Source organism: Candidatus Krumholzibacteriia bacterium (assembly GCA_035649275.1).
Lineage (GTDB): Bacteria > Krumholzibacteriota > Krumholzibacteriia.
Map to the genome: position 1 here is coordinate 1 of DASRJW010000086.1, position 46,632 is coordinate 46,632.

Genomic DNA, 46,632 nt, shown 5'->3' on the forward strand with positions numbered 1-46,632 from the left:
TCTCCGGCTTCGATCCCGAGCAGGTGCCGATCCGCTTCACCGGGATGAGGCCCGGGGAGAAGCTGCACGAGGAGCTGCAGGCCGACACGGATGCGACGCTGCCGTCGCCGCATCCGCAACTGCTCGTCGCGCGTCTCGGGCCGTTGCAAGTGCCCGACGCCCTCGCTGCTGCTACGGAGCTCGCCACCCTCGCCCGCGATGGCGACGACACATCGATCCGCCGCCGCCTCGCCGCCATCCTTCCGGACTACTCGCCTCCCTCGGATTGAAAACGGCTTCGAATCGAAGGGGTGATGGCGACGAGCAGGGGATCCTCTGGCGGTGATCGACACTCCTAGGACCAGATCTCGACTTCTTCTTCGAGGTGGACGCCGAGCCTGGGTTCGAGCTCGTGCTTGATGCAGGCGATGAGCTCGAGGACGTCGGCGGCGCGGGCGCCACCTTCGTTGACGATGAAGTTGCCGTGCACCGTGGAGACGCTGGCGTGGCCGACGCGCCTGCCCTTGAGGCCGGCGCGGTCGATCTCCTGACCGATGCGATGGGGCGGGCAGTTCTTGAAGATGCAGCCCGAGTTCCAGGTGCCGACGGGCTGGGTGAGCAGTCGGCGCTGGTTGTAGGTCTTGATGCGCTCGAAGATGGCGTCGCGGTCGCCGGGCTGCAGGCGCACTGTGGCGCCCACGGCGACGCAGCCCCGCTCACGGAGCGAGCTCTTGCGGTAGGCGAAGGCGAAATCCCCGGGGGCAAGCTCGCGCAGGTTGCCGTCCCGTTCGACGACACGGATGCGCGTGGTCACGTCGCTCATCTCACCGGCCGGCGTGCCGGCGTTGGTGAGGAGCGCCCCGCCCACGGTGCCGGGGATGCCGCAGGCCCACTCCATACCTTCCAGGCCCTGGCGGGCCGCGAACTGCATGAGCTGCACGAGCGGCAGACCGGCGCCGGCGTGCACCTCGTGGTCGTTTCTCTCCACACCGGCGAGGGCGCGGGCCACATGCAGGACGATTCCAGTCACGCCCGCATCGGGAACGATGAGGTTGGAGCCGTTGCCGAGGACCCGGAGCGGCACGTTCGCTGCCTGCGCCAGGGCACAGACGGCGCCGACCTCGGCCTCGGAGCGCGGGGCGACGTAGTACTCCGCTGGCCCGCCGATGCGGAAGGTGGTGTGGCGGTCCAAAGGTTCCTGCGTCTTGACGCGTCCCCCGGTGACGCGGTGCAGGTCGTCATGGAATGTCATGGATGCTCCCATGCTGCCGGATCGCGGTTCTGGAAGTGCGGCAGTTCCCGCCGGACCACGCTTCGGAAATAGCCATTCCCCCCGCTGCTGTCAACCGCCGCGGCGCCCAACTCCGCGTCAATCCGGACGCTTACGCCGGAGCCGCGGGCACAGTTGTTGCGATGACGCCGCCCGCACGCATGGAGGCGGGCCACTGGCGCGAACGGCCAACCAAGGCGCATCGCCCCCCGCAGGAGAGCGCAGAGAGGGAGGTCGTCGTGCAGGCAGCGAAGGACGCGGGAGATTCCAGGACGAAAGCACGTCGCATCCAGGTGGCAGCGCCGGCGCTTCCCGACTTCGAGGCCGCCCTACCGCTCCTGCGCGAGATCTGGAATTCTGGAGAGCTCACCAACGGCCGCACCGTCGCCGCCTTCGAGCGCAAGGTGGCGGAGCTGATGCCCGGCCGCGAGGTCGTGGCGGTGAACAATTGCACTGCCGGCCTCATGCTGGCGCTTCGCGCCCTGAACGTCCACGGCGAGGTCCTGGTCCCGAGCTTCACCTTCATGGCCTCGGCCCACGCCATCGTCTGGAGCGGCTGCCGCCCGGTGTTCGTGGACTGCGACCCGGAAACGCTCAACGTCAACGTCGAGGACTTGCAGCGGAAGATCACCAAGCACACCGGCGCCATCATCGCGGTCTACGTGAGCGGCAATCCTCCCGCCCTGGATGTCCTGGAGAAGATCGCCCGAGAGCACAGCCTGAAGTTGATCCTCGACGCCGCGCACGGTCTCGGCTCCTCCTTCCAGGGGCGACCGGCGGGGAGCTTCGGCGACGCCGAGGTGTTCAGCTTGTCGCCGACCAAGACGATCACCTCCTGCGAAGGCGGCCTGGTGAGCTTGCGGGAGGCGGAGAGCGCCCGGCGGTTGCGCAGCGGCCGCAACTATGGCAACCCGGGCAACTACGACTGCGAGTTCATCGGCCTCAACGCCCGCATGAGCGAGCTCCATGCCCTGGTGGGGCTGCAATCCCTGCCGCACCTGCAGCGCAACGTCGAGGAGCGCCGGCGGCTGGTGCGCCTCTACACCGGCGCGCTCGCCAAGCTGCGGGGCGTGCGGCTGCAGCGCGTCGAGGAAGGCAATCTCTCGTCGTACAAGGATTTCAGCCTGCGCATCGTGGAGCGCGAGTTCGGCGCCAGCCGCGACGAAGTCCGCCGCGTCCTCGAGCGGAGCGGCATCGAAACGCGCACCTACTTCGATCCGCCGGTGCATCGCATGGCGGCCTACCGCCCCTGGGCGCCCACCCGCTCCGGGGATCTCGCCGCCACCGAGCTGGTGGCGCAGCAGATCCTCAACCTGCCCCTCTACGTCGGCCTGCGGGAAGACGACATCGCCCGCATCGTCTCCATCATCGAGGCCGTCGGCACGCGGACGCCCGTGCGCGTCTGATTCACGGGGCCGCGTGGCGGCTCCGTCCAGCGAGGACGCGACCGGCGCAAGGAGTGCGCGGATGGTGGCCCAGAAAGTCCTGTACGTGGCCCGGCGGGTCGTCGTGCACCTGGTGCTCCTCGCGGGCTGCTTCGTCGCTTCCTACCTCGTGCACTTCGAGGGCCAAATCCCCGATCCCCAGCGTCAGTACTTGCCCTTCAACCTGGCGCTCAGCGTCGGCACCATGCTCCTCGGGCTGCTGTGGGCGCGGGTGTACCGCAAGCTCACCGACTTCGCCAGCTTGCGCGACTTCCTGAGCATCTTGCGCGGCACCGGCCTGGCGACGCTGGTGCTGCTCTGCGCCAACAACCTCATCCCGTCGCCCATGGGCCTGCCGTGGCCGGTGCTCGTCATCTACTTCCTCCTCTCCTCGGCGATGCTCTCGGTGTCGCTGTTCACCGTGCGCATCTGGCGCGAGAGCCCGCTGATGCAAGCGCAGTGGTTGGAGAGAGGCGGGGCGCTCCGACCCCTGGTGGTGTACGGCGCCGGCCGGGCGGGGAGCATGGTGGCGCGGGAAATCCTGCAATCGCCGGAGCTGGGCTACGAGCTGCGCGGCTTCATCGACGACGATCCGGAGAAGTGGGGCAAGGAGATCCACGGCGCCCGCGTCCTCGGCGGCCGGCACGACCTGGTGCGCTGGATCGGGCCGGAGCTGCGCGAGCTCGTCCTCGCCATCCCGTCGCTGGAGGCCGATGCGCGCCGCGAGATCCTCACCTGGTGCCGGCGGGCGGGGGCGCACGTGCGCATCCTGCCCGGGCTGGCGGACCTGCTGCGCGGCACCAGCGTCCTGCAGCAGATCCGCGATGTCCGCGTCGAAGACCTGCTGCCCCGCGAGGCGGTGGAGCTGGACGACACCGAGGTGCAGCAGCTCATCGAAGGCGAGAAGGTGCTCGTCACCGGCGCGGCGGGCTCCATCGGCTCGGAGCTCTGTCACGAGATCCTGCGCCACCGGCCGGCGAAGCTGCTCCTGGTCGAGCAGTCCGAGAGCCGTCTCTTCTTCCTGGAGCGGGACCTGCAGAGCGAAGTGTCCGGCGAGCGCACCGAGATCGTGCCGCTCCTCGCCGACATCGGCGACCGGGAACGCATGGAAGCCATCCTGCGCGCCCACCGGCCCGCGCACATCTTCCATGCCGCTGCCTACAAGCACGTGCCGATGATGGAGCACAACCCCTACGAGGCCATCCGCAACAACGTGCTCGCCACGCACAGCATCGCCGCCCTGGCCCGGGAGTATCAGGTGGGGCGCTTCACCTTGGTGTCCACGGACAAGGCGGTGGAGCCGACCAGCGTCATGGGGGCCTCGAAGCGGGCGGCCGAGATCATCCTGCGCGAGCTGAACCGGGAGGGCGGCACCCGCTTCGTCATCGTCCGCTTCGGCAACGTCCTGGATTCCGACGGCAGCGTCGTGCCCCTCTTCAAGGAGCAGATCGCTTCCGGCGGTCCCATCACCATCACCCACCCGGACATGGAGCGTTTCTTCATGACCATCCCCGAAGCGGCGCGCCTGATCCTGCAGGCCACCGCCATGGGAGAAGGCGGCGAGGTCTTCGTCCTGGAGATGGGCAAGCCGGTGCGCATCCTGGACCTGGCGCGGACACTGGTGGAGCTCTCGGGGCTGCGCTTCATGGAGGACGTGAAGGTGCAGTTCAGCGGCGTCCGTCCGGGGGAGAAGCTGTCGGAGAAGCTCTTCTTCGACCACGAGCGCTGCGAGCCCACCAAAGTGCGCGCGATCTATCGCGCCGGGCCGGAGAGAGGCCGGCGGGTGGATCTACCGTCCTTCCTGCAGACGCTGCACGACCTGCTCCGCGGCGTGCCGGAAGCGCGTCAGCTCGGCACGCGTTTCATGACGCTGGTCAACGAGCTCGAGGCGCCCGCCGGGAGCGCCAAGAAAGCTCCGGACGTCTCCACCATCGTGCCGCTGGTTCGCGTCCCCGGGGCCCGCGGCGGCGCCTGAACCGCGCCACGCCCCTGACGTGATGCGTCCTACTTCCTCCTGATCGTTTCGCTTCCCGCTTCTGCCAACCATGGTGCCGCTGTCAGCGCCGCCACCAACACTCGCGCCATTTCCTGATGCATCGCCGCATTCGGATGGCCATCGCGGGGCACCTGGAAACGCGCGGCGTACTGGTCCTGGTTGTGCACCGGCGCGAAGAGCCCGGGCGCCGTGTCGACGAAGAGGAAGTCGGCGTCGTTCGCGTGTTCGTGGACGGCCTGCAGCAAGCCCGGGAGGGGTGTTTCGCCATAGAAGGCCGGGAAGTAGAGCAGCACCACCCGCGTGCCGTAGGGGCGCGCCAAGCGCAGCAGCTCCCCGATGGCCCAGCGGGCGAGGGTGGTGTCGGAGAGCACCGCCGGCGGGGCGAAGCGCGCCCGCCAGGTGGCGGGGTGGAGCGTCCGCCCCAGGTCCTGGCAGGCGAGGGGCCAGAGCAAGCGCAGCTTTTCGAGGTCGAAGTGTGGCGTGCGTCCTTCCAACTTCTCCTGGTAGTACTCCCTCTCGATGCCCGGCGAGAGCGCGAAGATCAAGTGGTTGTCGAAGCGCGGCGGCAGGAGTCGTGGCTCGCCATGGTCGGTGGTGAGGCTGGGCTGGAAGACGGCGACGTCCGACCAAGGCCGACGCGAGCGCTCCAGATGGAAGTTGCCGAAGGCATAGACGACGAGGCGCGGGCGCAGCGCGGCGATAGAGCGCCGCAGGAGCTCGACGCTGGTCACGGTGGAATAGGCGCAGACGCCGAGGTTGTCCACCGGCAGGCCGAGCCTGCCGCCGGCGACCTCCACCCAGGTGCTCTCGGCCGTCACACCGTGGCCGAAGGTGCAAGAGCAGCCGATCCCCGCCAGTCCCGCGCCGCTCGGTCGGGAGGCATCGCTGGCCAGGGGGATGCGGAAGCCGCGGGCGTCGGTGCGCAGCGGGATGCGCCGCGCCGGATCCTGGACGCCCCCTTGCAACACGGCGAAACCGGTGCGGTGTGGCGCCATGCGGAAGCCGGCCGTGTCGTCGGCCTGGTGGATGCCGCCGATGAAGAAGAACTCCCGCGAGACCAGGGTGGCGTGGTGCACGTAGACGCGCCAGGCCAGGAAGATCCCGGCGGAGGCGAGAGCCGCGATGACGTAGGCCAGGGCCAGAGCCAGTTGCCGCCGGCTTCGGTGGGGATTCTGTCGCTGAGATTCGGAACGGCGCACGCTGCGGTCCGAGTCGTTGGGGGCGCCCCATTATGCCGGCCCGATGTGGGGTCGAGCAACGGCTACACTGGGATCGAGGTGCGCAAGACCGTCGAGCGGAGGGCCGCGACGGGGAAGCTGCGAAGCGGCTGACACTCGGTCCTCGTGGTCCCGATGCGGGAGGACACTGGTGGGACCACGACCCCGACCGATCGCCGCCGCGGCCGGGGTGTTGGCGGTCGCCGTCGGCCTGGTGCTGCTGCTCCGGCCGTTGTCGCACTGGCTCCTGCGATTCACCGCCGACGGCGCCTTGGAACCAGCGACGGCGCGCTTCCTCGACGCTCTCTGGGTACTCGTCCTCGGTGCTGGACTGCTGGCGCTCTCGTCGTCGGTTCAACCTGCCTTGGGCGCGGCCTTCGCCGGCATGCTCGGTAGGCCTCCCGAAGCGGAGGGAAAGCAGCGGCGCTCCTTCGTCGGCCTTCTGGCGCTGCTCACGCTCGTGGCTCGGCTCGTGGTGGCGCAAAAGAGCGACATCGGACTCGGCGACGACGGTGCCCGCGTCGCTTGGCTGCTGCACTGGTTGCAACACCCGGAGCCGGTGCCGCGAGAGCTGTGGGGCCCGGGGCATCTCTACCTGCACGCGCTCTTCTGGCTGGTGTTCCGGGACGCGGTGCGCGCCGGCGTCGTGCTCTCGGCGCTGTCGTCGGCGGCCACGGTCTTCCTCCTCGGACGCACGGTGGAGCGGCACTGGGGGCGAGCGGCGGGGACGCTGGCAGCGCTCTTTGTCGCCGTGCTCCCGGTGACGAGCGCCCACGCCGCGACTCCGGACGTGAACCCCGTCTTCGCCTTCCTCTGCGTCGCCGCAGTGTGCTGCGCCCAACGCAGCGCCCAGGGTTCCTGGCTCTGGCTCGTCCTCGGGTGGGTGTGCGTCTTCTTCGCCGCTTGGAGCCGCTTCGAGACCTTCCTCCTCGTGCCGGCCTTCGCGGCGCCGTTGTGGCGGCGCTGGCGCCGCTCTGTGCTCTTCGCTCTCGCCTGTCTCCTGCCGTCGGTGCTCTGGGCGGCGGCGGTGCAGCAGGCGCACGGGGACTTCATGCGTCTCTTCCACACCTTGCAAGTGGACCCGACCTTGAGCCGCCCGCTCGGTTCGCGGCTCTTCGATTTCCTCTGGGCCGGATGGCTGGCGGTGCCGTTGTCGGTGGCGCTGCTCGGTGCGGTGGGCATTGCGCGCTCGCTCCGTTGGCACCGAGGCGCCGAGTTCTTGCCCCTCCTCCTGCTCCACCTCGGAAGCTTGCTGCTCGCCACCTGGAGCACCGGGACGGGGAATCAGCCGCGCTACTTCATCTTGGTGGGGTCGCTCTGCGCGGCCTACGCGGGGGCCGCCCTGGGCGGGGCGCTGCAGCGCTCGCCGCGTTCCGGGCTGTTGCTCGCTGCCGTCGCTCTCTTGCTCGTGCCCTGGACGGGAGCGCTCTTCCCGCACGAAGGGGAGCTGTGGATCCGGCACATCCCACGTCTGCGGCAGGTGACGGACTGCGCCGCAGCGTTTCGAGCCTCGGAGGCCCTGCAGGAAGCGCCGGTGGTGTGGATCGCCGACGAAGCGGGCTACTTCTTCCTCTGCCGGGAGCGCCTGCCGGTGGAACGCTATCATTCCATGCCGCGCGCCGAGAGCGACGCGAGCGCGATCGCGACGGCGCTGCGGGGTGAACCGGTCGCGCTCGTGGTCCTGCGAGACAACGCCGAATCGGAACGCCGCTGGCAAGGCCTCGCCGCTGCCCTGGGGGAAGAGTTCCAGGTCGAGGAGAGGGGAGAGCGCTGCGCCGACTACCGGCTCCTCGAGTTGCGTGCGCCGCCAGCGCCACGTAGCACGCCACCCACTTCGACGGGAGCGGACACGCCGCGGTGAAGGGTCACCCCCCACGGGATCCCTTGCTGGCCAGGGAAGGCCGTGGTTAAGTGTCGCGGCATGCTGGCCTGAGCGGCGGGACGCAGCGCGGCACGACGCAGTTCCTGGGACGCAGGGTCGGGAGGAGTGTATGGGGCAAACGTTCGTTCTCGGCGCCCTGTTCGTGCTCGCCACGGCATGCGCCAACGTCCTGCAGAAGAAGGCCATGCAGGGGTTGGGAGAAGTGACGGTGCCCTCCGTGGAGGCGTTGCGCCGTCTGCTGGTGAGCCCGCACCTCTGGGGCGGTCTCGGTTGCTGGGCCCTCGCGCTCGTTTCCTATATGATCATCTTGTCGCGGGTGCCCCTCAACGTGGCGACCTCCATCGCCTCGCTCAGTTTCGTCGCCGTGCTCCTCGCCTCTCGCCTCGTCCTCGGGGAGCCCATACCGCCGCTCCGCATCCTGGGTTTCGCCTGTATCCTGGTGGGGATGTCCATCGTGGCCTACACCCAGCGCGGCAGCGCTTGAGCCCGGCGGGGATGGGTCGCATGCCCGAACCTGCCCACAGCCCTCGCCGGCCGGGAGCGCAGCGCCACGTGGCGGCGCTCCTCATTCTCGCGGCGGCGGCGACACTCCTCTTCGCACAGGTGCTCGACACGGGATTCTGGAGCCCGGAGGACGCGAGCGATCTGTGGCGGCTGTCGCAGAACGAGCAGGAGTCACACTTCCGCCCGACGCTGGCAGGCGGCTATCCCACCAATCCGGTTCTGGCCCTGGAATACCGCCTCTTCGGCACCGACGCTCGCGCCTACTACCTGGTCAACCTGTTCGTGCACATCCTGAACGCTTGGATCGCCTACGCTCTGGTGATCTCGCTCCTCCATGACGCCCCGGCGGCCCTCATGGCAGCCTTGCTCTTCGCCGTGGGGGTGGGGAGTTATGGCAAGAACCTCATGTTCGCCGGCGGGATTTCGAGCCTGCTCTACGCCAAGGTGGTCTTGGCGGGCACGCTGCTCTACGTGTGGAACGAGCAGAAGAACGCGGGGCGCCCGCTCGGGCTGTACGCCTTCGCCTTCTTTGCGGTTTTCCTGCTCAGCTTGTTCATGCGCGGCGGCAGCTTCAGCATCCTGGCCTCCTGCTTGTTCTACAACTTCTTCTTTCGCCCCGAGCGCCAGCGTCGGGTGCTCCACACGACGCTGGTCCTGGCGCTCGTGACCGCTGGCGTCGCCCTGGTGGTGCGTTGGTTCCTCGGTCCAGGGCTCGGGCCGGGCAAGGTGGATCCCGGTGCCTTCCTGGTCAATCTGCCGCGATATCTGGTCCTCATGGCCTTCCCGGTGCAGCACTCCGAGCTCCTCGCCGATGCTTCCGGGTTCGTGCGCTGGCTCTACGCTCTGGCGCCGATCATCCGCGTCTTCGTGGGTCTCGCTTTCCTGTCCTATTCGATCTTCGGCATCGTCTTCGGCAATCGCGCCATCCGTTTCTACATCGGCTGGATCTACGTCATGGTGGTGCCGTTCGCCGTCTTCCGTTACCCCACGGACTGGCTCAACCTCCGCTTCCTCTACCTGGAGTCGCTGGGTTTTTGCGTGCTGCTCACGAGCGGCGCCATCTACGTCTCCAGGTTGCTGGCGCACCGCCCGAGGCGGCGCTTCGTGCCCTACCTGGTGCCCCTGTTCTACGCCGCCATGAGCGCCATCCTGATCACCAAACTGGACGGCAAGAACGAGCGCCTGGCGGCGCGCCTCGACCTCCGGGCCCTCGGGGTGGTCGACCACGGCACCGACTCCCCCCGCTGACCCCTCGTCTCGGTGCGGCCTGCCTCCACCGATTCAGGGTTTCCCTGAGGCTGCAAGGAGTGCGGGCCGAAGGCCAGTCCCAGTTTCGGACCGGAAGCCCAGCCGGTCAGGCTCCCCTACCTTGGCAGTGCAACAGCTGCGGTCCAGCGCCAGGCGGCCTCTGGCCCGCCCTGGCGGGGGGGCCGCCCCGAGTGCTAAACTAGGGCACGCCTTGCAGCTCTCGGCCGTGACGCCAGCGCCGGCGGCGCGCCTCTGAAGCCGGTGGGAGGGAGCAAGGTCTGGCGTCAGCGGCCAGGAGAGTCCGTCTGCCCGAACCCGCCTCCCGCACTGCAGGGTGATTCTCGTGTTGGCCATGGCATGGATTCGCTCACACCGTGACCACGGCGCTCCGCTGGGAGGCGGTGGCCGGGTGCGTTGCCGCACCAGGGCATGGCCCTGGGGCGTTTGGCTGCTCGCCTTCCTCCTGTGCACCGGCAGCACCGGTTGCGGTGGCACGGCAGCACCGCGCGGCACCGCGGAGGACGAGCCCGGCGTCGTCGATCTCACCGATCCGAAAACACCCATTCCGCCGGAGCGCTTCCTGCAGCCCGACAACGCCCTGATCGCCCCGGGAGATCAGATCTATCTCAAGGCGCTCAGCTACGAAGACCTGAATGGCACGATGACGGTGGCGCAGGACGGCCGGATCAACGTGAGCCTGCTCGGGAGCGTGCGAGCCGCCGGACTGACGCTGGCGCAGCTCGACGACTCGCTCACCACGCGCTACTCGTCGTATTTCCGCAACTTCGATCTGGCGGTGGTCCTGGTGGAAAGCTCCGCGCGCAACGTCTACGTCCTCGGGCAGGTACGGAACCCGGGACGCTTCGCCTTCGGACCGGGAGACCGGGTGGTGCACAGCCTGGTGCTGGCGGGCGGTCTCATGGAGACGGCCCGGGAGAACAGCATCATCCTCATGCGCCGCGACCCGGAGGGCACCGACCACGCCTACCGCCTGGATTTCGCCCGGCTGCACCAGGCGCTGGCGCCGAAAGACATCTACCTGCAGCCAGGAGACTTGGTGTTCGTGCCGAAGAGCCGCTTCCGCACCTTCACCGATTTCGCCAAAGAGTTCCTGGACGTCGCCCAGCGCACCGCCATCACGGCGCTGCTCGTGGACGATCTAGCTTGGAGACAACGTGTCGAGAACGTCTCGGTGGCACGCTGACGTCACCACGAAGACTCCGGTGCCCCAGAGCACCGCGACCCCGGCGGCGGCACGGCCGGCGTCCGTGCGTCCAGCGGTCTCCAAGCCGGTCATCTACTCCTTCCTGGAGCTCCTCTTCGGGCGCTGGATGATCATCGCCGGCATCTTCGGCTCCGCGGTGTTCTGGTCGTACCTGACTTTGGCACGGGCGCCGAACACCTACGACGCCAAGGCGGAGGTGCTCATCCGGCGCGGCAAGCTGCAGGTGGTGCAGAACGTTCCCATCCTGCGCCAACAAGAGGAACTCGGTTCCGAGGTGGACATTCTCAACTCGATCACGGTGCTGGACGAGGTGGTGAAGCAGCTCCTGGCGCTCACCGAGCTGCCCAAGAATCTGGACCAGGGCGAGCGGCAGTTGATCTTCGGCACCTACGCGCCCACGCGGCCCCCGGCCGCGCTCTCCTCCCGGGACCTGCCCACCACGGATCCAGCCCGGCTGTTCAAGTACCTGAAGAACAAGTTTCGCGTCGAGAAGTTCGGCGAGTCCAACGTCATCCAAGTGTCCCTGGACTCGCCCAGCCCCGCCTTCTCCGCCGCGGCAGTCAACACCCTCATCGAGGTCTACGAGAAGTTCAATCTCACCATGGAGCAGACCCCGGGTCAGTCGCAGTACTTCGCCCAGGAGATCCGCAAGGTGGACGACGAGATCGACGAGCTGCAAGGACGGATGGCGAGCTTCAAGAGTGCCCACCAGGTCGTCGACCTGGGGAAGCAGCAGGAACTCCTCGCCCTGCGCCGGCACTCTCTCGTCTCCGAGCTCGACGAGCTGCAGGTGGACAAAGCCGCGCTGGAGACCGACCTGGCGGCGGTGCGGGAGCGTGACAAGGGGCGGGTGCCCGCCTTCCTGCGCAAGGACGAGATGGTGGTGAAGATGCGCCAGGACCTCAACTTCCACGCCGCCGAGCTGGCCCAGCTGCAGTCGAAGCTGACCGAGGACAATCCGCTCGTGGTGGCCAAGCGCGAGGAAGTGGAGACGCTGCAGGACAAGCTGGCGCAGGAGGAGAAGCGGGTCATCGCGCAGCAGGAGCATCTGTACGCCCAGCTGAAGAGCCGCGAGGCCGAGCTGCAGCACAAGATCACCGAGGTGGACACGCTGCTGGTGGCCTACCCCGGGGTGGAGGCGAAGCTGGACCGCTACGACCGCGACATCACCCAGCGGACCATGAAGAGGGCGGACATGGTGGAGCAGCTCTTCAAGTCGGCCACCCTGGAGAGCCCCGACGAAGCCATGAACAAGGTGAAGGTGGTCAGCTTCTCTTCCGTACCGACGCTCCCCGTGGAAGCGCGCAAGGGCTTCAAGTTCATGGTGGCCGTGGTCTTCAGCTTGATCCTGGCCTTCGTGGTGGCCGGCTTCGTGGACAACGTGGATCACACCATCCGTCGGCGCGAGCAGGTGGAGGATCACCTGGCGCTGCCGCACCTGGCCTCCATCAGCACCCATTACCTCTGAGGCGGGGCCTGTCACCATGAGCAAGATCTTCGATGCCCTGCGCAAAGCGGAACAGAACTCGGTGGAGCTGGTGGTGCCGCCCCTGGAGGGTGGAACGCCGGGGACGGAAGCGCACCCCCGGGAGGTGCGGCTCCAGGAGACCGAGTTCGGCCGGCTGAGCAGCGCCGTGATCAGCAGCTTCACCAGGGTGAAGGAGGGCCGCATCGTGCTCGTGGTGGGCGCTGCGGTCCGCGAGGGCGCCACCTATGTCACCGCCCACCTCGGGCAGGCTCTGGCCGCCGGCTGCGGCGGCGACGTGCTCTGCCTGGACGGCAACTTCCACGATCCGAGCTTGGCGCGGCACACCGGCGCCAAGTCGGGCCTGGGCCTCACGGACGTCGCGGAGAACGGCTACACCCGGGAGCTCGCCAGCGTCATCCAGCCCGGCGACACCAACAACCTCTTCGTCGTCACACCGGGGAGAAAGAGGCTGAGCTCCGTGGCTTTCTTCGACAGCCCGCAGTTCGACGCCATGCTCGCGGAGATGCGCCGGACCTTCCGTTTCACCCTCGTCGACGGTCCACCGCTCCTGGCCTACCCCGATTCGATCCACCTGGCGGCGCGGGTGGACGGCATCCTCCTGGTGGTGCGCCAGGGACGTTTGAAGCGCGAGGTGCTGCAGAAAGCCATGGACCCCTTGCAGAGCCAGGATGCCCCCATGCTGGGGGTGGTGCTCAACCGGCGCCGCTTCGCCATCCCGCACTTCGTGTACAAGCTCATCTCCTGACGGGAGCCGGCGGACGATGCGGCTCAACGCCCGCTATCTCAGCAACTCCCTCTTCGATTTCATCGAGAACACCAAGCTCGGGGACCGGCTCTTTCGACTCGGCCGGTTGGCAGCCTTCGGCTTGGTGTTGCTCGTGGTGGGCAAGTTCGCCTCCGGGCAGTTCCTGAGCTTCCGGTACCAAGACGTGCTGTTCATGGCCATCGCCGGTGTGGTCTTCATGCTGGTGTTCTGGCGTTGGGAACTGGGCATCATCCTCGTCCTCTGCAGCACCAGCTTCATCGTTTACTACGACGTGCTGCCGACGCTGTCGCTGTACCACTTCATCCCGGAGATCCCGGTTCTGGAGCATCTCCGCCTCACCCTCGGCCAGGGGCTCATGCTCTTCCTCCTGGCGGCTTTCTGCTTGAGCGGCGAGATCGGCACGGCGCGCCGCCGGCTGGCCACGCCGGTGGCGGCGACGGTCCTCTTGTTCCTGCTGGCCATGCTGGTGGTTTCCATGGTCGGGTTGGCGTTCCGCGGCGTCGGCCTCCGCATGATGGTGGAGACCTCGAGGTCGTACTGGTTCTACCTCATGTTCTTCGTCGGCGCTCTTTGCCTGCGCAGCCGCAGGGAATTGCGCCTCCTCCTGCAGGCTTGCTTCTGCATGTCCCTGATCGTCGCCGTGCTCATGTACGCCCAATTCTTCGCCGGCGAACGGGCCAAGTTCTTTCTCGGCAACTCGATCCGGGTGGAGTCTTTCGGTGGCTTCGCCGGCCGCATTCTGCCGCCCGGAACGGAGCTCATCTGGACGACCGTGCCCTTCGTGGTCTCCCGCATCCCCTTGTGCTCGCCGCGTGGCGCCCGGGGTCTTTACCTGGCGCTGTTTCTTCTCCTCGGCGGCTTGCTCCTCACCTTCACCCGCAGCATCTGGCTAGGAGTCCTGCTCTCCATGGCGATCATGGCGGTGCTCGGCCGCGGCGCCATCCGCCTCGGCGTGGCGCGGATCTTCTTGGCCATGGTGGTGAGCGTGGCGCTCCTGCTCTTGCTGCTCAGCATCGTCTCCACCGAACGGGAAAACTACATGACCCCGTACATCAAGCGCTTCACCTCGATCTTCAAGGCCGAGTCCTACGCCGAAGGCAGCTCCGCCGGAGCCCGCTTCATGGAAATCAGCGCCGCCTGGCCGAAGATCGTGGAGCACCCTTGGTTGGGGATCGGAGTGGGCGGCGTCTATCGCTACGAGGAGGACTGGGACGAAATCTGGCAGTCGCACTACTGGCGGCCGGTGAGCTACATCCACAACGCCTACGTGCTGCTGCTCACGCAGGGCGGCGTCCTGGCGCTCGGGACGTGCCTCACCATGTTCGTCACCTTCTTCGTCCGCGCCCGGCGCGTCTATCACACCTTGCAGTCGCCGGAGGACCGCAGCATCGTCATCGCCTGCATCGGTTCCACCGCCTCGATCCTGCTGGCGTCGGTGATGCAGCCCAGCCTGTGGTATCCCCCCGCCGTGCCCTGTCTGGCGCTCATGCTCGGCATCGTGGAAGCGGTGCGCTATTTCTCCGAGCGGGACGCCGAAGCCGCAGTGGTCTGGGACAGCAGTCGCTGATAGTGTGCCTCCAGCTTCTCGCCGACCCGTGTCCAGGTGAAGTCACGCAGGATCGTGCGGCGCCCTTCGGCGCCGAGACGCGCTGCCAGCGCCGGCTGGTCGAGCACCGCCTCCAGGCGCGCCGCCAGCGCCTCGGGCTCCCCGGGAGGCACGAAGAGGCCGTTCACTCCGTCCTCGATCAGATCCGGAAAACCGCCGACGCGGGACGCCACCACCGGGGTGCCGCAGGCGAGGGCTTCCAGGTTCACCAGCTCGAACACGGATTCCAACGACGGGGTGGCGAACACCGTCGCCGCCTGGTAAGCACGGAGCAGGCGTTGCGGGTCACGCAAGTCCGGCAGGTGTTCGATCTGGTGGAAGCCGCGGGCTTCTTCCGCCGCCAGGGCCTGCCGGAAGGTCTCGCCGTACTGGGGGTCGCGGCTGATGGTGAGCAGCACGATGCGGGCCGGGCGCCGGAAGTGACGCAGCGCTTGCACGAGCACGAGGGGGCCCTTGTGCACCTGCAAGCCGCCGACGAAAAGGACCGTGCGCGGCTCCTTGAGCTCCGGCCGCGGCTGGAAGAAGCGCTCGTCCACGCCGTAGTGCACCGTGCCGATGCAGGCGTCGGGGACGCCGATGGCCTGCAGCGCCGGCACCGTGGAGGTGCAGCCGGTGAGGAAGAAGTCGGCGCCACGGCGCAGGATGGCGCGGCTCAAGCGGTGCTGGCGGTAGTGGAAACGGTAGGTGACGTCCAGGGTGTGGCACCAGAGCACCCGCGGCATGGGCACGCGGCGCAGCAGCCAGAGGAAGCCGAGCTCGATGTCGTTGTGCAGCTGCACGATGTCGTGGCCCCGCGCTTGCCGGGCGAAGCCGGGCTTGTAGAGATACTTGACGACGTAGTTGTGCGGGAAAACGCGGTTCTCGACCTTGGCGAGGAAGAGGTCCAGGCCCTGGCGCGTCCGCGGCACGAGGTTGAGCGCCGGCCAGCGCACCACGCGGAGGCCCTGCCACTCGCTTTCCTCGTGTTTCCAGAGCGCCCGTTGCCGGGCATCGGTGTTGAGGGTGAGGATGTCGACCTGATGGCCGCGGTCGCGGAGCGCCAAGGCGCTGTTCTTGAGCACCCGTTCGCCGCCGCCGGTCACGGGATCCCAGAAGGGGCTCACCATGAGGATCCTCACGGCGAGACTCCCCGGATGCGTTCGGGTGCAACGCTGTAGGTGTCGGTGTCCTGCGGGTCGTACTCCACGTCGGCCACGGCGAGCACGGCGAGCTCGGTGCCGGCATCGGCGACCAGACTGTGCGCGACCCCGGGGGGCACGCGCACCGACACCGGAGCGGCGGCGTCGAAGCGCACCTGCGCTCGCCGTTCGCTTTCGGTGTCGTAAAGGTAGAGAGTGCCGCTCCCGGCCACCGGACAGAACCACTCCGTCGTGCGCCGGTGGAAGTGGTTGGCCCGCGTCTCGCCGGCGGCGCCGACGGAGAGGTACACCTCGCCGAAGGGCCGGCCGCCGAGGTGGCGGGATTGCAGGGCCTTGAGGAACCAGCCGCGGCTGTCGTCCAGCCGGCGCAAAGGCCGTACCTCGTACCAGACGTCGCTCACCTCAAGAGCTCCCGCTCATGCCCGCGCCTCCGAGGGGGCGGGCGCGATACCAGGCGATGGTGCGCCGCAGACCTTCCTCCAGTGCCACCTGCGGGCTCCAGCCGAGCAGCTGCCGCGCCCGGGTGTTGTCGCAGTAGAACTCCCAGGTCTCGCCGGGGCGGTAGGGCAGCTTGCCCAACTCGGCGCGCACGGGATTGCCCATCAAATCGAGAACGAGGGCGGCCACATCGCGGATGCGCCGTGGCTCGGCGCAGCCCAAGTTGAGCACCAAACCCTCGACGCCGTCCGCTTCGGCGCAGCGCAGCAATCCTGCCACGATGTCGTCCACATAGTTGAACTCCCGCGTCTGCTCGCCTCCGGTCATGGGGAAGTCGCGCCCGGCGAGGGCGCTGCGGATGAGGGCGGGGACGAGGAGGTCCGCGGTTTGCCCGGGGCCGTAGGTGAGGAAAGGGCGGACGACGACGGCGCGGAGACCGAAGGCGGCGCAGAGCATGCGGACGAAGGCCGTCGCTGCCGCCTTGGCGGCAGAATAGGGGGACACCGGCGCCGGGTCCTGGCTCTCCCGGAAAGGCGCCGGCCCGTTGCCGTATTCCTCGCAGGTGCCGACGTGCACCAGACGGCCGACGCCTTGCACGAGACAAGCCCGGGCCACGTGCACCGCCGCCATCTGCGTGCTCCGCACTTGGGCTTCCAGGTGCGCCAGGTCGCGGGCCACGTCCACCGCGCTCGCCAGGTGGAAGACGACCTCCGGGCGCAGCTCCGCCAGCAGCCTGCCGGCGGCATCGGCTTCGCCCAGGTCGGCGGGGTGGTAGGCGACGCCCGCCGGCAACGTTCCTTCCGGCAGCGCTTCGCGCCGGCGCCGCCCGACCACGGCGACCGTGTCGCCGCGGCGAACGAGACTCTGCACCAGGTGACGGCCGATGAAGCCGGCGCCGCCGGTGACCAGCACGCGCATGCCTTCCCCCAGGGTGATTCAGGTCCCGAAGCGGGCGCGCGGCGAGGCGAAGAAGTCCCGGTACCAGTCGATGGTCTCGAGGAAGCCGCGCTCCACGTCGTACACCGGTTCCCAGCCGAGCAGGCGCCGTGCCTTCGCCGCCGACAGGTACTGGTGCGGAATCTCGGCGCGGGCCTCGCCCAGGACCACGGGCTCGAGGTTGGTGCAGAGCATGAGCTCGCGCAGGCGGCGGACCACGTCGAGGACGGTCATCTGGATCTCGTTGCTGAAGTTGAAGGCCTGTCCCCACAGACTCCGGTCGTCCATGCGCTCGGCGAGGGCGAGATAGGCGTGCACCGCATCGAGCACGTAGAAGTAGTCCCGCACCCAGGTGCCGTCGCTGCGGATCACCGGGCGTTCGCCACGCAGCAGCGCCTTGATGGTGCCCGGAACCAGGCGGTTCCAATTCAAGTCGCCACCGCCGTAGAGGTTGCCGCAGCGGGTGATGGTCACGGGCAGTTCGAAGGTGGCGTGGTAGGACTGGGCCAGCAGGTCGGCGCAGGACTTGGAGGCGTCGTAGGGATGCCGCCCTTGCAGGGCGAAGGTCTCGTCGTAGGGCAGCTGGGTGTGTTCACCGTAGGCCTTGTCGCTGGAAGCCACCACCACCCGGCGCACGCTGCGGGTGCGCCGCGCCGCCTCCAGCAACACCCAGGTGCCCTTGATGTTGCTCTCGAAGGTGGAAAGAGGGCTGCGGTTGGCGGTGCCGACGATGGTCTGCGCCGCCAGGTGGAAGACGCTGTCGATCTCGTACTCGTTGAGTGCCCTCTCCACCAGCTCCAGGTCCTCGACGGCGCCATGCACCGCCGTCACCGCGTTCCATTCCTCGCTGTTCAGGATGAGCGAGCGCGGCACGCGGTCACGCACCAGGCCGACGACATTGGCGCCGCGACGCACCAGCTCCCGAGTGAGCCACGAGCCCAGGATGCCGGTGCAGCCGGTGACGAAGACGTTGGTGTCCTGCCAGAAACCCGCCACCGTGCCGTTCACCAGACCTTCCAGGGCGTCTCGCCGCGCTTCCACATCTCGTTGTAATCGGTGAAGTCCCGGTACGTATCCATGCTCTTCCAGAAGCCATCGTGCCGGTACAGCGACAGCTGGCCCGCCGCGGCGAGCCGGTCCAGAGGCTCGCGCTCCAGCACGGCCTGCGGGTCCAGCCAGGAGAGGAACTCGCGCCGGAAGACGAAGAAGCCACCGCTCACGTAGCTGTCGAGCTGGGGCTTCTCGCGGAAGTGATCCACCCGGCGGCCGCTCTCGCTCTCGATGACGCCGAAGCGCGAATCCGGGCGCACTCCGGTCACCGTGCCGATGCGGCCCTCGCGCAGGTGGAAGTCGTAGAGGGCGCGGATGTCGATGTCCGCCAGTCCGTCGCCGTAGGTGGCGAAGAAGTGCTCGCCCTGGACATAGCGGGCGACGTGGTAGAGCCGTCCGCCCGTCATGGTCTCGAGCCCGGTGTCGGCGCAGGTGATCCGCCATGGTTCGTGGGCGTTGCCGGCGTGCACTTCCGTGCGTGCTTCGGGGCCGAGGTGCATGGTGAAGTCGTTGTCCATGACCCGGTAGTTCAGCACCCACTCCTTGATGACTTCCATCTTGTAGCCCAGGCAGAGGATGAAGCGCCGGCAGCCGAAGGCGCTGTAGATCTTCATGATGTGCCAGAGCATCGGATGGGGCCCGACCCGCACCATGGGCTTGGGCTTGAACTCGGTTTCGCCGGCCAGGCGCATGCCCATGCCGCCGCAGAGGATGACCACGGGGACGTCGGCCAGGGGGGTGCCCTGTGCGCTCGGGGAGCCGGACACGTTGCATGCCTCCGGAAGGGTCCGCTGGGGCTGGCGTTGCGGACGGGATCTGCTGGGCGCGATCGATTATAGCCCAAGGGCGGCGCCCGGCGACCTGGTGCCGCGCCGCTCAGCCGCTACCACCGGCGCGGCGCGATTTCCAGACCTCGACGATGTCTTGGCGCAGCGGTCGCGACAGCGCCACGCAGGTCGCCGCCGCCGCGGCGAGGAGCGCGAGGCGCAGCGCCACGCCGGCCCGGAGCCCGGCGAGGAGCACTCCCGCCAGAAAGACGAGGAGGCCCAGGTAGCCGCGTCCCGCCGGCCGCAGGCGGCGGCTGACGACGACGTCGGTGACCGCCCAGGCCAAAACGTTGAAGAGGAAGCTGGCCCAGGCGGCGCCCAGCAACCCCCAGTTGCGGATGAGAACGAATTGCAGCGCGATGCTGAGGGCGGTGTTCCAGAGATTGATCAGGAGCGGCGTGCGCGAATCACCGAGAGCCACGAGGGTGGTGCCGAGGATGCTGCCGAGGCTGGCGAAGGCGAGGGCGCCGACGAGGAGCGGCACCGCGGCAGCCGCTGCCTGATACGACGGCGGTGCGAGCAAGGCCAGGAGCTCGTGACGGAAGAAGCCGAGCAGCACGGTGAGGAGGGCGAAGCCGAAGCTCATGAGCCGGAGCGAGGCCGCGAGCAGACGGCGGGCCCGCTCGAGTTCGGCCTGGGCGAGAAAACGCGACATGTGCGGCAAGTACACCTGAGTGTACGAGCGCAACACCATGGAGAGCTGATCGGGAATGCGGCTGGCCACGGAGAAATGGCTCACCGCCACGGGGCCGGTGAGGCCGGCGATGAGCAAAGTGTTCAAGCGATTGGCGCCGTAAGCGAGGAGCGTGTTGAGGTAGAGCGGAAAACCGAAGCGCAGCTGCGCGGCAGCCGTGGGGGGGTGGAGGCGGACGCTCCCGCCCTGCCCGGTCGACCAGGCGGAGAGCGCCGCGGCGAGGAACAGCGACAGCACCTCGGCCAGGAAGAGACCCTCCACCTGCATTCCCGCCCCACGGACGAGAGCCACGATCAGCAGCAGTCGCACCAAGCTGGAGAGCAGGGCGTAGAGCGCGATGACCCGGAAACGCTGCAGCCCCTGCAGGAAACTGGTGTAGAGCTCGCCGAGGCTGTTCACGATCACGAAGGCGTACACGTAGGGGTAACGCGAGGCGATGGATTCGGCGGCGAAGAGACGCAGCACCCAGGGTTTGGCCGCGGCGAGGGCGAGGCAGAGAGCGAGGAGCGCCGCAGCGCGCAGGCAGAGCACCGTCTGCATCAGCCGGCGCGCGCTCGCTTCGTCCGGCGCCAGCGGCAGGTGCCGGGCGACGCCCAGGCCGATGCCGAGATCGGCAAGGTTGGCGAGCAGCGCCGCGACGGAGGTGAGGATCCAGTAGGCGCCGAGATCGGCCTCCGGAATGGCGCCGGTCACGAGACGCAGCGCCAGCAGACCGAGGACGATGCGGCCGAGGTTGCCCGCCCAGGTGAGAACGACGCTCTCGACGAAGTGGCTCTTGAAGCGTGCCGTCTGGGTCGGTGTGGGGGGCACGGGAATGAGCGACCACCGCCTCCGGGCGCCTGCGGGGGGGAGGCCCCGGCGCTCGCCGGAGTCTACCTTCTCGGGGTGGTGGGCAAGCACCGCGCGCCGACCGGCGAGCCACCCGGCCGACACCGAGGCCTGTGCTACCATGAGACCCGAGTGGCGCGGGGCGCCGCTCTCCGCCCTTCTTCAAACCCCCTCGGGAACCCATGTGCGGCATCGCCGGTCTCCTGCACCGTGACCCTGCGCGCCCGGCCGACGCCGAGCAGGTCCGGCGCATGTGCGGCACCCTGGTGCACCGGGGGCCGGACGGCGAGGGCTTCCACGTCCGCGGCCCGGTGGGTCTCGGCACGCGGCGGCTCGCCATCATCGACGTCGAGGGCGGCGACCAGCCGCTCTACAACGAAGACGGCAGCATCGCCGTGGTGCAGAACGGCGAGATCTACAACTACATGGAGCTGCGGCGCGAGCTGGAAGCCCTGGGGCACCGCTTCCGCACCCAGAGCGACACGGAAGTCTTGGTGCACGCCTACGAAGCCTGGGGGGACGACTTCGTCCAGCACCTGAACGGGATGTGGGCTTGCGCGCTGTGGGATGCGCTGCGTTCACGCCTGCTGCTTTCCCGTGACCGTCTCGGCATCAAGCCGCTCCACTACGCCTGGGACGGCGACACGCTTCTCTTCGGCTCGGAAATCAAGGCGCTCCTCGCCGGCGGCTGGGCGGCTGAGCCGCACTGGGAGGTGCTGGACGCCTACGTGGCCTTCGGCTTCGTGCCCGAGCCGCATTCGCTGTATCGGGGCGTGCACAAACTGCCTCCAGCCACCCATCTGATCGTGGAGAACGGCGCTCGACCGCGGCTCCAGACCTACTGGCAGCCGCCCGTCGTGGACGAGAGCGAGGCCCGGCGCGACGAGGAGCGCATCGTCGAGGAATTCAGCGCTCTGCTGGCAGACGCGGTGCGCTTGCAGCTCAGGAGCGATGTGCCCCTCGGTGCCTTCCTTTCCGGCGGACTCGACTCGGGGAGCATCGTCACCCTTGCCAGCGAGAGCACACGGTCGCTCAGGACCTTCACCATCGGCTTCGAAACCGACGGCTACGACGAACGCGCCCTCGCCCGCAGCGTGGCTGAGCGGGCGGGCTCGCAGCACCTGGAACGCGTCGTCACCTACGACGATCTGGAAGCGACGCTCTGCACCTTGGGGCAGGCCTTCGACGAGCCCTTCGGCGACAGCTCGGCCATCGCCGCTTACGCCTTGGCCGGCGTGGCGCGGGAGAAGGTGACCGTGGCGCTCTCCGGCGACGGGGGCGACGAGGTGCTTGCCGGCTACACCCGTTATCAGGGCGAGAAGTTCAGCGCCGCCTATGGGGTGCTCCCCGGGGTGCTGCGCCGGACGGTGTTGCCGGGTTGTGTGCAGGCGGCGCGGAGGCTGAGCCGCGGCGGGCTCCGCCACCGGCTCGAGCGCACGGCACGTGTCCTCGAGGCCGCGAACCTCGGCTTCGAGGAGCGGATCGCGCGCAAGCAGTCCTTCTCCTCGCCGGCTTCCCGCCGTCGGTTGCTGCGCGCCGGGGCCATCCGGCCTGCCCGCGAGTTCGTCGACGACACACTCCGTCATTGCCCGGTGCGAGACAACTTCCAGCGCCTCAACTGGTTCGACCTCAAGATGATGCTCCCCTCGGAGATGCTCACCAAGGTGGATCGAACGAGCATGGCCCATTCGCTCGAGGTGCGCGTGCCTTTCCTCGACCACCGGCTGGTCGAGCTCATGACCTCGGTGAGCGCCGCGGTGAAGATGCCGGGGTACAGGCGCAAACACGTGCTGCGCCAGGCCATGCAGGCGAAGCTGCCACCGGCGGTGCTTTCCGCCCCCAAGCGCGGCTTCGACGTGCCGGTGCGCGAGTGGTTCCGCGGCGAAGCGGGAGCGACGCTGTTGCGAGAGCGGCTGGGGAGCGGGGCGCTGGACGAGGTCGTGGATGTCCGGGCGCTGCGAGAGGTCGTCGACGAACATCGTCGCGGCCTGGCGGACCACGGCGTGCACTTGTGGATCCTCCTGCAACTCGCCGCCTGGAGCGAGAGCCTGGGGCGGGTGACACAAGGCGCATGAACCAGCAGCGGCGCGAAGCCGGTGACGTGACGACGGGGATGGGCAGCGTTTGGCAGAGCGGCGGCAGCCAGCGCCCGCTCCGCGTTCTCATGGGCGTGCCGGCCCCGGGGGCCACGGCCGGCGGAACGGCGCTGCTGCTGCCCATGCTGGTGGAAGATCTGCGCCAGAGCCGTGACCTGGAACTCTTCCACATGCCCTACGGGCGCTGGGAGGAAGGCGAGCCGTTGCCGCTCAAGATCTGGCACCAGATCGTGGATGTGGCGCGCTACCCGGGGCGGTTGCGCGCCGCCGATCCGGACCTGGTGCACTTGAACACCTGCCTCGACCGGAGAGCACTGCTGCGCGACACGACCTTCGTCGCTCTGAGCCGACTCCTGGGCCGGCGCGTCTTCCTGGAGTGGCACGGCTCGGAAACCGCTCTGCTCCACTCTGGCGCCCTGCCCTGGAGAGCTCTGGGGCGCCTGCTCCTGCGTTCGGTGCAGGCGCTGGGCACGCTTTCCACCCCGGAAGCCGACGAGGTGCAGCATCTGCGCCACGCGCCGCCCTGTTTCGTGGTGAAGAACCCCATCGATCCCGCCCGCTATGGCGAGCGCTTCGACCTGCATGGGCAACTCGGGATCGAGCGTCCGGCACCTCTCGTCCTCTTCATCAGTCGCCTCATTCCCGGCAAGGGGCTGGAGGAGGTGATCGGCGCTTTCCCTCGGCTCGTCGAGCGACATGGCGCCCACCTGCTCGTGGTGGGTGACGGTCCCGTCCGCGCTGCGGCGACCGCGCTGGCTCGGTCCCTGCATTTAGAGAGCAGTGTGCACTTCCACGGCGCCGTGCCCGAAGCGGAGACCCTTCGCTTCTACAATGGTGCGGACGTGCTGGCTTTTCCCTCCCGTCTCACCGAGGGCTTACCCATGGTTCTCCTCCAGGCTATCGCTGCGGGTTTGGGCCTCGTCACCACGCGCTTGCGGGCTGCGGTGGAATACCTGCGGGAGCCGGAACATTGTCTCTTCGTCGACCCGCAGGATTCTGCCGCGATCGGCGCTGCTTTGGATCGGCTGTTGAGCGATCGAGAAGAGCTCGCACGCATGCAAGCGGCAAATCGAGCCCTGGCTCGCCGCTTCGACCGCAAGACCGTGGCCGCCGAGTTCGGCCGCGTCTACCGGGAGATCGTCGACGGGGAGTCTGCGAGCGCTGGCGATCGAGCCTCCTCTTCGCCAGGCAAATTGCGGCGGCTCGTAACCGGGCCGGAGAGGGAGAACGACGCATGATCGTCCTCGGGGTACACGACGGGCACACCGCAGCGGCGGCGCTGTTGCACGACGGACGCATCGTCGCCGCCGTGCAAGAGGAGCGCTTCACCCGCATCAAGAACTGGGCGGGATTTCCGGCGCAGTCGGTGCGCTGGCTGCTGCAGAGCCAGGGGCTCGGTACCCAAGACGTGGACGCGGTGGTGCTGAACGGGCAGCAGATGCCCTATGCCAAGAGCCGCGAGGAAATCCTGGCCGAATACGAGCGCACCGGCACACCGGGGACGACGCTGCGGCGCTTCCTCAAGCGCACCGCGGTGAAGACCGTCTACGACGACCGGCGGCGGGCGCAGCGCCGGCGGTTGGCGGCGCGCTTCGGCTTCCCGGAAGAGCGCGTGCACTTCCTCGACCACCACACGGCGCACGCCGCCGGGGCCTACTACGGCTGGGGCCGTTTCGATGCCCCCGTCCTGGTGCTGACCAACGACGGAGCCGGCGACGGCCTCTGCGCCACGGTGAGCGTGGGGGAGAAGGGGCGCCTGCGCCGCCTGGCGGCGGTGCCGGAGTCGGAGTCCATCGGCAACATCTACGCCATGATCACCTTCCTCATGGGCATGGTGCCTTTGGAGCACGAATACAAGCTCATGGGCATGGCGCCGTATGCGCCGCAGAAGCAGAGCCAGCAGGTGGCCCAGCTCTTCCGCCGCTTGCTCGAGTTCAAGAGCGACAACCCGATGGTTTGGGAACGCCGCAACGGTTGCCCCGAGACCTATTACAGCTACGAGTTCTTCCGCGAGCTGCTGCAGCTCAAGCGCTTCGACACCGTCTGCGGCGGCCTGCAGCTGTTCACCGAAGAGATGCTCACCACTTGGGCACGGAACGCGGTCGCCGCCACCGGCATCCGCCGGCTGGCGCTCGCCGGCGGTGTCTTCATGAACGTGAAGGCCAACAAGGCCATCATGGAGCTCGACGAAGTGGAGGATCTGTATGTGCTGCCGTCGTGCGGCGACGAATCGAGCGCCCTCGCCACCGCCTGGCACTGGCAAGCGGAGCAGGACCTGAAGCAAGGGCGCCCGCCCCAACTGCAGCCTCTCGGAGACCTCTACCTGGGGCCCGAGGCGAGCCGCGCCGACGAGGAACGAGCCCTGCAGACTTTCCAAGCCGGCTCCTGGCTGGAGGTGGAAAGCGACGGCGACCTGGAAGCGCGGGCGGCAGAGCTCCTCGCCCAAGGTGCGGTGGTGGCGCGCTGCCGCGGGCGTATGGAGTTCGGCGCTCGCTCGCTGGGGAATCGGGCCATTTTGGCCGATCCCACTCGCCCGGAGGTGGTGCGCATCATCAACGACATGGTGAAGAGCCGGGATTTCTGGATGCCCTTCGCACCCTCGATGCTGGAGGAAAGCGCCGACGACTACATCGTCAACCCGAAGCGCCTGCCGGCGCCCTACATGATCCTCTCCTTCGACACGACCGAGCGGGTCGGCGAAATCGCTGCAGCCATCCATCCCTACGATCGCTCGGCGCGGCCACAGCTCGTGTCGGAGGCCTGGAACCCGGGCTACCATCATCTGCTCACCGAGTTCCGCCGGCGCACCGGACGTGGTGCCATCCTCAACACCTCCTTCAACCTGCACGGCTATCCCATCGCCAACTCCCCGGAGGACGCCCTCGACGTGCTGAAGAACTCCGGGTTGGAGCATCTGCTCCTAGGGCACTTCCTGGTGCACAAGAAGAAGGTTCGCGCGTGAACACGGCGCCGGCCCCGGCGCTGGTGGAAGCAGCGCTCCGGCGCTGGCTCGACGCGCACGGCATCGCTTCCTACGATCCCTACGACGCCCTCGACTGCGGCCGGCCCTGGTCGCTCGTGCGGCGGTCGCGCTTCCTGGCCCGGCTGTGGACGCAGCTCCTCAAGCGCAGTCCGCTCAATCTCCGCCCCCTCGTCGGCATTCGCCCGCATGCCTCCGCCAAGAGCCTGGCCGATCTCGCCGCGGCCGCCCTCCTGCGCCAGCGCCTCGGTGGCGATCCGGGGGCGGGCGCCGCGGCGCGGGACCTCCTCGGAGCGTTGCGTCGCGCCGTCGTGCCCGGCCATCGTGGTGCCTGCTGGGGAATGCCGACAGCGTACGTGTCGCGCTTCATCGCGGTGGAAGCACGGACGCCGAACCTGTTCTGGAGCGTGGTGGCGGCGCAGGCATTCCTGGAAGCGTTCGAGATGGAAGGGGACAGGAGCGATCTCGCCCTCGCCCGGTCGGTGGCGGACTTCCTTCGCGGCGATCTCGGCGCTGTCGACGAAGGTGATGGGGGAGTCTGGTTCCGTTACTTCGCTCACCACGAGGCGGCGGTGTACAACGTCACCGCACTCGCCGGGGCCTTCCTCCTGCGCTTGTCACGGCACACCGGTGAGAGCGATCTGGCCAGCCTCGGGCGGCGAGCGCTGCATTTCGTCCTGCAGCACCAGAACGGCGACGGCTCCTGGGACTACGCCCGCGGCCCGGAAGGTCGCTGGGTGGATGGCTTCCACACCGGCTATGTCCTCGAGGCCCTGCTCCAAGCTTCTCTCTTGGAAAGGAACCCGGACTGGGAAGCGGCGCTGCGGCGGGGCGTCCGCTTCTATCACGAGCAGCTGTTCACCGCCGACCACGTGCCGCGCTACCTGGCGGGACGACTGCATCCCATCGAGGTGCAGAACTGCGCGCAGGCCATCCAGACTCTGGCGCTGCTTTGCTGGTGGGACGCGAAGGAGCTGGAGCGAGCCCAGGCGGTGACGCGGGCGGTGACGCGGCTTCTCTTCCGCTGCACCCGCCAGGGACCCGAAGAAGCGGGATACTTCCTCTTGAGCCGCGGCCGCTTCGTCACCAATCCCCTGCCGGCGGTGCGCTGGGGACAAGCGCCCATGCTCCTGGCTCTCACCCATCTCCGCGCCGCGGCGGCAGGGCTGCGTCCCGCTTGGGAGAGTGCAGAGCGTCGTGCTTGAGGGAGCGAGCGTTCTCGAGTGGCGGCAGTCTCGCGCCTTGGTGCGATGGCGCCGAGCGCCAGCGTTCAGGGCGACGGCGCGGGTCGCGCCCCCGCCTTGGTGCCCACGACGCTGACCGGAAAGGCCAAACTGCGGGCGTCGGCGTACCCCAGGCGGCGGAACTCGGCGACCAGCTCGTCGGGGTGGCGGCGATGCTGGTACTGCGGCGTGAGGTTGTCGTGCAGCATGAAGACGACCTCGCGCAGCGAACGCCGGCGTGGGCCGCGGAAGGGTTCGTAGAGCTTGAAGGCCGCGTGCAAGGGGACGCCGAAGATCCAGCACAGGCTCTGCTGCACCGAGTGCGGCAGGAGGTACGGGCGTACCAAGACATCGCGCAGCAGCCGGTAGGGGCTGAAGCTGCGCGGATACAACCAGACGAAGAGCTGGCCGCCTGGGCGCAGCAGGCGATCCAAGCTGGCGAGGGCAGCCTCGGCATCGGGAACCGCCGGCACGACGCCATCGGCATAGATCAAGTCGAAGGACTCCGGGGCGAAGGGCGGCGCGTACAGATCGAACTGCGCCACCAGCGCGTTGGGCAATTCGCGACAGCGCGCGTGGGCGAGGCGCGCGGTGCCGCTGCGGTCGCCGCCGACCACGACGGCGCCTGGCGCCGCCTTGGCCAAGTTGCTGGTGAGACGACCGCTGCCGCAACCGATGTCCAGGATGCGCTGGCCCGCCAGACCGGAGGCGGCGGCGAAACCGAAGCGATCGAGGAAGCTCTGCAACTCCTCCGCGGCGGTCTCGCCGTAGATGGTGTCCTTCTCGAAGGCGCCACGAGAATGCAACGTCCACTGGGCCTCGAAGGCCTGGGCGGTGCGATCCGCGGCCACGTCCGGCGCGAGAAAGAAGGGCATGCCGTCGGGGCAGGGATACTCTGCCGCACATGGCTTGCAGCTCAGGCGACCGGTCGCGCCGCCGTTGGCAGTGACGGATGCGAGCGGGGCGCCGCAGCGCGGGCAGCGCAGCAGGCTCAGCAGTTCCGGGTTCATGCACCCACTCCTCGGTTCGCGTTCGGGAACCGAAGTATAGCGGATCGACGCGGCGACGCAGGCGGCCTGCAGCCCTGTGTTACGCTCTGGAGCAGCGTCCGGCCGCTCGGCGACGCGAGAGGAATCCATGACGTCTCGGGAAACAGTGCCGGCCGTACGCCCCACCGAGGCTGCACCGCTCCGCGCCGTCTATTACAGCAGCGCCATCCAGCTGGAGCCGGTGCTGTCGCTCGTGCCGGAGATGAATCGGCGCACCGAGTTCCATCTGCTCCTGGAGCTGTCGCCGGAAGCATGGTCGAGCGCCCTCTTCGACGTACCGCCGCGCCACCTGCCGGGCGGCATCGTTCCCGGCGACGCTGTCCTGCGCGATTCCGTGCCGCCCTCCATCCGGGCGTACTGGCAGCGCGCCACCAGTTTCCATCTCATCGTCCACGACTGCCGGCGCAGCGTGCACCCGCGGACGTGGTGGAGGAGCCTGCAAGCGGCGCGCTTCATCCGCGCCCTGCGGCCCGACGTGCTGCATCTGGACAATCTGTCCCTGCGTCTGGCGCCTCTCCTCTGGTCGCTGCGTCACATCCCCATGGTGCTCACGCTGCACGACCCCGAGCCGCACTCGGGTGAGGACAACTGGCGCGTGTCTCTCGGGCGCCGGCTCACCTTCCCGCAGGTGGATCGCTTCTTCTTGCTGAATCGTTCGGGGGTGGCAGGAGTCAGCCAACGCTTCGGGATCGCGCCGGGAAGGCTCGACACGGGCCACCTCGGCGTCCATGGCCTGGTCAAGGAGTGGCTCGCCGAACCGCCCGCCGAGGAGCCGCGCACCGTGCTTTTCTTCGGCCGCATGTCGCGGTACAAAGGTCTCGACGTCTTCTACCGTGCTGCCACCCTGGTAGCGGCGAAGCTGGATGCGGTCCGCTTCGTCGTCGCCGGGCGCTCCTTCCCAGGCTACGCGCTCCCCCCGGAACCGGAGCTGCCTCGCGGCGGTAGCGTCGAGGTGCTGCACCGCTACATGCACAACCGGGAGACGGCAGAGCTCTTCGCCCGCGCCACGGTCGTCGCTTGTCCCTATCTCGACGCGACGCAGAGTGGCGTGGTGCTGACCGCCTTCGCCTTTGGCAAACCCGTCGTCGCCACCCGCGTCGGCGGCCTGCCCGAGTACGTGCAGGATGGTGTCAACGGACTGCTGGTGGAGCCCGGCGATGCCGAGGCGCTGGCGGCAGCGATTCTCCGGCTGCTGCAGGAGCCGGGTTTGCGCGAGCACCTGCGCGCGGGGATCGCGGCGCAAACCGAAACCACGATTTCCTGGGCCATGGCGGCGGAGAAGATCGCCGCTTCGTATCACCGCGCGGTCGGCCGCAGGTCCTGACCCTTCCGTCACTGCTTCACGAAGGCGTACTCGTTGCACCCGTGGCTGCCGCCGCAGGTCGTCATGCGTTCCAGTGTGAAGCCGCGGGCGCGGTAGAAGGCGAGGACGGCCTCGGGCTTGGCGACCTCGAATGGGTAGCCTCCCAGCCAGTCGCGCCAGTCGTGGAGCACGGACATGCCGCGGTTCCGCCGGTACTGGCGGTAGCGCCGGGTCGGATCTTGCAAGCGCAGGAGGTCGCCGGCGAGGCCGCGCAGGACGAAATACGAAGTGCAGGTCGCGAGCACGAGCAGCCGCGCGCCACGGCTCTTGTGGTAGAGGGCCTTGATCTTCCGCCACCGCACCGAAGTACTCCCCTGGTCGTTGTAGATGGCCAGGCAGAGCGAGCCCCCGGAACGCACGAGAGCGGCGACGTTGTCCAGAGCCTGCCACAAGGCACCGGTATGGTGCAGCACACCCCAGGAGTAGACCACGTCCCAGGTGCCGAGGCCGGCGAGGTAGCCGCGGTCGAGGGCGTTGCCTGCCTCCACGGTCCAGAACTCCGCTGCCCGGGCATAACGGCGCTTGAGCTCCTGAGTGCAAGCGACGCTCAGCGGGTCGAAGTCGAAGGAGTGGAGGCGCGTGCAGCCGAGTCGGAGCGCGGCGAGGGAGGAAAGTCCGCTGCCCGAGCCGATGTCGAGGAAAGAGGCGCCGGAAAGCGACTCCCGCCCGAGCAGAGAGGCCAGGGAACGGGTGGCGATGTCGATACGGTCCTCGTCGAGGGTGCCGAGGAAGCGCAGCCAGTTCTTGCCGAACTCGAAGCGAGTTTCGGGGGCGGGCGCGGTTGCGGCACTGGCGGCGTGCATCGATCTCCCCGACTCGCGCTCAGGAGCGTGTCTGCGGGCCGTGGCGTTCGTACCAGAGATGGAACATGAGCAGCGCCCAGAGCTGCACGCTCCAGTCCCAGCGCCCGGCCTCGTGCTCTTCGACCAGATGAGTCACGAAGCGGCGGTTGAAGAGGACATGGGCGCCGTTGCTGCTGTGCAGGAGGTGTTCGCGCACCAGATCGCGCAACTCGGCGCGGAACCACTGGCCGAGGGGGACACCGAAGCCGTGCTTCTGGCGGTGCACGATCTCGCGCGGCACGAAGCCTTCGGCGACACGCTTGAAGATGTACTTGGAGACGCCATGGCGGCGCTTGAGGTTCGAAGGGATGCTGGCGGCGAACTCGAGAACCTCCTGATCCAGCAGCGGGCAGCGCACCTCCAGAGAATTCGCCATGCTCATGCGGTCCACCTTGACCAGGATGTCGCCAGGTAGATAGGTGGCCGTGTCCACCGCGAGGACGCGGCTCAAGAAGTCGGGGTAGCGCTGCGCCGCGGCATGGGCGGCGAAGACTTCGTGCTCTTGCATGGAACCGATCTGCTCCAGCGTCGCCGCGGCGAAGAGCCGGCGGCGGCCGCCGGGGTCGAAGACGTTGCTGTAACGCCCCGGCAACGGCTGGTGGGCGCGGCCCACGGCGCGCGCCATACGCCGCCACCGTGCTTGCCCGGAGAGGCGGGCGCCGAGTCCGAGGCCGCCGCTCGCCAACGCCCGCAGCGGTGCCGGCACCCGGCGGTGGAAGCGCTCGTCCCGCTCCTGGACGCGATGGCTGTCGTAGCCGGCGAAGGCCTCGTCGCCGCCATCGCCGGAGAGAACCACGGTGACGTGCCGGCGCGCCATTTGCGATACGAGGTAGGTCGGCAGCGCCGAAGGATCCCCGAAGGGTTCGTCGAACTGTTGCACCAGCTTCGCCACCAGATCAGTGGCGTCGGGCTGCAGGATCTCTTCGTGGTGTTCGGTGCCGAAGGCCTGGGCGACCACACGGGCGTAGCGCAGTTCGTCGAAGGACTCGGCGTCGAAGCCGATGGAGAATGTCTTCACCGGCGCGTCCAGGAGTTGCTGCATCAGGCCCACCACGGTGGCGGAATCGACGCCACCGGAGAGGAAGGCGCCGAGGGGCACGTCGCTCACCAGCCGGGCGCGCACGGCGTCGCGCAGTTTCTCCCGCAGCTGCTCCATGTACCAGCCCTCGTCGGTCTCCGACCGGGGATGCTCGAAGTCGAGCTGCCAGTAGGGCCGGACCTCCAGAGCGCCGCCGCGTAGGGTGAGCCAGTGCCCCGGCGGCAGCTTGCGCACTTCCCGGAAGATCGACAGCGGCTCGGGCACGTAGTGGTGGCTGAAGTAGTGGTTCAGCGCCTGCCAGTCCAGGCTCACGTCCAGGTCCGGGTGCTGGCGCAGCGCTTTGATCTCGGAAGCGAAGAGGAGGGTGCGGCCGTCGAAGCTGTAGTAGAGCGGCTTCTTGCCGACCCGGTCGCGGCCGAGGAGCAAGAGATCGCGGCGACGATCCCACAGGGCGATGGCGAACATGCCGCGCAAGCGTGAGAAGAGATCGCTGCCGTGCTCTTCGTAGAGGTGAACGAGCACTTCCGTGTCGCTGCGGGTGGTGAAACGATGTCCCCGGGTTTCCAGGTCGGCGCGCAGCTCGCGGAAGTTGTAGATCTCGCCGTTCTGCACCACCCAGACCGAGTCGTCCTCGTTGGCGATCGGCATGTGGCCGCTTTGCAGATCGATGATGGAAAGACGGCGCGAGGCCAGGCCGACGCGCTCGTCGGTGTAATAGCCTTCGTCGTCGGGGCCGCGGTGCACCAGAGCGCGGTTCATGCGCCGGAGCACTTCCGGGTCGACCCGCCCGGGAGCATGGATCCCGCAGATCCCACACATGGAAGGGGTCTCCAGCCGATCGCCGCGTGGACGCCGTCCCAGGAGGCGCGGCCGGTGTTCGTCCATTGACGCCGGCCGGTCCAGATCTTCACCCTGCACGGCGGTCGCCGCAGGTTTTTCGGGGGCGGAGCAGGCTCCCGCTGATCCTATCGGAACGCAGCCGTGAGCCGGAAGGGGGGCAGAGTTTTGCCGGCCGGATCTCGAGAGGCGCAGGAGTCTCTGCAGGCGGCGAAGTCCCCGGCAACACGGCGACTACGCATCGGAATCTTCATCGCCCTCCTACCGCCCGAGGGGATCGGCGGGGCCGAATTCCAAGCGGAAAGGCTGGCGCGGGAGCTGGCTGCCCGCGGCCACGAGGTCCACGTCTTCACCCGCGGCGGCAAGCGACGAGCCAGGAAAGAGGAGCGGGGCGGCACTCGGGCCGGTGCGGAAGCGGCGGGCCCGCAGGTGCACCGCCGGCCCGTGGTTCCCGTGCCGGGCTTGCGTCTCCTCTTCGAGGTTCTGGCTGCCGGCTGGCAAGGCGGCCGAGCGCCACTGGACGTGTTGCTCTGCTTCATGACGGTCAATAGCGGCCTGCTGGGCTACGTGGCCCACCGCTTGAACGGCGCCCCTTTCGTCATCTGGCAGCGGGTGGAATCGGAGACGCGCCTGCACCCGAAGAACTGGGAGACACGATTGTCCGCTTGGTTGCACCGACGGGCGACGGAGAACTGGGTGCAAACGCAGCGCATGGCCTCGAGCTTCGCGCGTGCCTACGAACGCGCCGGGAAGCAGGACGCCTGGCGCTGCATCGCCTCCCATCTCCGCGTGCTGGGAAATGGTGTCGATCAGCCGCCGCCACTTGCGAGGGAGGAACCACCGCCGCGGCGCTTCCTCTTCGTCGGCCGGCTGGTGCAGGACAAGAACCCCTTCGCTCTCATCGAAGCAGCGCGGTCGCTGCAGGGCGCCGAGGTGTGGATGGCAGGTGGCGGGCCGCTGGCGGCAGCGCTCCAACGCGCCGCAGCCGGCACACCCGTCCGCCTCCTCGGCGTGCAACCCCGGGAACGGATCCTCTCGCTGCTGCAGGAGTGCCGCGCCCTCGTTCTCTGCTCTCATAACGAGGGTCTCCCCAACGTCGTCCTGGAAGCCCTGGCCGCCGGCCGGCCCGTGATCGCCACGCCGGTGGGCGCCGTGCCCGAGGTCGTCGAGGACGGCGTGAACGGGCGCCTCGTCCCGGAGGGGGATGTAGGGGCTCTCCGTCGGGGCATGGAAGAGTTGCTCGACGATGCGACCTGGTCCCGGATGGCAAGCCAAACCCGGCCCTCGGTGGCCCGCTTCGGCTGGCCCCAGCTGGTGGATCGGGTCGAAGCCGCCTTGCTGGAGGTGGCGGCGCGCCGGCGTTGAGACGGGTCTTCGACAGGCGGGTCGGGGCTGGAGAAGACCAGAGGGGCGGTAAAGAGATCCCCGCGGAGGCCGGCCACGTGCTCCCCGTCCTCGCCGCTCCGGAAGCACGCCTAGGCCGAACCAATCCGCGGGGAACTTGTGGCACGCGAATCGACTGGCAGTCTAGGTGAACGAGAACGGGGTCTCTCGGGTTGCAGGGGGAAGCAACTTTTTTTGGAGCGGACCGGGAGCGCTGTCCTGAAAAAGTCTGGAGGGGTCCCAAGCACCGATCGGCCCGGGCTTTGCAGACAGGCGCCAGGATCAGCCCTCCTTACGCCTAGAATGATGCCCGCCGCTCCGCGGCTTGTGGCGCAGGGTGCGGCGGCAGGGGTGGCTTCGCCAGGGGAAGGCTCGGGGGCGATCGAACCGCCAGGGGAGTGCGCTTGGACCTGCTGGGCGTCGTGGTGATCCTGGGTCTCGTGGAGGGGCTGACCGAGTTCCTCCCGGTGTCCTCCACCGGACACCTCATCCTCGTGGGGCATTGGCTCGGCTTCCAGGGCGAGAACGCCAACACCTTCGACATCGTCATCCAGCTCGGTGCGATCCTGGCAGTGGTCTGGGAGTACCGTCGCCAGCTCCTCGGCCACGCTCTCACCATGCGGCACGAGCCGCTGTCGCGGCGTTACTACGGCAACATCCTCCTCGCTTTCCTGCCCGCGGCAGTGCTGGGGTTCCTGCTGCACGACACCTTGAAGGAGCATCTGTTCACGCCGCGGAACGTGGCGCTGGCGCTCATCGCCGGGGCGCTGTGCATCTACGCCGTCGAAGCCATGAAGCTCCGACCGCGCACGCAAGCGGTGGAACAACTCAGCGTTCGGCAAGCGCTCGCCGTGGGTCTGGCCCAGTGCGTGGCTCTCTTCCCCGGCTTCAGCCGCGCCGCGGCCACCATCCTCGGCGGCTTGCTCTGCGGCCTCGACCGCCCGACGGCGGCGCGCTTCTCCTTCCTCCTCGCCATCCCGACGATCCTCGGCGCTGCGGTGCTCGATCTGGCCCGAAGCGCCAAGACACTGGGGCGCGACGACGTTCTCTGGATCGCCGTCGGCCTCGTGGTCTCCTTCCTCGCCGCCTGGCTGGCGGTGCGCTGGTTCCTGCGCTTCGTGAGCCAGCACTCGCTGCGCCCGTTCGCCACCTACCGCCTGCTCTTGGGTGGCGTCGTCCTCTTCTTCCTGCGCCGGGCCTGAGCCGAGGCCTTGGCAGGCCCCGGAGCCTGTGGTAGCGTCGCGCCCGCTCTGCAGCGGGAGGACCAACGCATGCACGGGACAGTCCGCGCCGCCACGCTCGCCGACCGCATCGGCTCGGCCAGTGCGACTCGTGATCTCTTCTTGATCCTCGGCGCCAGCTTCGGTGTGGGTTTGCTGGCGCAGCTGGAGATCCGTCTGCCCTGGACGCCGGTGCCTATCACCCTGCAGCCCTTCGGGGTCTTCCTGGCGGGCGCCGCCTTGGGGTGCCGCCGCGGCGCGCTCGCCATGCTGGCCTATCTCGCTGAGGGCGCTGCCGGCCTGCCCTTCTTCGCCGGCGGCAGCGCTGGTTTCGCCCATCTCCTCGGTCCGACCGGCGGTTATCTCATCGGCTTCGTGCCAGCTGCCTTCGTCGTCGGCTTCTGCGCCGAGCACGGTTGGGATCGAACGCCGCTCCGCGCCTTCGCGGCGATGCTGCTCGGATCGGTGGTGCTGTTCGCTTGCGGCTTGACCCAGCTCGCCGCCTTCGTGCCCCGGGGCGAGTTGCTGCGCGCCGGCCTTTATCCCTTCATCCTCGGCGATGTGGTGAAGATGCTGGCGGCGGCGGGCCTCTTGCCACTGCTCTGGAAGCTCCTGGATCGAACCGGCCAGCCGCGCCCTTAGCATTCGACCACTGCCTTGCCGCTCCGCTCCGCGGGCTCTATCCTTCGAAGAGCCTGCGCTCCCCGCCGCCTCGACCCCCGAGAAGAGGGCAGTCACGCATGCGCTCTGGCCCGCACGTGGCGAGCGCCCGAGGCCGCCGGCGCCTGGCGTGGCTCGTTTTCCTGCTGGCGTGGCTCGGCGCGGCGACCCTGGCGCGGGCTCAAGCCTTCACGCCGCAACCGGTACACGGCCGCGTGGTACTGCGTTTGCGACCGCCGGCGTCAGGTACCTTCTCCGAGGCGGCGAAGAGCCCGGATCTCGAGCTCCTGCACACGCGTTTCGCCGTCAGCCGTTGCGCGCCGCTCTTCGACGGCCCGGGTCGGGGGCCTGCGAAGTCGGAAGTTCGGCTCGCCTCCTTCTACGTCGTCGACTTCCCACCCGAGCAGGACCTGGAGATGGTGCGGGGCGCCTATGCGGCGCTCCCGGAAGTCGAGAGCGCCGAGCTCGACTGGATGCACCCGCTCCTGCTCGAAACCGATGACTTCGCCGGGCAATGGCATCTGGAGAGCACTTCGGGGAGGGACGCGCACGTCACTGGAGGTTGGAACCACTCGATCGGCGATACCAGTGTGGTCCTCGCCATCGCCGATTCCGGTGTGGACTGGATGCATCCCGATCTGGGCGGCAGCGGCCCCGGCGGGACCGGGGGCAACATCTGGACGAACTGGGTGGAGTTCCATGGCACCGGCGGTGTGGACGACGACGGCAACGGTAAGGTGGACGACGTGCGGGGCTGGGACTTCGTGTCCAACCTGAACAGCCCCTGGCCGGCCTGGCCCGGAGAGGACTCTTCCCAGCCCGATGCCGACCCACGGGACTTCAACGGTCACGGCACGCATGTGGCGGGGATCGCCGGAGCGCGGACGAACAACGGCGACGGTGTCGCCGGTGTGGGTTTCCGTTGCCGCATCCTGCCGCTGCGCATTGGCGGCTCGGTGCACGACCCCGCCGACCCCGACGGACTGGAACAAGGCGTGGTGTTCATGACCTATGCCGCTCAGGCCATTCGTTATGCCACGCTGGAGGGAGCCACGGCGATCAACTGCAGCTGGGGCTCGTCCTTCGATTCCTTTCTCGCCGCCGCCGTGGACGACGCGGTCGCAGCGGGTGTCATCGTCGTCGTCGCCGCCGGCAACGACAACCATGACCTTCCCAGCTACCTGGGGTCACGCGGGGATTGCCTCGACGTGGCGGCCACGACGCCGGGGGATGTCAAGGCTACGTTCTCCAACTTCGGCTCCTGGGTGGACATTGCCGCTCCCGGCGTGGACATCTTGAGCACCTACTACGATCACAACGCCGACCAGCACGGCTATCGTCTGTTGCAGGGCACTTCGATGGCGGCGCCCGTCGTCACCGGTCTCGTGGGCCTGGTGAAGGCCCGCTACCCCTTCCTCCGGGGAGCCTTGCTGCGCCAGCAGATCCTGGCGGGCGCCGATGACCTGGACGCAAGTGATCCGGAGCATGCCGGCATGCTGGGGCGCGGGCGGGTGAACGCGCTCCGCACCTTCGATGATCGCTTCCTCACCATCCCCGGCGATTACCCGAGCATCGCCAAGGCGCTGGCAGCGAGCGGCGCGGGCGACACGCTCGCGGTGCGCGGCGGCGTCCCCCTTGGCCCACCGCTCTTGGTGCAGAAATCCGGTCGCACGCTGCTGGGGGGATGGGATGCGAACTTCACGAGCCGCGATCCCGGCAACCCGAGCCTGATCGAGGTGAACGGCACCGGTCCGTGCCTGGAGTTCGGCGCCGGTGTCGACAGCACGACGGTGGTGGACTCCTTCCGTTTCTCCGGTGGCGCTGCCCGCTTCCTCTCCGACCCGAGCGGGCGCTTCGGCGGCGGCGTTCTCTGCATCGATGCCTCCCCGGTGCTCCGTCACTGCACCTTCAGCGGCAATCGGTCCGGCGACGCCGCCGAGGCCGGCGGCGGCGGCGGCGGTTTCTTCGCGCGCTCGCAAGCTCGCCTCGTCGACTGCCACTTCCTCGGCAACAGCGCCAGCCGCGGTGCGGGTCTGTACCTGCTCGACGCGATGCTGCACCTCGAGCAGTGCCGGGCGGAGAAGAATCAAGCCCCGGCAGCAGCGGGATCCCGCGGCGGCGGCGTCTACCTCGACGGCGGCACGCTGGTCGCCGACGGCCTGCAGCTCGCCGACAATGGGCTGGTGGAAGAAGGCGGCGGGATCTGCGCGCGAGCGGCGCGACTGCTGCTGCGCAATGCCCGCTGCAGCACGAACCTGGCGGTGAATGGCGGCGGCATCGCGCTCCGCGAGGGGAGCACGCTGGAGCTCGTGGCCTCGGTGTTGTGGAACAACCGGGCCAACCAGCTGGGCGGTGGTCTCTACGGGCTCGATTCCCAGGGCGAGCTGAGCAACGTCACCTTGCACGCCAACCATGGGCTCGGGGGCGCGCTCTTCGTGCAGCGGGGATCCGGCCCCTGGGGCCTGTCCAACAGCATCTGCAGCGGCCACGGGAGCACGGCGCTCTTCTTCTTCGCCACGACGGCGAGCCTCGATTACAACCTCTACTGGGCCAATCCGTCGGGTGACTTGCAAGGGGCGACGTATGGTGCCCACGATCTCGTGGCCGATCCGCTCTTCGTCGACGCGACCGCTGGTGACGTGGCGCTCGGGCTGCACTCGCCGGCTCTCGACAGCGGCGAGCCGGCGGCGGGCCTGGCGGATCCCGACGGTTCGCGCAACGATCGCGGTGCCTTCGGCGGGCCGCTGACCTCGCGCCGGACACTGCCGGCGCCCCAGCTTCTCGCCGCCCGCCACATCGGCGGCGTCACCACCGTCGCGTGGACGCCGAACACCGAAGCCGACGTGGCTTCCTATGCCGTGTATCGCGGCCCCGACTCCGACTTCGTCCCCGCGGCGCTCACCTACGTGGGAAGCGCTGCGGCGTCACAGACGAGCTTCGCCGATCCGAACGGGAGCGAGGGCGACTGGTATCGGCTGGCCGCGGTGGACGGCCGCGGCGCCTCCTCCGGTTTCCGCGCCGCGCTCCGCTCCGAGACCCAGGACTTGCTGCTCCCCGTCGGGCCCAGCCTGAGCACGCGGGAGCACCTGCCCTCGACCCCGGCAGCGCCGCCCACCCCCGTTTTCACCTTGCATCCGGGGAACCCGAACCCTTCCAATCCCTCGACGCGCCTCGCTTTCGAGCTGCCCGTGGGGGCTCGGGCCCGCCTGGAAATCCTCGACGTGCGGGGGCGACTCGTCCGTCTCCTCGTCGATGGACCGCTGCCGGCGGGACCGGGGGCAGTGGACTGGGACGGCCGCGACCGGCTGGGGCGCGAGGCGCCGAGCGGCGTCTACGTCGTGCGGTTCGCCGCGGCGACCTGGTGCACGACGCGCAAGCTCACCCTGGTTCGATAGGAAGTTCCGTGGCCTACGACGTCGTGGTGTTCGGCGCCCATCCGGACGATGCCGAGATGGCAATGGGCGGCACCATCGCCAAGTTGACGCGGGCGGGGAAGTCCCTCCTCCTCGTCAGCCTGACCCGGGGCGAGGCAGGGAGTCACGGGACGCAGGAGGAACGCGAGCGGGAAGCGGCCGATGCTGCCGCGGTCCTGGGTTGCGAGCACCGGCTGCTCGACTTCCCGGACTCCCGGCTCGAGTCGAACCTGGAGGGAAGGGAACGGCTGCTGCGGCTGTTGCGGGAGCTGCGCCCGGCGCTGGTGTTCGCCCCGCACTACACCAACCGAGGTGGCCATCACGACGGCGCGGCGCACGTGGATCACCTGGTGACGGGGAACCTGGTCCGCGAGGCGGTGAAGCTGGCGCGCGTGCGCGGCGTGGAGCGTGCGCTGCCGGCCCACGACGTGCAGCGGCTGTATTACTACATGGTGCCGCGGGACATGGTCCCGTCGCTCCTCGTGGACGTGACCGCCGAGTTCGACACCCTGGTCCGCGCCATCCAGGCCTACCGCACCCAGATGGCCATCGACCGCCGGGGCACCCCGATCCTCGAGATCCTGGCGGCCTACCGGCGCTACCTGGGCATCGCCGCCGGTTGCACCTACGCCGAGTCTTTCCTGTGCGAAGAGCCCCTGCGCGCCGATGCGGAGCTGCTCTTTCGCCTCTGAAGCGAGCGGCCTCGCGTCCTCGGCCCCCGCGCACCCGCCCTGCCGGCGCCGCCACCAGACAAGCTGGTATACTCTCCCCGCCAAGCACCTGGTAGCCGAGGAGAACCGCGGACTGCACTCCCCATGTCGGTGAAAAGAATCCTAGGCAAGCTCTGGGCGGGCTGGAAGCGCTTCGCCCACGTCGTCGGGGTCGTCAACCGGCACGTGTTCCTGACCGTGTTCTACTTCGTCTTCGTGCACTTGGTGAACCTGGGCTTGCGGCTCTTCCGGGTCGATCTCCTCGACCGGCGGCTGGCCGCGGCGGCGACCTACTGGCGTGACAAGGACACCCGCAGCGGCGAGTACCGACACCAGTTCTGATCGAGCACCATGAACATCTTGGGAATCTCCGCCTTCTATCACGATTCCGCCGCCTGCCTCCTGCAGGACGGCCGCCTGGTGGCCGCGGCCTCGGAAGAGCGCTTCACGCGCAAGAAGCACGACCACGACTTCCCGCTCAACGCGGCGCGCTACTGCCTGCGCGAGGGTGGCATTACCGCCGCCGATCTCGATTACGTCGGCTTCTACGACAAGCCGCTGCTCAAGTTCGAACGCATCCTCTACACCTACCTCGCCACCTTCCCTCGTTCGTTCCCTTCCTTCATGAAGGCGATCCCGCTCTGGTTGCGGGAGAAGCTGTGGACGCCGGGGACGATCCGGAAGGAGCTCGACTACCGCGGTCCCGTCCTCTTCGCCGAGCACCACGAGTCGCACGCGGCCAGCGCCTTCCTGCTCTCGCCGTTCACGGAAGCGGCGCTGCTCACCGTGGATGGGGTGGGCGAGTGGGCCACGGCGACGCTCGGGGTGGGGCGGGACCGGCGGGTGGAGATCCGCAAGGAGATCCGCTTCCCCCATTCCTTGGGTCTCTTGTACAGCGCCTTCACCTACTACCTAGGTTTCAAGGTGAACAGCGCCGAGTACAAGGTGATGGGTCTCGCCCCCTACGGCCAGCCGAAGTACAGGCGGGAGATGGAGAAGCTCATCGACATCAAGGAGGATGGCAGCTTCAAACTCAACATGGACTACTTCGCCTACGACTACGGGCTGACCATGACCAACGGCAAGTTCTCCGAGCTCTTCGGGGGCGAGCCGCGGGCGCCGGAATCGAAGCTCACCCAGCGCGAGATGGACATCGCCGCCAGCATCCAGGAGATCACCGAGATCGTCATGCTGCGCATGTCGAACTGGCTGCACAAGGAGACCGGGCTGGACAAGCTGTGCATGGCCGGCGGTGTGGCGCTCAACTGCGTGGCCAACGGCCGCATCCTGCGGGAAACGCCCTTCCGGGACATCTTCGTGCAGCCGGCGGCGGGGGACGCCGGCGGCTCCCTCGGGGTGGCGGCGCTCATCTGGCACTCCATCCTGGGGAACGAGCGCGGCCCCGGCATGCAGCACGCCTATCTGGGTCCTTCGTACAGCAGCGAAGAGATCCGCAGCTATCTCGACGGCAACGGCATCCGCTACCAGGAGCTGGAGCGCGAGGCGCTGCTCGACCGCACCGCCCAGCTCATCGAGGAGCAGAACGTGGTCGGTTGGTTCCAGGGGCGGATGGAGTTCGGGCCGCGGGCGCTGGGAGGCCGCAGCATTCTGGCGGACGCCCGCAACCCGGCCAACAAGGACGTGGTCAATCTGAAGATCAAGTTCCGCGAGAGCTTCCGCCCCTTCGCCCCGACCGTGCTCGAGGACAAGGTGTCGGAGTGGTTCGAGCTGGAGCAGCCGAGCCCCTACATGCTGCTCGTGGCTCAGGTGCGCGAGGACCGGCGCACCATCCCCTCGGTGACCCACGTGGACGGGAGCGCCCGCATCCAGACGGTGAACCGCGAGCAGAATCCGCTCTTCTACGACCTCATCCGTCGCTTCGAGACGCGCACGGGCTGTCCGGTGATCATCAACACCTCATTCAATGTTCGCGGCGAGCCCATCGTTTGCACGCCCCACGACGCCTACCTCTGCTTCATGCGCACCGACATGGACCATCTGGTGCTGGATCGTTTCGTCCTGGACAAGCGGGAGATGCAGCCGCTGGCCGAGGACGTGGACTGGCGCAATCTCTTCGAGCTGGATTGAGTGCCCGAGCTCGGCGGGAGGCACCCGCCGGCGTGGTGCGTGGCCGCGGGCGCTCCGTCATGGTAGGCTGGAAAGGTCTCGTTTCCGAGGGGGAGGCTCATGGGATTCAAGGACAACCTGCGCGAGAAGCTCAGCATCTTCCGTGAGCTCTGGCTCTTCATGCGGGTGCGCAAGAAGTTCTGGCTGGGACCGATCATGCTGGTGCTGCTGCTGCTCGGGATGCTCATCGTCTTCACCGAGGGCTCGGCGCTGGCGCCCTTCATCTACACGCTCTTCTAGCGCGCTGCACCGCGGCCTCGGCTCGGGCGGGGCGGGCCGGGAGGCCGGATGCAGGTCGTCGTCTGCGCCGAGGTGCAGTGGCGCTACGTGCGGACGCGGAAGCAGCAGCTGCTGCGCCTTTTCCCCCCGAGCTGGCGCTTGCTCTTCCTGCAGCCCTACGTGCGCGGGCGCCGCAACGATTGGTGGCCGCGCCGCGACGGGGTGCTCACCTACGTCACCGTGCCGGTGCTGAAGAACGTGCCGCAGCCGGGGCTCCGGCGCCTGCTGGCCGTGAGCGTGGTGCGCGCCGCCGTCGATGCCGTTCTCCTCCTCTGGGTGGGGTGCCTGCGTCTCTGCCTCGGTTTCGCCGGCGACGCTGTGCTTTACGTTTCCAACATCTATTACGGCGGCATCCTGCGCTTCCTGCCCCGGCGGGCCGCGGTGTACGACTGCAACGACAACCACCTGGCCTTCCCGGGCACGCCGGCCTGGGCACGCCGCTACTTCGAACGGGTGGTGCGGGAGGTGGATGCGGTGGTGGTGAGCCAGACGCTGTTGCGGGAGGAGATCGAGCCGCTGCGGCCGCAGGCGCTGCTCGAGATCGGCAACGGCGTGGACTTCGAGCTCTTCGACGCCGCCTGGCGGAAACCGGCGCCGCCGGCGCGGCTCGCCGCCTTGCCGGCACCGCGCCTCGGCTACGCCGGCGCTCTGGCGGAGTGGATCGATTTCGCTCTCTTCGCCCGCTTGGCGGCGGCGTTTCCCCAGGCGAGCCTCGTCCTGGTCGGGCCGGTGGTCGGCGCAGCGGCGCCGCTCGAACAGCTCCTCGCCGCGCATCGCAACGTCCACTGGCTCGGCTCGGTGCCGCACACCGAGCTGCCGCAGTACGTGGCGGGCATGGATGTCTGCCTCATCCCCTTCCGCTCCACGCCGCTGACCCGCGGCGTCGCGCCGAACAAGCTCTACGAGTACTTCGCTCTCGGCAAGCCCGTGGTGAGCACGGACTTTTCGCCCTGGGTGCGGGGTTTCGAACCGTTGCTCCAGGTCGCGGCGACACCGGAGGCGGTGCTGGCGGCAGTGCGCGCGTCCCTGGCGACGCTCGGGGACGTGGCGGCGCGGCGGAGCCTGGCGCGGGAGCACAGCTGGGAGCGCTCGGCGGCGGCGATGGTGCAGCTCTTGGAACGTCTCGCAGGGACCGCGAAGCAACCGCTATAATCGCCGGCGTTCCGCCTCCGTTGCCGCCGAACCCTTTCCACTTGGGGAGGAAGCGCGTGGACCGTACCGCCCGCGACCTGGTGCAACTGCTCCGTTCTCCCGACGGGAACCTGCGTCTCGCGGCGCTGCGCGTGGTCACGGCGCTGGAGCTGCGGCACAAATCGGTCTTGGAAGCCATCGCCGCCAGCCTCGAGTCGGAGACCGAGGCGGTGCGGATCCAGGCACTGCAAGGTCTCGCCCAGCTCGGTCCGGCGACCGCGGTGGATCTGGTGGCACCGATGCTCCTGGAATCGGGAGCGGTCCGGCAAGTCGCCGCCCGCGTCCTGGCTCTGGGCGGCGCGGCCGCGGTGCCGGCGCTACGGCGCCAGTATGCCAAGGCCGATCACCACGGCAAGCGCGCCATCGCTTCCACCCTCGCAGAGATCGGCGGGACGACGGTCTTCGACTTCCTGCTGCGCCGCATGGCGGAAGAAGAGCTGGAGCTGGCGAAACATCTCACCCAGTGCCTACGTGGCCTCCTCGGCCGGCTGCCCGCGCCGGCTCGCCTCGCGGCGCTGCGGGGAGTGCACAAGTTCCTGCGCGAGCCGCGGACGAAGAAGAGCCCGCATGCCCTCGTCGGTTGCTTGATCCTCCTGGGCGGCGTCAGCGAGCCCAAAGCGGTGGAGGCAGCGCGGCGTGTTCTCTTCGAGGCGCTGGCGGCGGCGCAGCCCGAGGCGGTGCGGCGCAACGCGGCGATCTCCCTCGCCCACCTGCCCGTCCAGCCCAAGGAGTCCAAGACCCTGCTGGTGAAGCTGTTGCCCTTCCTCGGCGAGAAGGAGTGGAGCCCGGCGCCGCAGCACCTGCTGCCCTTGCTGCAGAAGCTCGAGCTCGAGCCGGGGGTCAGGCTGGCACTGCTCCCGTTGCTGCGCCAAAGCCCGCACGAGGCAGTGCGACTCCACGTGCTCGAGCGCCTGCGCGGCGTCGACAAGCCGGAGGCGGTGCGGGCCGTCGTGCCCTTCCTGAGCGCCGAGCACCCGCGCCTGCGCGAAGCCGCCGAGGCCACGCTCAAGACCATGCCGGGGGCGATCGGCATGCTCTTCGCGCTCCTCGTCGGTTCGCCGGCGGGCGAGACGGCGCAGCGCGTGCAGTGGGTGCTGCGTGCGTACCCCGATGGGGCACGGAAGAAGTACGCCGCGGTCGCCGCCGAAAAAGCCTTGGAGCTGTTCGAGAAGGGCAAGCCGGGGGCAGAGGTGTTCCTCGACTTCGCGAGCAGCGCCGAGCCGGCGGCGCTGCAGAAGCGGGTGACGGCGCGCATCGAGAGCGTCAAACGGGGCAGCTCGCGCGAGCGCTGGCAGCGCCTGGCGAGCCTGTACGAGCTCCTCGACGCCCGCAACCTCCTCGCCGGCGCGCAGCGCTACGACTATGGTCTGGCGCTGCTGCGCGCCAGCCGCAAGGACGTGCAGCAGAAGGAGCGGCACGCCGATCCGTCGCTGCAGGTTCTGACGCGCCTGGCGCGTCACGATGGTGCCGCACTCGTCCGCGCCCTGGCGGCGGAGAAGGGGCTCGGGGCCGAGGACTACTACTACCTCGGCTTCCATTGGAGCGAGGGTCCGGAAGAGCTGCGTGGCCACGGGGCGGCGTTGCTCGAACATCTGGCGAGCCGCTACCCGCGGCACAAGCTGCGCCGCGCCGCGCAGCACAAGCTCGACCTCCTCGGTCGGGGCGGCGGCGCGGCATGACCATGGCGCTGCGCCCGCTGCCGCCGGGCCTCCGGCCGGACGAGGTGGAGAAGCTCCGCTGGGAAGCCTTCGGTCACCGGCAAAAGAGCAGCATTCTTTCGCCCGACGATTTGGTGCGCTTCACCGCGGCGCGAGGCTTCGTGCTGCGTCTCCCCGAAGCGGGACTGCACTACCCGAGCATCTTGGAAGCCGCCGTCGGCCGGCCGCTCCTCGAGCATGGTTTCGACGAACGCGGCCGCAAGGCGGATGGGTGGGTGCGGGAGAGCGTCGCGTCCGGCCGCCTTCTGCATGCGGCAGTGCTGGCGCAGCGGGCGACGTTGGTGGACCGTGGGTTCGTCGCCGATTTCTTCGCTCTCTCGGGCCACCAGGGCGACCTGGAGGATCACGTGCGGGCGCAACGGCGCGGCCAGTTGAGCGCCGAGGCGGCGGCGCTCTGCGCCTGGCTCGTCCGCGAAGGGCGTCCCCTGGCGCAGTCCGAGCTGGCGTCGCTGCTGCAGATGCGTGGCGCTCTCGGGGCGCGGCGGCTGCGCCAGCGCCTCGACGAAGCCGTGCAGCGTCTGCTCGTGGTCCCGGTGGCATGGCGCGCCCAAGATGAGAGCGGGAAGGGGATGGAACCCGTCTGCGACCTGTTCCCCCGGGCCTTCGCCGACTGCGTGGAGAAAGGACGCGCGACCTCTCCCGAAGCGGCACGGCAGCGTCTCGCTTGCCGCTACCTGCGCAACGTCCTCGTCGAGGCGAGCCACGAGATGTCCCGCGTCCTCGGCTGGGCCGACGCCGACACGCTGGTGGCGCTCCGCGCCCTGGAGGTCTCGGGCGAGGTGGGCGCGCACCCTTCCTCCCGACGACAGCGCTGGATCTTCCAGGCCACGGCGACGGATCTGCTCGCCGAGGCGTGAAGGCGGCCACCATGACTCCAGTCCGCCTGGCAGGAGCGACCTACTTCCTGCTGCTCATTTCCGTGTGTCCTCTCGGGGCCGAAGCGGTCGGAGTTGGAGATCTCCGGCCTCGAGATCGAGTGCTCGTGACCAGGCGTGGATCTTCGCAGAAGGTCGAAGGCCACGTCGTTCGTGTGACCCTGGATACGCTCTACATCGTCCCCACCGAATCGAGCCACGATAGCGAGTGGCCGACCCAGGACATTCGAGAGCTGCAGAAGTGGAGTGGCCGAGGCTCTTCCTGGGCCGAAGGGCTGCTCTATGGTGCGATCGGTGCCGGAGTGACCGGGGTCGTCTGGGGACTGGCCACGGGCGAGACCGAAGACACGGCGGGCAACTCAGAGTTCGATTGCGAGTCTCGATCGTGCCGTTCACTCATGGGGGGAGCCTTGGGAGCCATGGCCGGTGGGATCGCTGGGTTCATGATCGGCGCCTTCATCGAGTCGGACAGGTGGGAAACGGTCGAGATACCGAGACCATGAGATCGAGCCAGAACTCAAGCCCGTGCCCGGCGGGCGAACCGCCGCCAGACGAGCCGCGCCTCTTCGAGACGCAGCACCCAGGCGAGGCCGAAGTAGAGCGGTACGCCGAGAGCGACCGGGACGAGGGTGACGACGCAGTCGGTGACCAGGGACGTGGTGACGAAGCGAGCCTCGAGCCAGCGTGCCAGAAAGCGGCAAGCGACGCCCATGACGGCGGCGGCGGCGCCGACCCGGACGAGCTGTCCGAGGAGATCGCGCTCTCCCAAACTGCCGCGGCGGCGCACAAAAAGCGTGTAAAGGACGCTCAAGTTGACCAGCGCCCCGACGGAGGTGCCGAGCGCCAGGCCCGGAGCGCCCAAGCGCTGGTAGAGCAGCAGGCTGCACAGGATGTTGCACACGACGGCGCTGACGCTGGCGAGGAGGGGAACGCGCGCCTCCTGCAGGGCGTAGAACGCTGGCGCCAACACCTTGACCGCTGCATAGGCATAGAGACCGATGGCGTACATCGACAGCACCGCCGCGGTGCGCGCGGTGTCGTGGGCAGAGAAGCGTCCGTGCTCGTAGAGCAGGGCGATGATGGGCTCGCGGAGCGCCACGAGACCCGCG

At 68.6% G+C, this 46,632-nt stretch carries 39 protein-coding genes; 27 read left to right on the plus strand and 12 right to left on the minus strand.

What is annotated here, in order from left to right; translation table 11 throughout:
* Positions 1–269 (plus strand): polysaccharide biosynthesis protein (locus tag VFE28_08610; protein HZM16047.1); only part of this gene is annotated, 269 nt, incomplete at its 5' end.
* 65 nt (positions 270–334) lie between these two features.
* Here the strand turns inward: VFE28_08610 and murB are convergent.
* Positions 335–1,231 (minus strand): UDP-N-acetylmuramate dehydrogenase, encoded by an 897-nt coding sequence (murB, locus tag VFE28_08615; protein HZM16048.1) that lies wholly within the window; start codon positions 1,229–1,231, stop codon positions 335–337.
* Positions 1,232–1,488: 257 nt separating this feature from the next.
* Here murB and VFE28_08620 point away from each other — a divergent pair, with 257 nt between their 5' ends.
* Both VFE28_08620 and VFE28_08625 read left to right on the plus strand, forming a co-directional pair.
* The gene (locus tag VFE28_08620) at positions 1,489–2,655 is read left to right on the plus strand and encodes a DegT/DnrJ/EryC1/StrS family aminotransferase (GenBank protein ID HZM16049.1); all 1,167 of its coding nucleotides are present in this window, start codon (positions 1,489–1,491) and stop codon (positions 2,653–2,655) included.
* A gap of 61 nt (positions 2,656–2,716) precedes the next feature.
* Positions 2,717–4,648, plus strand: coding sequence for a nucleoside-diphosphate sugar epimerase/dehydratase (locus VFE28_08625; protein ID HZM16050.1), 1,932 nt, complete (start codon positions 2,717–2,719; stop codon positions 4,646–4,648).
* 29 nt (positions 4,649–4,677) lie between these two features.
* Here the strand turns inward: VFE28_08625 and VFE28_08630 are convergent, their stop codons facing one another.
* Positions 4,678–5,868: a hypothetical protein gene (locus tag VFE28_08630; GenBank protein HZM16051.1), complete on the minus strand. Its 1,191-nt coding sequence runs from the start codon at positions 5,866–5,868 to the stop codon at positions 4,678–4,680.
* 169 nt (positions 5,869–6,037) lie between these two features.
* Here VFE28_08630 and VFE28_08635 point away from each other — a divergent pair, with 169 nt between their 5' ends.
* The 7 genes from VFE28_08635 (at position 6,038) to VFE28_08665 (ending at position 14,567) form a co-directional block, all read left to right on the plus strand.
* A complete protein-coding gene (locus VFE28_08635; GenBank protein ID HZM16052.1) occupies positions 6,038–7,747 on the plus strand; it encodes a glycosyltransferase family 39 protein in 1,710 nt (569 codons plus the stop codon).
* A 130-nt stretch (positions 7,748–7,877) separates the two neighbouring features.
* Positions 7,878–8,252, plus strand: a complete 375-nt coding sequence (locus VFE28_08640) for an EamA family transporter (protein HZM16053.1) — start codon at positions 7,878–7,880, stop codon at positions 8,250–8,252.
* Positions 8,253–8,272: 20 nt separating this feature from the next.
* Complete coding sequence (locus VFE28_08645) at positions 8,273–9,520, plus strand: hypothetical protein (protein HZM16054.1); 1,248 nt, start codon at positions 8,273–8,275, stop codon at positions 9,518–9,520.
* A gap of 409 nt (positions 9,521–9,929) precedes the next feature.
* Positions 9,930–10,724, plus strand: coding sequence for a polysaccharide biosynthesis/export family protein (locus VFE28_08650; protein ID HZM16055.1), 795 nt, complete (start codon positions 9,930–9,932; stop codon positions 10,722–10,724).
* Entirely contained in the window at positions 10,696–12,213 is a 1,518-nt protein-coding gene (locus VFE28_08655) for a hypothetical protein (GenBank protein HZM16056.1), read from the plus strand. The genes VFE28_08650 and VFE28_08655 overlap by 29 nt, the downstream gene beginning before the upstream one ends.
* Before the next feature lie 16 nt (positions 12,214–12,229).
* Positions 12,230–12,979: a CpsD/CapB family tyrosine-protein kinase gene (locus tag VFE28_08660; GenBank protein ID HZM16057.1), complete on the plus strand. Its 750-nt coding sequence runs from the start codon at positions 12,230–12,232 to the stop codon at positions 12,977–12,979.
* 16 nt (positions 12,980–12,995) lie between these two features.
* Positions 12,996–14,567: an O-antigen ligase family protein gene (locus tag VFE28_08665; protein ID HZM16058.1), complete on the plus strand. Its 1,572-nt coding sequence runs from the start codon at positions 12,996–12,998 to the stop codon at positions 14,565–14,567.
* On the opposite strand, the gene VFE28_08670 is transcribed toward VFE28_08665, so the two are convergent.
* The 6 genes from VFE28_08670 to VFE28_08695 form a co-directional block, all read right to left on the minus strand.
* Positions 14,513–15,724, minus strand: coding sequence for a glycosyltransferase family 4 protein (locus VFE28_08670; protein HZM16059.1), 1,212 nt, complete (start codon positions 15,722–15,724; stop codon positions 14,513–14,515). The genes VFE28_08665 and VFE28_08670 overlap by 55 nt on opposite strands.
* The gene (locus VFE28_08675) at positions 15,721–16,146 is read right to left on the minus strand and encodes a hypothetical protein (GenBank protein HZM16060.1); all 426 of its coding nucleotides are present in this window, start codon (positions 16,144–16,146) and stop codon (positions 15,721–15,723) included. The genes VFE28_08670 and VFE28_08675 overlap by 4 nt, the downstream gene beginning before the upstream one ends.
* 1 nt (position 16,147) lies before the next feature.
* Positions 16,148–17,101, minus strand: coding sequence for an NAD(P)-dependent oxidoreductase (locus tag VFE28_08680; GenBank protein ID HZM16061.1), 954 nt, complete (start codon positions 17,099–17,101; stop codon positions 16,148–16,150).
* 18 nt (positions 17,102–17,119) lie between these two features.
* Positions 17,120–18,115, minus strand: coding sequence for a GDP-mannose 4,6-dehydratase (locus VFE28_08685; protein HZM16062.1), 996 nt, complete (start codon positions 18,113–18,115; stop codon positions 17,120–17,122).
* A gap of 8 nt (positions 18,116–18,123) precedes the next feature.
* Complete coding sequence (locus VFE28_08690; protein HZM16063.1) at positions 18,124–18,936, minus strand: glucose-1-phosphate cytidylyltransferase; 813 nt, start codon at positions 18,934–18,936, stop codon at positions 18,124–18,126.
* A gap of 109 nt (positions 18,937–19,045) precedes the next feature.
* The gene (locus tag VFE28_08695) at positions 19,046–20,500 is read right to left on the minus strand and encodes a lipopolysaccharide biosynthesis protein (GenBank protein ID HZM16064.1); all 1,455 of its coding nucleotides are present in this window, start codon (positions 20,498–20,500) and stop codon (positions 19,046–19,048) included.
* Positions 20,501–20,700: 200 nt separating this feature from the next.
* On the opposite strand from VFE28_08695, the gene asnB (VFE28_08700) reads away from it, so the two are divergent.
* The 4 genes from asnB (VFE28_08700) to VFE28_08715 are packed head-to-tail and all read left to right on the plus strand — an operon-like array spanning position 20,701 to position 26,799.
* Positions 20,701–22,593, plus strand: coding sequence for an asparagine synthase (glutamine-hydrolyzing) (gene asnB, locus VFE28_08700; GenBank protein ID HZM16065.1), 1,893 nt, complete (start codon positions 20,701–20,703; stop codon positions 22,591–22,593).
* Positions 22,590–23,852, plus strand: a complete 1,263-nt coding sequence (locus VFE28_08705; GenBank protein ID HZM16066.1) for a glycosyltransferase family 4 protein — start codon at positions 22,590–22,592, stop codon at positions 23,850–23,852. The genes asnB (VFE28_08700) and VFE28_08705 overlap by 4 nt, the downstream gene beginning before the upstream one ends.
* On the plus strand, positions 23,849–25,576 hold the full coding sequence (locus tag VFE28_08710) for a carbamoyltransferase C-terminal domain-containing protein (protein HZM16067.1): 1,728 nt from the start codon (positions 23,849–23,851) through the stop codon (positions 25,574–25,576). The genes VFE28_08705 and VFE28_08710 overlap by 4 nt, the downstream gene beginning before the upstream one ends.
* Positions 25,573–26,799: a hypothetical protein gene (locus tag VFE28_08715; protein ID HZM16068.1), complete on the plus strand. Its 1,227-nt coding sequence runs from the start codon at positions 25,573–25,575 to the stop codon at positions 26,797–26,799. Before VFE28_08710 ends, VFE28_08715 begins: the two co-directional genes overlap by 4 nt.
* A 65-nt stretch (positions 26,800–26,864) precedes the next feature.
* On the opposite strand, the gene VFE28_08720 is transcribed toward VFE28_08715, so the two are convergent.
* The gene (locus tag VFE28_08720; GenBank protein HZM16069.1) at positions 26,865–27,827 is read right to left on the minus strand and encodes a class I SAM-dependent methyltransferase; all 963 of its coding nucleotides are present in this window, start codon (positions 27,825–27,827) and stop codon (positions 26,865–26,867) included.
* Positions 27,828–27,954: 127 nt separating this feature from the next.
* Here VFE28_08720 and VFE28_08725 point away from each other — a divergent pair, with 127 nt between their 5' ends.
* Entirely contained in the window at positions 27,955–29,190 is a 1,236-nt protein-coding gene (locus VFE28_08725) for a glycosyltransferase family 4 protein (protein HZM16070.1), read from the plus strand.
* An 8-nt stretch (positions 29,191–29,198) separates the two neighbouring features.
* Here the strand turns inward: VFE28_08725 and VFE28_08730 are convergent, their stop codons facing one another.
* Together VFE28_08730 and asnB (VFE28_08735) are read right to left on the minus strand one after the other, a co-directional pair.
* Positions 29,199–30,032: a class I SAM-dependent methyltransferase gene (locus VFE28_08730; protein ID HZM16071.1), complete on the minus strand. Its 834-nt coding sequence runs from the start codon at positions 30,030–30,032 to the stop codon at positions 29,199–29,201.
* Between the two features lie 19 nt (positions 30,033–30,051).
* On the minus strand, positions 30,052–31,929 hold the full coding sequence (gene asnB / locus VFE28_08735) for an asparagine synthase (glutamine-hydrolyzing) (protein HZM16072.1): 1,878 nt from the start codon (positions 31,927–31,929) through the stop codon (positions 30,052–30,054).
* A gap of 162 nt (positions 31,930–32,091) precedes the next feature.
* Between asnB (VFE28_08735) and VFE28_08740 the strand changes: the two genes are divergently transcribed.
* The 12 genes from VFE28_08740 (at position 32,092) to VFE28_08795 (ending at position 46,026) form a co-directional block, all read left to right on the plus strand.
* A complete protein-coding gene (locus tag VFE28_08740) occupies positions 32,092–33,312 on the plus strand; it encodes a glycosyltransferase family 4 protein (GenBank protein ID HZM16073.1) in 1,221 nt (406 codons plus the stop codon).
* 422 nt (positions 33,313–33,734) lie between these two features.
* On the plus strand, positions 33,735–34,532 hold the full coding sequence (locus VFE28_08745) for an undecaprenyl-diphosphate phosphatase (protein HZM16074.1): 798 nt from the start codon (positions 33,735–33,737) through the stop codon (positions 34,530–34,532).
* Between the two features lie 69 nt (positions 34,533–34,601).
* The gene (locus tag VFE28_08750) at positions 34,602–35,192 is read left to right on the plus strand and encodes a biotin transporter BioY (protein ID HZM16075.1); all 591 of its coding nucleotides are present in this window, start codon (positions 34,602–34,604) and stop codon (positions 35,190–35,192) included.
* Between the two features lie 98 nt (positions 35,193–35,290).
* Entirely contained in the window at positions 35,291–38,605 is a 3,315-nt protein-coding gene (locus tag VFE28_08755) for a S8 family serine peptidase (protein HZM16076.1), read from the plus strand.
* Between the two features lie 8 nt (positions 38,606–38,613).
* A complete protein-coding gene (locus VFE28_08760) occupies positions 38,614–39,315 on the plus strand; it encodes a PIG-L family deacetylase (protein ID HZM16077.1) in 702 nt (233 codons plus the stop codon).
* Between the two features lie 123 nt (positions 39,316–39,438).
* Positions 39,439–39,675 (plus strand): hypothetical protein, encoded by a 237-nt coding sequence (locus VFE28_08765; GenBank protein ID HZM16078.1) that lies wholly within the window; start codon positions 39,439–39,441, stop codon positions 39,673–39,675.
* Between the two features lie 9 nt (positions 39,676–39,684).
* A complete protein-coding gene (locus tag VFE28_08770; protein HZM16079.1) occupies positions 39,685–41,421 on the plus strand; it encodes a carbamoyltransferase in 1,737 nt (578 codons plus the stop codon).
* 99 nt (positions 41,422–41,520) lie between these two features.
* Positions 41,521–41,700, plus strand: a complete 180-nt coding sequence (locus VFE28_08775) for a DUF5989 family protein (protein HZM16080.1) — start codon at positions 41,521–41,523, stop codon at positions 41,698–41,700.
* A gap of 48 nt (positions 41,701–41,748) precedes the next feature.
* On the plus strand, positions 41,749–42,891 hold the full coding sequence (locus VFE28_08780; GenBank protein ID HZM16081.1) for a glycosyltransferase: 1,143 nt from the start codon (positions 41,749–41,751) through the stop codon (positions 42,889–42,891).
* A 56-nt stretch (positions 42,892–42,947) separates the two neighbouring features.
* Positions 42,948–44,609, plus strand: a complete 1,662-nt coding sequence (locus VFE28_08785) for a HEAT repeat domain-containing protein (protein HZM16082.1) — start codon at positions 42,948–42,950, stop codon at positions 44,607–44,609.
* On the plus strand, positions 44,606–45,505 hold the full coding sequence (locus VFE28_08790) for a hypothetical protein (protein ID HZM16083.1): 900 nt from the start codon (positions 44,606–44,608) through the stop codon (positions 45,503–45,505). The genes VFE28_08785 and VFE28_08790 overlap by 4 nt, the downstream gene beginning before the upstream one ends.
* 11 nt (positions 45,506–45,516) lie before the next feature.
* Positions 45,517–46,026, plus strand: coding sequence for a hypothetical protein (locus VFE28_08795; protein HZM16084.1), 510 nt, complete (start codon positions 45,517–45,519; stop codon positions 46,024–46,026).
* A 14-nt stretch (positions 46,027–46,040) separates the two neighbouring features.
* Here the strand turns inward: VFE28_08795 and VFE28_08800 are convergent.
* The coding region (locus tag VFE28_08800; protein ID HZM16085.1) for a lipid II flippase MurJ at positions 46,041–46,632 on the minus strand (592 nt) is incomplete at its 5' end.

Bases quoted from the DNA above. Each gene is read 5' to 3' on its own strand.
- murB (HZM16048.1), bottom strand. From the start codon at position 1,231: ATGACATTCCATGACGACCTGCACCGCGTCACCGGGGGACGCGTCAAG.
- VFE28_08625 (HZM16050.1), top strand. From the start codon at position 2,717: ATGGTGGCCCAGAAAGTCCTGTACGTGGCCCGGCGGGTCGTCGTGCAC.
- VFE28_08640 (HZM16053.1), top strand. From the start codon at position 7,878: ATGGGGCAAACGTTCGTTCTCGGCGCCCTGTTCGTGCTCGCCACGGCA.
- VFE28_08645 (HZM16054.1), top strand. From the start codon at position 8,273: ATGCCCGAACCTGCCCACAGCCCTCGCCGGCCGGGAGCGCAGCGCCAC.
- VFE28_08660 (HZM16057.1), top strand. From the start codon at position 12,230: ATGAGCAAGATCTTCGATGCCCTGCGCAAAGCGGAACAGAACTCGGTG.
- VFE28_08665 (HZM16058.1), top strand. From the start codon at position 12,996: ATGCGGCTCAACGCCCGCTATCTCAGCAACTCCCTCTTCGATTTCATC.
- VFE28_08680 (HZM16061.1), bottom strand. From the start codon at position 17,101: ATGCGCGTGCTGGTCACCGGCGGCGCCGGCTTCATCGGCCGTCACCTG.
- asnB (HZM16065.1), top strand. From the start codon at position 20,701: ATGTGCGGCATCGCCGGTCTCCTGCACCGTGACCCTGCGCGCCCGGCC.
- VFE28_08705 (HZM16066.1), top strand. From the start codon at position 22,590: ATGAACCAGCAGCGGCGCGAAGCCGGTGACGTGACGACGGGGATGGGC.
- VFE28_08710 (HZM16067.1), top strand. From the start codon at position 23,849: ATGATCGTCCTCGGGGTACACGACGGGCACACCGCAGCGGCGGCGCTG.
- VFE28_08720 (HZM16069.1), bottom strand. From the start codon at position 27,827: ATGAACCCGGAACTGCTGAGCCTGCTGCGCTGCCCGCGCTGCGGCGCC.
- VFE28_08725 (HZM16070.1), top strand. From the start codon at position 27,955: ATGACGTCTCGGGAAACAGTGCCGGCCGTACGCCCCACCGAGGCTGCA.
- VFE28_08730 (HZM16071.1), bottom strand. From the start codon at position 30,032: ATGCACGCCGCCAGTGCCGCAACCGCGCCCGCCCCCGAAACTCGCTTC.
- asnB (HZM16072.1), bottom strand. From the start codon at position 31,929: ATGTGTGGGATCTGCGGGATCCATGCTCCCGGGCGGGTCGACCCGGAA.
- VFE28_08750 (HZM16075.1), top strand. From the start codon at position 34,602: ATGCACGGGACAGTCCGCGCCGCCACGCTCGCCGACCGCATCGGCTCG.
- VFE28_08755 (HZM16076.1), top strand. From the start codon at position 35,291: ATGCGCTCTGGCCCGCACGTGGCGAGCGCCCGAGGCCGCCGGCGCCTG.
- VFE28_08765 (HZM16078.1), top strand. From the start codon at position 39,439: ATGTCGGTGAAAAGAATCCTAGGCAAGCTCTGGGCGGGCTGGAAGCGC.
- VFE28_08770 (HZM16079.1), top strand. From the start codon at position 39,685: ATGAACATCTTGGGAATCTCCGCCTTCTATCACGATTCCGCCGCCTGC.
- VFE28_08775 (HZM16080.1), top strand. From the start codon at position 41,521: ATGGGATTCAAGGACAACCTGCGCGAGAAGCTCAGCATCTTCCGTGAG.
- VFE28_08780 (HZM16081.1), top strand. From the start codon at position 41,749: ATGCAGGTCGTCGTCTGCGCCGAGGTGCAGTGGCGCTACGTGCGGACG.
- VFE28_08790 (HZM16083.1), top strand. From the start codon at position 44,606: ATGACCATGGCGCTGCGCCCGCTGCCGCCGGGCCTCCGGCCGGACGAG.
- VFE28_08795 (HZM16084.1), top strand. From the start codon at position 45,517: ATGACTCCAGTCCGCCTGGCAGGAGCGACCTACTTCCTGCTGCTCATT.